Origin of the sequence: Pseudomonas sp. FSL R10-0056, from assembly GCF_009600105.1 — a bacterium.
GTDB lineage: Bacteria > Pseudomonadota > Gammaproteobacteria > Pseudomonadales > Pseudomonadaceae > Aquipseudomonas > Aquipseudomonas bubulae.
Map to the genome: position 1 here is coordinate 57,380 of NZ_WIWL01000193.1, position 57,671 is coordinate 115,050.

51 protein-coding genes (2 of these 51 running past the window's edge) are annotated in these 57,671 nt (G+C 57.6%); 30 read left to right on the forward strand and 21 right to left on the reverse strand.

The features are described from left to right. The 3 genes from GHO42_RS16685 to GHO42_RS16695 all read left to right on the forward strand — a co-directional run. Positions 1 to 1,601, forward strand: partial view of a GMC family oxidoreductase gene (locus GHO42_RS16685; RefSeq protein ID WP_153326301.1) — the 3' portion only. It extends 61 nt beyond the left edge of the window; the window shows 1,601 of its 1,662 coding nt (coding positions 62-1,662); the start codon falls outside the window, past its left edge; its stop codon occupies positions 1,599 to 1,601. A 90-nt stretch (positions 1,602 to 1,691) separates the two neighbouring features. Next, a complete protein-coding gene (locus GHO42_RS16690; RefSeq protein ID WP_094999584.1) occupies positions 1,692 to 3,314 on the forward strand; it encodes an MFS transporter in 1,623 nt (540 codons plus the stop codon). 228 nt (positions 3,315 to 3,542) lie between these two features. Further along, positions 3,543 to 4,760, forward strand: coding sequence for a class I SAM-dependent methyltransferase (locus GHO42_RS16695; protein ID WP_095017923.1), 1,218 nt, complete (start codon positions 3,543 to 3,545; stop codon positions 4,758 to 4,760). A gap of 254 nt (positions 4,761 to 5,014) precedes the next feature. Here the strand turns inward: GHO42_RS16695 and GHO42_RS16700 are convergent, their stop codons facing one another. The 4 genes from GHO42_RS16700 to glyQ form a co-directional block, all read right to left on the reverse strand. After that, the gene (locus GHO42_RS16700; protein ID WP_094999585.1) at positions 5,015 to 5,785 is read right to left on the reverse strand and encodes a 1-acyl-sn-glycerol-3-phosphate acyltransferase; all 771 of its coding nucleotides are present in this window, start codon (positions 5,783 to 5,785) and stop codon (positions 5,015 to 5,017) included. Positions 5,786 to 5,862: 77 nt separating this feature from the next. After that, positions 5,863 to 6,402 (reverse strand): D-glycero-beta-D-manno-heptose 1,7-bisphosphate 7-phosphatase, encoded by a 540-nt coding sequence (gmhB, locus tag GHO42_RS16705; protein WP_165446529.1) that lies wholly within the window; start codon positions 6,400 to 6,402, stop codon positions 5,863 to 5,865. Between the two features lie 4 nt (positions 6,403 to 6,406). Continuing rightward, a complete protein-coding gene (gene glyS / locus GHO42_RS16710) occupies positions 6,407 to 8,461 on the reverse strand; it encodes a glycine--tRNA ligase subunit beta (protein ID WP_094999587.1) in 2,055 nt (684 codons plus the stop codon). Beyond that, positions 8,458 to 9,411 carry a glycine--tRNA ligase subunit alpha gene (gene glyQ, locus GHO42_RS16715; RefSeq protein WP_003437964.1) on the reverse strand — a complete coding sequence of 318 codons (954 nt, stop codon included), beginning with the start codon at positions 9,409 to 9,411 and terminating at the stop codon, positions 8,458 to 8,460. The genes glyS and glyQ overlap by 4 nt, the downstream gene beginning before the upstream one ends. An 81-nt stretch (positions 9,412 to 9,492) precedes the next feature. Between glyQ and GHO42_RS16720 the strand changes: the two genes are divergently transcribed. Together GHO42_RS16720 and GHO42_RS16725 are read left to right on the forward strand one after the other, a co-directional pair. Next, the gene (locus tag GHO42_RS16720; protein WP_095020604.1) at positions 9,493 to 10,050 is read left to right on the forward strand and encodes a DNA-3-methyladenine glycosylase I; all 558 of its coding nucleotides are present in this window, start codon (positions 9,493 to 9,495) and stop codon (positions 10,048 to 10,050) included. 183 nt (positions 10,051 to 10,233) lie between these two features. Next, positions 10,234 to 11,121, forward strand: a complete 888-nt coding sequence (locus GHO42_RS16725) for a lysophospholipid acyltransferase (protein ID WP_094999589.1) — start codon at positions 10,234 to 10,236, stop codon at positions 11,119 to 11,121. A gap of 122 nt (positions 11,122 to 11,243) precedes the next feature. Here GHO42_RS16725 and GHO42_RS16730 read toward each other — a convergent pair whose 3' ends face one another. The 5 genes from GHO42_RS16730 to def all read right to left on the reverse strand — a co-directional run bounded on the left by GHO42_RS16730 (position 11,244) and on the right by def (position 15,934). After that, entirely contained in the window at positions 11,244 to 11,555 is a 312-nt protein-coding gene (locus GHO42_RS16730) for a tetratricopeptide repeat protein (RefSeq protein WP_094999590.1), read from the reverse strand. A gap of 10 nt (positions 11,556 to 11,565) precedes the next feature. Continuing rightward, positions 11,566 to 12,942 carry a Trk system potassium transporter TrkA gene (trkA, locus tag GHO42_RS16735; protein ID WP_094999591.1) on the reverse strand — a complete coding sequence of 459 codons (1,377 nt, stop codon included), beginning with the start codon at positions 12,940 to 12,942 and terminating at the stop codon, positions 11,566 to 11,568. A 20-nt stretch (positions 12,943 to 12,962) separates the two neighbouring features. Then, the gene (rsmB, locus tag GHO42_RS16740) at positions 12,963 to 14,273 is read right to left on the reverse strand and encodes a 16S rRNA (cytosine(967)-C(5))-methyltransferase RsmB (RefSeq protein ID WP_095017920.1); all 1,311 of its coding nucleotides are present in this window, start codon (positions 14,271 to 14,273) and stop codon (positions 12,963 to 12,965) included. Further along, positions 14,270 to 15,220 carry a methionyl-tRNA formyltransferase gene (fmt, locus tag GHO42_RS16745; RefSeq protein ID WP_153326296.1) on the reverse strand — a complete coding sequence of 317 codons (951 nt, stop codon included), beginning with the start codon at positions 15,218 to 15,220 and terminating at the stop codon, positions 14,270 to 14,272. Before fmt ends, rsmB begins: the two co-directional genes overlap by 4 nt. 207 nt (positions 15,221 to 15,427) lie before the next feature. After that, positions 15,428 to 15,934, reverse strand: a complete 507-nt coding sequence (gene def, locus GHO42_RS16750; RefSeq protein ID WP_016782844.1) for a peptide deformylase — start codon at positions 15,932 to 15,934, stop codon at positions 15,428 to 15,430. A gap of 381 nt (positions 15,935 to 16,315) precedes the next feature. Here def and dprA point away from each other — a divergent pair, with 381 nt between their 5' ends. Both dprA and GHO42_RS16760 read left to right on the forward strand, forming a co-directional pair. Continuing rightward, complete coding sequence (gene dprA, locus GHO42_RS16755; RefSeq protein WP_094999594.1) at positions 16,316 to 17,413, forward strand: DNA-processing protein DprA; 1,098 nt, start codon at positions 16,316 to 16,318, stop codon at positions 17,411 to 17,413. A gap of 35 nt (positions 17,414 to 17,448) precedes the next feature. Beyond that, entirely contained in the window at positions 17,449 to 18,006 is a 558-nt protein-coding gene (locus GHO42_RS16760) for an L-threonylcarbamoyladenylate synthase (RefSeq protein WP_094999595.1), read from the forward strand. A 177-nt stretch (positions 18,007 to 18,183) separates the two neighbouring features. On the opposite strand, the gene GHO42_RS16765 is transcribed toward GHO42_RS16760, so the two are convergent. Further along, positions 18,184 to 19,161 carry an NADPH:quinone reductase gene (locus GHO42_RS16765; RefSeq protein ID WP_153326294.1) on the reverse strand — a complete coding sequence of 326 codons (978 nt, stop codon included), beginning with the start codon at positions 19,159 to 19,161 and terminating at the stop codon, positions 18,184 to 18,186. 152 nt (positions 19,162 to 19,313) lie between these two features. On the opposite strand from GHO42_RS16765, the gene hemF reads away from it, so the two are divergent. The 6 genes from hemF to betT all read left to right on the forward strand — a co-directional run bounded on the left by hemF (position 19,314) and on the right by betT (position 26,416). Beyond that, positions 19,314 to 20,228 (forward strand): oxygen-dependent coproporphyrinogen oxidase, encoded by a 915-nt coding sequence (gene hemF / locus GHO42_RS16770; protein ID WP_153326292.1) that lies wholly within the window; start codon positions 19,314 to 19,316, stop codon positions 20,226 to 20,228. Positions 20,229 to 20,250: 22 nt separating this feature from the next. Next, positions 20,251 to 21,072 carry a shikimate dehydrogenase gene (gene aroE / locus GHO42_RS16775; protein WP_153326290.1) on the forward strand — a complete coding sequence of 274 codons (822 nt, stop codon included), beginning with the start codon at positions 20,251 to 20,253 and terminating at the stop codon, positions 21,070 to 21,072. A 50-nt stretch (positions 21,073 to 21,122) separates the two neighbouring features. Next, entirely contained in the window at positions 21,123 to 21,449 is a 327-nt protein-coding gene (locus GHO42_RS16780) for a DOPA 4,5-dioxygenase family protein (RefSeq protein ID WP_153326288.1), read from the forward strand. Between the two features lie 286 nt (positions 21,450 to 21,735). Next, entirely contained in the window at positions 21,736 to 22,272 is a 537-nt protein-coding gene (locus GHO42_RS16785) for a hypothetical protein (RefSeq protein ID WP_141228134.1), read from the forward strand. 12 nt (positions 22,273 to 22,284) lie between these two features. Next, positions 22,285 to 23,781 carry a hypothetical protein gene (locus tag GHO42_RS16790; protein ID WP_153326286.1) on the forward strand — a complete coding sequence of 499 codons (1,497 nt, stop codon included), beginning with the start codon at positions 22,285 to 22,287 and terminating at the stop codon, positions 23,779 to 23,781. Between the two features lie 637 nt (positions 23,782 to 24,418). Beyond that, positions 24,419 to 26,416: a choline transporter BetT gene (gene betT / locus GHO42_RS16795; RefSeq protein ID WP_094999601.1), complete on the forward strand. Its 1,998-nt coding sequence runs from the start codon at positions 24,419 to 24,421 to the stop codon at positions 26,414 to 26,416. A 723-nt stretch (positions 26,417 to 27,139) separates the two neighbouring features. Here betT and GHO42_RS16800 read toward each other — a convergent pair. From GHO42_RS16800 to GHO42_RS16835, 8 genes are all read right to left on the reverse strand, one after another. Then, the gene (locus tag GHO42_RS16800; protein ID WP_003444581.1) at positions 27,140 to 27,355 is read right to left on the reverse strand and encodes a molybdopterin-binding protein; all 216 of its coding nucleotides are present in this window, start codon (positions 27,353 to 27,355) and stop codon (positions 27,140 to 27,142) included. A gap of 34 nt (positions 27,356 to 27,389) precedes the next feature. After that, positions 27,390 to 28,196: an aliphatic sulfonates ABC transporter ATP-binding protein gene (gene ssuB / locus GHO42_RS16805; protein WP_095017916.1), complete on the reverse strand. Its 807-nt coding sequence runs from the start codon at positions 28,194 to 28,196 to the stop codon at positions 27,390 to 27,392. Further along, complete coding sequence (gene ssuC / locus GHO42_RS16810; RefSeq protein ID WP_016782831.1) at positions 28,193 to 28,999, reverse strand: aliphatic sulfonate ABC transporter permease SsuC; 807 nt, start codon at positions 28,997 to 28,999, stop codon at positions 28,193 to 28,195. The genes ssuB and ssuC overlap by 4 nt, the downstream gene beginning before the upstream one ends. 7 nt (positions 29,000 to 29,006) lie before the next feature. Then, on the reverse strand, positions 29,007 to 30,155 hold the full coding sequence (gene ssuD / locus GHO42_RS16815) for an FMNH2-dependent alkanesulfonate monooxygenase (protein ID WP_016782830.1): 1,149 nt from the start codon (positions 30,153 to 30,155) through the stop codon (positions 29,007 to 29,009). 31 nt (positions 30,156 to 30,186) lie between these two features. After that, entirely contained in the window at positions 30,187 to 31,152 is a 966-nt protein-coding gene (locus tag GHO42_RS16820; protein WP_095017915.1) for a sulfonate ABC transporter substrate-binding protein, read from the reverse strand. 101 nt (positions 31,153 to 31,253) lie between these two features. Then, a complete protein-coding gene (ssuE, locus tag GHO42_RS16825) occupies positions 31,254 to 31,847 on the reverse strand; it encodes an NADPH-dependent FMN reductase (RefSeq protein ID WP_094999605.1) in 594 nt (197 codons plus the stop codon). A 310-nt stretch (positions 31,848 to 32,157) separates the two neighbouring features. After that, complete coding sequence (locus GHO42_RS16830; protein WP_083369699.1) at positions 32,158 to 32,796, reverse strand: peroxiredoxin; 639 nt, start codon at positions 32,794 to 32,796, stop codon at positions 32,158 to 32,160. A 293-nt stretch (positions 32,797 to 33,089) separates the two neighbouring features. Then, the gene (locus GHO42_RS16835; RefSeq protein ID WP_094999606.1) at positions 33,090 to 34,451 is read right to left on the reverse strand and encodes an OprD family porin; all 1,362 of its coding nucleotides are present in this window, start codon (positions 34,449 to 34,451) and stop codon (positions 33,090 to 33,092) included. 499 nt (positions 34,452 to 34,950) lie between these two features. Here GHO42_RS16835 and tauA point away from each other — a divergent pair, with 499 nt between their 5' ends. From tauA to tauD, 4 genes are read left to right on the forward strand one after another with little or no spacing between them, the layout of a single operon-like run. After that, positions 34,951 to 35,934: a taurine ABC transporter substrate-binding protein gene (gene tauA / locus GHO42_RS16840; RefSeq protein WP_094999607.1), complete on the forward strand. Its 984-nt coding sequence runs from the start codon at positions 34,951 to 34,953 to the stop codon at positions 35,932 to 35,934. A 26-nt stretch (positions 35,935 to 35,960) separates the two neighbouring features. Continuing rightward, complete coding sequence (gene tauB, locus GHO42_RS16845) at positions 35,961 to 36,755, forward strand: taurine ABC transporter ATP-binding subunit (RefSeq protein WP_094999608.1); 795 nt, start codon at positions 35,961 to 35,963, stop codon at positions 36,753 to 36,755. Then, positions 36,752 to 37,588: a taurine ABC transporter permease TauC gene (gene tauC, locus GHO42_RS16850; RefSeq protein WP_094999609.1), complete on the forward strand. Its 837-nt coding sequence runs from the start codon at positions 36,752 to 36,754 to the stop codon at positions 37,586 to 37,588. The genes tauB and tauC overlap by 4 nt, the downstream gene beginning before the upstream one ends. Positions 37,589 to 37,637: 49 nt before the next feature. Next, positions 37,638 to 38,471, forward strand: coding sequence for a taurine dioxygenase (tauD, locus tag GHO42_RS16855; protein WP_095017913.1), 834 nt, complete (start codon positions 37,638 to 37,640; stop codon positions 38,469 to 38,471). A gap of 109 nt (positions 38,472 to 38,580) precedes the next feature. Here tauD and GHO42_RS16860 read toward each other — a convergent pair whose 3' ends face one another. Both GHO42_RS16860 and GHO42_RS16865 read right to left on the reverse strand, forming a co-directional pair. Continuing rightward, positions 38,581 to 39,228 carry a TetR/AcrR family transcriptional regulator gene (locus GHO42_RS16860; RefSeq protein ID WP_094999611.1) on the reverse strand — a complete coding sequence of 216 codons (648 nt, stop codon included), beginning with the start codon at positions 39,226 to 39,228 and terminating at the stop codon, positions 38,581 to 38,583. Between the two features lie 98 nt (positions 39,229 to 39,326). Next, positions 39,327 to 40,703 (reverse strand): glutamine synthetase family protein, encoded by a 1,377-nt coding sequence (locus GHO42_RS16865; protein WP_094999612.1) that lies wholly within the window; start codon positions 40,701 to 40,703, stop codon positions 39,327 to 39,329. Positions 40,704 to 40,981: 278 nt separating this feature from the next. On the opposite strand from GHO42_RS16865, the gene GHO42_RS16870 reads away from it, so the two are divergent. The 8 genes from GHO42_RS16870 (at position 40,982) to GHO42_RS16905 (ending at position 50,223) form a co-directional block, all read left to right on the forward strand. Continuing rightward, the gene (locus GHO42_RS16870) at positions 40,982 to 41,758 is read left to right on the forward strand and encodes a gamma-glutamyl-gamma-aminobutyrate hydrolase family protein (RefSeq protein WP_095017911.1); all 777 of its coding nucleotides are present in this window, start codon (positions 40,982 to 40,984) and stop codon (positions 41,756 to 41,758) included. 36 nt (positions 41,759 to 41,794) lie between these two features. Beyond that, complete coding sequence (locus GHO42_RS16875) at positions 41,795 to 43,153, forward strand: glutamine synthetase family protein (RefSeq protein ID WP_094999614.1); 1,359 nt, start codon at positions 41,795 to 41,797, stop codon at positions 43,151 to 43,153. A gap of 61 nt (positions 43,154 to 43,214) precedes the next feature. Beyond that, complete coding sequence (locus GHO42_RS16880) at positions 43,215 to 44,579, forward strand: aspartate aminotransferase family protein (RefSeq protein WP_094999615.1); 1,365 nt, start codon at positions 43,215 to 43,217, stop codon at positions 44,577 to 44,579. A 184-nt stretch (positions 44,580 to 44,763) separates the two neighbouring features. Beyond that, positions 44,764 to 45,876: a polyamine ABC transporter substrate-binding protein gene (locus GHO42_RS16885; RefSeq protein WP_095017910.1), complete on the forward strand. Its 1,113-nt coding sequence runs from the start codon at positions 44,764 to 44,766 to the stop codon at positions 45,874 to 45,876. Positions 45,877 to 46,112: 236 nt separating this feature from the next. Then, positions 46,113 to 47,207, forward strand: coding sequence for a polyamine ABC transporter substrate-binding protein (locus tag GHO42_RS16890; RefSeq protein WP_094999617.1), 1,095 nt, complete (start codon positions 46,113 to 46,115; stop codon positions 47,205 to 47,207). Between the two features lie 69 nt (positions 47,208 to 47,276). Further along, positions 47,277 to 48,419 carry an ABC transporter ATP-binding protein gene (locus tag GHO42_RS16895; protein WP_094999618.1) on the forward strand — a complete coding sequence of 381 codons (1,143 nt, stop codon included), beginning with the start codon at positions 47,277 to 47,279 and terminating at the stop codon, positions 48,417 to 48,419. Next, on the forward strand, positions 48,416 to 49,336 hold the full coding sequence (locus GHO42_RS16900) for an ABC transporter permease subunit (RefSeq protein WP_029611643.1): 921 nt from the start codon (positions 48,416 to 48,418) through the stop codon (positions 49,334 to 49,336). Before GHO42_RS16895 ends, GHO42_RS16900 begins: the two co-directional genes overlap by 4 nt. Then, positions 49,333 to 50,223 carry an ABC transporter permease subunit gene (locus GHO42_RS16905; RefSeq protein WP_016782811.1) on the forward strand — a complete coding sequence of 297 codons (891 nt, stop codon included), beginning with the start codon at positions 49,333 to 49,335 and terminating at the stop codon, positions 50,221 to 50,223. The genes GHO42_RS16900 and GHO42_RS16905 overlap by 4 nt, the downstream gene beginning before the upstream one ends. A gap of 191 nt (positions 50,224 to 50,414) precedes the next feature. Here GHO42_RS16905 and GHO42_RS16910 read toward each other — a convergent pair whose 3' ends face one another. Further along, entirely contained in the window at positions 50,415 to 50,795 is a 381-nt protein-coding gene (locus GHO42_RS16910) for a hypothetical protein (protein WP_094999620.1), read from the reverse strand. A 151-nt stretch (positions 50,796 to 50,946) separates the two neighbouring features. On the opposite strand from GHO42_RS16910, the gene phoB reads away from it, so the two are divergent. From phoB to GHO42_RS16935, 5 genes are all read left to right on the forward strand, one after another. Then, positions 50,947 to 51,639: a phosphate regulon transcriptional regulator PhoB gene (gene phoB / locus GHO42_RS16915; RefSeq protein ID WP_094999621.1), complete on the forward strand. Its 693-nt coding sequence runs from the start codon at positions 50,947 to 50,949 to the stop codon at positions 51,637 to 51,639. Positions 51,640 to 51,683: 44 nt separating this feature from the next. Beyond that, positions 51,684 to 53,006 (forward strand): phosphate regulon sensor histidine kinase PhoR, encoded by a 1,323-nt coding sequence (gene phoR, locus GHO42_RS16920; RefSeq protein WP_094999622.1) that lies wholly within the window; start codon positions 51,684 to 51,686, stop codon positions 53,004 to 53,006. 99 nt (positions 53,007 to 53,105) lie between these two features. Next, the gene (locus tag GHO42_RS16925) at positions 53,106 to 54,446 is read left to right on the forward strand and encodes a hemolysin family protein (RefSeq protein WP_094999623.1); all 1,341 of its coding nucleotides are present in this window, start codon (positions 53,106 to 53,108) and stop codon (positions 54,444 to 54,446) included. A 207-nt stretch (positions 54,447 to 54,653) separates the two neighbouring features. Further along, the gene (locus tag GHO42_RS16930) at positions 54,654 to 55,961 is read left to right on the forward strand and encodes a CitMHS family transporter (RefSeq protein WP_138738412.1); all 1,308 of its coding nucleotides are present in this window, start codon (positions 54,654 to 54,656) and stop codon (positions 55,959 to 55,961) included. A gap of 295 nt (positions 55,962 to 56,256) precedes the next feature. Beyond that, a protein-coding gene (locus GHO42_RS16935) for a Na/Pi cotransporter family protein (RefSeq protein ID WP_094999625.1) crosses the window boundary here: on the forward strand, positions 56,257 to 57,671 show its 5' portion. Its footprint extends 244 nt past the window's final position; 1,415 of the gene's 1,659 nt are visible here — the first part of the coding sequence; its start codon is at positions 56,257 to 56,259; its stop codon lies beyond the right edge, outside the window.

Below are 57,671 nucleotides of genomic sequence, written 5' to 3' on the forward strand. Positions count from 1 at the left end.
TGCTGGCCAATCGGCTGTCTGCCGATCCTCACCACAACGTGTTGCTGCTCGAAGCGGGCGGGCAAGATAACTACCCGTGGATCCATATTCCTGTGGGTTACCTGTATTGCATCGGTAACCCACGCACCGACTGGTGTTTCAAGACCGAAACCCAGGCCGGTTTGCAAGGTCGCAGTCTGAGCTACCCACGGGGTAAGGTCTTGGGCGGCAGCTCGTCCATCAATGGCATGATTTATATGCGCGGCCAGGCGGGTGATTACAACCGCTGGGCCGAGTTGGGCAATTCGGGCTGGGGCTGGGATGACGTATTGCCATTGTTCAAACGCAGCGAAAAGCACTTTGCCGGCAATTCTGAGCTGCATGGCAGTGAAGGTGAGTGGCGGGTTGAGCAGCAGCGTTATTCATGGCCGATTCTGGACGCGTTTCGTGACGCCGCCGCGCAAAGCGGAATTGCCAGCGTCAGCGATTTCAACGGTGGCGATAACCAGGGCTGTGGATACTTTCAAGTCAACCAGCGCTCCGGTGTGCGCTGGAATGCCTCAAAGGCTTTTCTGCGGCCGATACTCAAGCGCCCCAACCTGACGGTTTTGACCGACGTGCAAGTCGACAAAGTGCTGCTTGAAAACGGCCGGGCCACCCAGGTCAGTGCGCGCTGGCAAGGCGCACAGCATACCTTCACGGCCGGTTGCGAGATTATCCTTTGCGCCGGTTCGATTGGCTCTCCTGGCATCTTGCAGCGCTCGGGTATTGGCCCGCGGCCTTTGCTCGAAAGCCTGGGGATAACTGTGCTGCATGAGCTGCCCGGGGTGGGGGGGAATTTGCAGGACCACTTGCAGTTACGCTTGATCTTCAAACTGACCAAGGCCCGAACCCTCAACCAGGTCGCCAATAGCGTGTGGGGTAAAGTCGGCATGGGCCTGCGATATGCCTACGACCGCAGTGGTCCTTTGGCGATGGCCCCCAGTCAGCTGGGGGCGTTCGTCAAATCCGACCCTGATCAGTTATCTGCCAACTTGCAATACCACGTCCAGCCGCTGTCCCTTGAGCGTTTTGGCGAGCCGCTGCACACCTTCCCGGCCTTTACCGCCTCGGTGTGCAACTTGCGACCAAAAAGCCGGGGGCGCGTGGATATCCGTTCGGCAAACCCGGATGACGCACCGCTGATCGACCCCAATTACCTGAGCCACCCTGATGATCTGAAGGTAGCAGCCGATGCCATACGCCTGACTCGGCGTATCGTGGCCAGCGCAGCTCTGCAGGCCTTTACACCTGAGGAATATCTGCCAGGCAAGGACTTGCAGACCGAACAAGAGCTGTACGACGCAGCTGCCCGTATTGGTACGACGATTTTTCATCCCGTGGGCACTTGCCGCATGGGCCAGGACGCCGAGGCAGTGGTCGATGCCCAATTGCGCGTTCATGGGGTACCGGGTTTGAGGGTGGCAGACGCTTCGATCATGCCCAGCATCGTGTCGGGTAATACCTGTTCTCCGACCCTGATGATTGGTGAAAAAGCCGCGCAGCTGATTTTGCAGGCTTCGCTTGAAACACCGCAGTACACAGCAGGCGTTAACCGCACGGCAGCTATACCGGTCGCCTGAAGGCGATCGTGGTTTCGGGCGCAGTCATCCGGAACCGGCAGTGGACAACAACAATAATCACTGTGGCCCATAGGGCCGAGGACTTTGCACATGTCAGACGCACTTGCACAACAGGCGGCTACCGTCAAAGGAACGACCGGGCGCGAAGAGCGCAAGATCATTTTTGCGTCATCCCTCGGGACCGTTTTCGAGTGGTATGACTTTTTCTTGTATGGCGCTTTGGCCACCGTGCTCAGCAAGCAGTTCTTTGCTGGGGTCAACGACACCACGGCGTTTATTTTTGCCTTGATGGCCTTTGCCGCAGGCTTTTTGGTGAGGCCCTTCGGGGCACTGGTGTTCGGTCGATTGGGTGACATGATCGGGCGTAAATACACCTTCCTCATGACCATCATCTTGATGGGTTTATCGACCTTCGCTGTCGGCCTGTTGCCGACCTACGCCAGCATCGGTATCGCAGCCCCGATCATGCTCGTGGTATTGCGCATGCTCCAGGGGCTGGCGCTGGGCGGTGAATACGGCGGTGCAGCCACTTACGTGGCTGAACACGCCGCACCGGGCAAGCGTGGCTTCAACACCAGCTGGATTCAATCGACTGCCACCTTGGGTTTGTTGTTGTCGCTGCTGGTGGTGCTGAGTTGCCGGTACCTGACCGGTGACCAGTTTGAAGTCTGGGGCTGGCGCCTGCCGTTTCTGCTGTCCATCGTGCTGCTGGGCATCTCGACCTGGATTCGCATGAGCATGCACGAGTCGCCAGCGTTCGTGAAAATGAAAGCCGAAGGTAAAACCAGCAAGTCGCCGATCCGCGAATCGTTCGGTAAATGGGAAAACCTCAAGATCGTGCTGATTGCCCTGTTCGGTATCAACGCTGGCCAGGCGGTAACCTTCTATACCGCGCAGTTCTATGTGCTGTTTTTCCTGACACAGATGCTCAAGATGGACCCGGCCCAGGCCAATCTCTTACTGATTATCAGCGTAGTAATCGGGGCACCGTTCTTTATATTCTTCGGCTGGCTGTCTGACCGTGTGGGGCGCAAGCCGATCCTGATGCTTGGCCTGTTATTGGCCACAGTCCTGTACTTTCCGCTGTTCAAAGCATTGAGCCATTACGCCAACCCGCAGATTGATACCGCCAGCCGTCAATCACCGATTGTGGTCATGGCCGACCCGGGCACCTGCACCTTCCAGTTTGACCCGGTAGGCAAGGCACGTTTTGACAGCCCGTGCGACAAGGTTAAAACCTTCCTGGTGAAGCAGGGCTTGCCGTATACCTCACAGTCGGCTGCACCGGGCGCTGAAGTTCAAGTGTCGGTAGGTGAACAGAAAATCAGCGGTTTTGACGAAGCGGCCATGCGCGCAGCGATAACCGAAGCGGGTTACCCGGCCAAGGCTGATCCAGGCGCGGTCAACCAGCCAATGGTTGTACTGGTGATGGTACTACTGACACTCATTGCCACCATGACCTACGGCCCACTGGCAGCCGTGATGGTAGAGCTGTTCCCGACTCGCATCCGCTACACCTCAATGTCCCTGCCCTACCATATCGGCAACGGCTGGTTCGGTGGTTTTCTGCCCACCGTGTCGTTTGCACTGGTGGTCTACACCGGGGATATCTTCTATGGCCTGTGGTACCCGGTGGTGATCACCGGGGTCAGCCTGGTGGTGGGCATGCTGTGCCTCAAGGAAACGAGGAATGTGAATATCGACAAGGTCTAAGTAACCCGCCTTCCCTTTGAGCGAGCGGTGGAGCGAAGAGCCCCACCGCCTTCCACATTCCCGAACTTGAACGTGGCAATAAAGCCCCATTCAATAACCTGCCCCTCTGTTGTTGTGGTCGGGTCGTCCAAAGCTTTGGACAAGGGCTCATACAAAGTCTCTGGAACCCGCTTTGCTGATAATCCTACTTATAGCCTAGAACGATCATCAGCGAATAAGGAACTCTGTATGTTGCAACTTATCTCACTCTCTCCTAGGGCATTCGACGGTCCATTGGAAAGCTTCGAACCTGTCCAACATCGACTGGACTCAAAGAGTAATTACTTTATCCATGACTATTTAAAGTTGCACGGCGAGAATATTGGCCGACATGCTGATCTTTCCAAAGTACTGACCTATCACTGCGACTCGGATTCTTTTTCAATCAGCAATGAGTACAAGGAACGCTTGATTGCCGATATGGTGGGCCTCGCCAAGGACGTTTCACGAAAGCTTCCCAACGCCGTTTTTATAGAAAAACTGTGCGATTGGTATAGAAACGCGACAACGATCAATAAACAATCCGTTGCGACTGATGTCACTGCTCACCTCAGCAGAAAGGGTAATGACATCGCCACTATGATCATGGAGGTGAATCCAGATTTGGGCCGCGGTTCGAACAAGCTCAAGGTTTTGGATATCGGCGGAAATGACGGCAAGCTGACGTCCTATGTATCCGCCAGTCTGGCCGAGGCCAGCGGCATATATGTCGAGCCCTATGTCCTGGAAGTCGATACTGAAACAGGATGGGACGAAAACAGCAAAACGGTGCAACTCGAGAGTCGCAAGAATTGTGCATCCGTTAAAAAGATCATTTATGACGGCACTAGCATGAGCAGCGGCAAAGTGGCAGGGAGCGATTGTGCAAACCCATTAGTGGAAGGTGGAAAGTTTGATTGCGTCATGTATCAGCATTCACTGCATCACTTCCCCTCCGACGGGGTGCAACAATACAGTATCAAACAAGCCGCCGATCTGCTCAAGGAGGGGGGCGTACTGAGCATCACCGAGCACTCCAGTCGCCTGAGCGGAGATGATATCGACCTGATGCATGTGGTCATTGAGTTGTATAAGAAGCTCCATGAAAACCCGGATATATCGCCCGCACAACTGGAGCGAACCTACAATCAATATATGGAAGCTGAAACACCTGCCAATTATATGTCCCAAGAAAGACTGATCGCCATGGCCACCAATGCTGGATTTACCCCGGTGACGGTCACCCCTACGAGTCCGGGCCCAGACAATGCGTATTCGATAAACTTCGTCAAAGGTGATCAAAAGATGATCGAAAAAACCAGACAGCTGGAAAATCTGGTGTATCCGGCGTCAACCCTCAAGGCCGATCAGTTGAAGTACCAGACCACGTTCATCCCGCATCTGACACGCAGCAATAGCTTTTCCTGACAGCAATGTTGGTTAGGTTGCGATGAATCCAGATATCTTGAATTTACCAAGGTGCAGGATGGCCGCGCGGTAGAAGCAATGAATCGACAGGCACAAAAAACCGGCTGATATAAGCCGGTTTTTTTTGCGCTTAGAAAAACTTATGCACGTATTTAGGTGAAAACTTACAGTCTGAAATAAGCATGAAAATCATAGGCTTACGTCTGTTTTTTCACAAAAAAAGAAAACTTGTGCACAAGTTATCCACAATTTGCTTAGTTCACAATCGTTTCAGAAGGTTTAGCTATAGGAGGCAACGAACCCATGTCGCGCTGAGCCTGCTCGTTCCAGGCCTGTACCCGGTCGTTCAGCTCGGCAATGGCCCGTGGACCGCTGCCGTTGGCGTACATCGGTTCACCGATGACCAGCTCGATGGTGCCAGCCTTTTTCGCCCAGCCCGTCTTGGGCCAGAACTTGCCCGCGTTGTGGGCAATCGGTAGTACCGGTAGTTCGGCGTTGACCGCCAGGGCCGTGCCTCCCCGGGAAAATTTTCCCACCTGGCCAAACGGCACGCGGGTGCCTTCCGGGAAGATCAGCACCCAAATGTTGTCCTTGAGCAGCTCATCACCCTTTTTTGCAATGTGCTTGAGCGCAGCCTTGGGGTTGTCACGGTCGATGGCAATCGGGCGCAGCATCGCCATCGCCCAGCCAAAAAACGGCACATACAGCAATTCGCGTTTGAGTACCTGGCTCAACGGCTGAAAGTAGGCCGAGAGAAAAAACGTCTCCCAGGTACTTTGGTGGTTGGCCAGAATCACGCACGGTCGTTGCGGGATGTTTTCTGCGCCCGTAACCCGAACGTCAATTTTCAAGAACACCCGTGTCAGCCACAGCGCGCAGCGGCACCAGTAAACATTGATAAACCGATAGCGCGCACGGAATGGCAAAAACGGAGCGACAAAAAAGCTCAGCGAGCACCACAGCAGAGAGCTGGTGCCCAGCAGCAGGTAAAAGAAGAAGGTTCTGATGGCCTGCAGTATCGACATAGCGGCTTTTACCGTTGCGGATAAAGCATAAGGGAACAGGCCAGCGCATAACGTGCAGGCCAGTGTTCGAACATGCTTTATTTGTGGATAAGTTCTGCGGCGACTGCCGCCAGATCGTCAAATACTAGAGTATTAACCGGTAACTCTTTGGCCAATGTCTGTAGGCCCTTTCCGGTTTTTACCAAAACTGGCTGAGAATCGACGGCTTGCGCAGCCTGCAAGTCACCCAAACTGTCACCGACGAACCAACATTGGGCCAAATCAACGCCGTAATGGTTGGCAATCGTTTGCAACATGCCAGGTTTGGGCTTACGGCAAGCGCAACCCGCGTCAGGTCCGTGTGGGCAATAGACAATCAATCCGACCTCGCCACCCTGCTCTGCCACCAGCGCCCGCAAGCGGGCGTGCATGGCGTCCAGCGTGGCAACATCATAGTAGCCGCGGGCAATGCCGGACTGGTTGGTCGCGATGGCGACTGTCCAGCCGGCCTTGCTCAACTGCGCAATGGCCTCGATCGCGCCGGGCAGTGGTTGCCACTCCTCGACTGACTTGATGTAAGCGTCGGAGTCGTAATTGATTACTCCGTCCCGATCGAGAATCAGCAGTTTCAACGGCAACCCCTCAGCCCAGCAGTGAAATATCGGCAACACCCAGGAACAGGCCACGCAGACGGGCCAGCAAGGCGTAGCGGTTAGCCCGCACGCTCGGGTCTTCTGCGTTGATCATCACCGCTTCGAAGAACGCATCCACCGGCTCGCGCAACGAGGCCAGACGGGTCAGGGCTTCGTTGTACTGACGGGCAGCAGCCATTGGCTGTACGGCCTCGTCGGCCTTCTGGATGGCCGAGAACAGCGAGAACTCACAAGCATTGTCGAAATAGCGGGCTTCAACGTGGGTCGAAACCGTGCCTTCAACCTTGCTCAGCAGGTTCGAAACGCGTTTGTTCACGGCGGCCAGTGCAGCGGCTTCCGGCAACTGGCGGAACGCTTGTACGGCTTGCACGCGCTGATCGAAGTCCAGCGCCGACGTTGGGTTGAGGGCACGTACCGACAGGTAAGTGGCCACGTCCACGCCTTCGTCTTCGTAACGCGCACGCAGGCGGTCGAAGATGAATTCCAGAACCTGATCTGCCAGACCGGCCGACTTGATCTTGGCCCCGAAAGCGCTGACAGCGAATTTCACTGCTTCAGTCAGGTCGAGGTCGAGTTTCTTGTCGATCAGGATGCGCAGGATACCCAGCGCTGCACGACGCAGTGCGTACGGGTCTTTGCTGCCTGTAGGCAACATGCCAATGCCGAAAATACCCACCAGGGTGTCGAGCTTGTCGGCGATGGCCACTGCAGCACCGGTCAGGGTGCTCGGCAACTCGGCGCCCGCGCCACGCGGCATGTACTGCTCGTTCAACGCCAGGGCGACGTCTTCAGGCTCGCCGTCATTCAGCGCGTAGTAGTAACCGGCAATGCCTTGCATCTCCGGGAACTCGCCGACCATTTCCGTGGCCAGGTCGCACTTGGACAGCAAACCGGCACGGGCGGCACGCGGTGCGTCACCGCCAATGCGCGGGGCAATGAATGCCGCCAGTTTCGAAACACGCTCAGCCTTGTCGTAAACACTGCCCAGTTGGGCCTGGAATACCACGTTTTGCAGACGCAGGTTGAAGCTCTCGAGTTTTTGCTTCTTGTCTTGCTTGAAGAAGAACTCGGCATCGGTCAGGCGCGGGCGAACCACTTTCTCGTTACCCGAGATGATCTGCTGCGGGTCTTTGCTCTCGATGTTGGCCACGGTAATAAAGCGCGGGAGCAATTTGCCATCGACGTCCAGCAGGCAGAAGTACTTCTGGTTGTCCTGCATGGTGGTGATCAGGGCTTCTTGCGGGACGTCCAGGAAGCGCTCTTCAAACGAGCACACCAGCGGCACCGGCCATTCAACCAGCGCGGTCACTTCGTCGAGCAGGGCAGGCGGCACGATAGCGCTGCCTTCCTGCATCGTCGCCAGCTCGGCCACACGCTTGGAAATCAGCTCGCGACGCTCAAAGAAATCGGCCAGCACGTAGGCTTTGCGCAGGTCTTCGGCGTAGTTGGCCGGGGCGCTGATGCGCACGTTTTCCGGGTGATGGAAGCGGTGGCCACGGGACTCACGACCGGCTTTTTGCGCAAGGATCGTGCAATCGATGACCTCGTCGCCCAGCAGCATGACCAGCCACTGGGTTGGACGTACGAACTCGACCTTGCGCGCGCCCCAGCGCATACGCTTGGGGATCGGCAGGTCATTGAGCGAGTCTTCAACGATGGTCGGCAGCAGGCTGGCGGTCGGCTTGCCGACGATCACCTGGCTGAAACGCAGTTTTGGGCCGCTCTGGTCGATTTCGCTCAGCTCAACACCGCATTTTTTGGCAAAGCCAAGGGCTGCCTGGGTCGGGTTGCCTTCGGCATCGAAAGCAGCTTGACGTGGCGGGCCGTCGATATTGATGCTGCGGTCAGGCTGCTGGGTTTCCAGCTGGGTCAGCAGAACGGCCAGGCGGCGCGGTGCGGCGTAGACTTTTTTCGCGCTGAATTTCAGACCGGCTGTTTGCAGGCCTTTTTCAATCCCGGCGAGAAATGCATCAGCCAGGGTATTGAGGGCTTTTGGTGGCAGTTCTTCAGTGCCCAGTTCAACCAGAAAATCTTGAGCACTCATTGTGCTGCCTCCAACTTAGCCAACACTTCATCACGTAAATCCGGCGGAGCCATCGGGAAGCCCAGCTTGGCGCGAGCTTCAAGGTAGGCCTGAGCCACCGAACGCGCCAGGGTACGCACACGCAGGATGTATTGCTGACGCGCGGTCACGGAAATGGCGCGGCGGGCATCCAGCAGGTTGAACGTGTGGGATGCCTTGAGCACCATTTCGTAGCTTGGCAACGGCAGCGGCTGGTCGAGTTCGATCAGGCGCTTGGCTTCGCTTTCATAGAAATCGAACAGTTCGAACAGTTTGTCGACGTTGGCGTGTTCGAAGTTGTAAGTCGACTGCTCGACTTCGTTCTGATGGAACACGTCGCCGTAGGTCACTTTGCCGAACGGGCCGTCAGTCCATACCAGGTCGTAGACAGAATCCACGCCCTGCAGGTACATAGCCAAACGCTCAAGGCCGTAGGTGATTTCGCCGGTAACCGGGTAGCACTCAATGCCGCCTACTTGCTGGAAGTAGGTGAACTGGGTGACTTCCATACCGTTGAGCCAGATTTCCCAGCCCAGACCCCAGGCGCCCAGTGTTGGCGATTCCCAGTTGTCTTCTACGAAACGGATATCGTGGACCAGTGGGTCCAGGCCGATATGTTTCAGCGAACCCAGGTACAGCTCCTGGAAGTTTGGCGGGTTTGGCTTCAAAACCACCTGGAACTGGTAGTAGTGCTGCAAACGGTTCGGGTTTTCGCCGTAGCGGCCGTCAGTCGGACGACGACTGGGCTGCACATAAGCGGCGTTCCAGGTTTCCGGGCCCAGAGAGCGCAAAAACGTGGCGGTATGGAATGTGCCGGCGCCCACTTCCATATCGTAGGGCTGAAGCACCACACAACCTTGCTCGGCCCAGTATTGCTGGAGGGCGAGGATCAAGTCTTGGAAGGTACGCACTGCTGGCGTAGGCTGGCTCACAAATTCACCTGTTTCTTGGGCTGCGATTTAAAGAGCGGGAGTATACCCGATTCGGTCGCCCCTCCACCCCCTGGAGCCTATATGCCACGTTGCTTCTGGTGTTCAGAAGATCCGCTGTATGCCGCTTATCACGATCAAGAGTGGGGCGTGCCGTTGCGCGATGCGCATGGGCTGTTCGAGTTGTTATTGCTCGAAGGGTTCCAGGCAGGTTTGTCATGGATCACGGTTTTGAAGAAGCGCGAGCACTATCGCAAGGTCATGTTTGGCTTTGATGTGCAGCGTTTGGCAGTTATGACGGACACTGAAATCGAGGTTTTGTTGCAGGATCCGGGGATTATCCGCAACCGTCTCAAGGTGGCCGGAGCACGACGCAATGCCCGGGCCTGGCTGGCTCTGGACAACCCGGTGGAGTTTTTATGGTCGTTTGTGGGTGGTAAACCGAAGATCAACCACTTTACTGAACGCCATGAATTCCCTGCGGTGACGCCAGAGGCCGAAGCCATGAGCAAAGGCCTGAAAAAAGCCGGTTTTACGTTCGTCGGCCCGACCATTTGCTACGCCTTTATGCAGGCCAGCGGCATGGTTATGGACCATGCCACGTATTGCGACCGTTACGCGGAACTGGCCAACGGCGGTTAGAATGTCTTTTTTCGCCACACGCATAACCCGTAGCAGCTGCCGAAGGCTGCGTCCGGCGGCGCAGCCGTCGTGAAGTCAGGCCCTGCGATGTGTCAGTAAAATCAAGCACTCAGCATTTACGATTGCTTCGCAATCGGACGCAGCCTTCGGCAGCTGCTACGAGTGCTTTCGAGAGATTATTCTGTGGAAAAGTTTAAAGGCGCCTTGCTGGTCGGGGCTTTGCGATTGTTTGCCATGCTCCCGTGGAGCGCGGTGCAACGCGTGGGCTCGGCCATTGGCTGGTTGATGTGGAAACTGCCTAATCGTTCGCGCGATGTGGTGCGGATCAACCTGGCCAAATGCTTCCCCGAAATGGACCCGGTCGCCCGTGAGCAACTCGTGGGCCAGAGCCTCAAGGACATCGGTAAAAGCCTGACCGAGAGCGCGTGCGCCTGGATCTGGCCGGCCCAGCGTTCGATTGACCTGGTGCGTGAAGTCGAAGGTCTGGACGTGCTCAAGGACGCCCTGGCCTCAGGCAAGGGCGTGGTAGGCATCACCAGCCATCTGGGCAACTGGGAAGTGCTCAACCACTTCTATTGCAGCCAGTGCAAGCCGATCATTTTTTACCGCCCGCCCAAGCTCAAGGCTGTGGATGAATTGCTGCAAAAGCAACGCGTTCAGCTGGGCAACCGCGTGGCGGCATCGACCAAAGAAGGCATCCTGAGCGTGATCAAGGAGGTGCGCAAAGGTGGTCAGGTGGGCATTCCGGCAGATCCGGAGCCCGCTGAGTCAGCCGGAATTTTTGTGCCGTTCCTCGGCACGATGGCCCTGACCAGCAAGTTTGTGCCCAATATGCTGGCGGGCGGCAAAGCGGTGGGCGTGTTCCTCCACGCATTGCGCTTGCCCGACGGTTCGGGTTTCAAAGTGATTCTGGAAGCGGCGCCCGAAGAGATGTACAGCACCGATACGGCGACCTCGTGCGCGGCCATGAGCAAGGTGGTCGAGAAGTATGTGCGGGCGTACCCGAGCCAGTACATGTGGAGCATGAAGCGCTTCAAGAAGCGTCCGCCGGGTGAGGCGCGCTGGTACTGACCAGACATGCATCCCGTGGGAGCGAGCCTGCTCGCGAAGGTTTCACAAGCGCCGCGATTATCTAACGATCTTCGCGAGCAGGCTCGCTCCCACATCAAGTTCCCAATATGAAGCTGGATGAATTACTGCGACTTATCCAGCTTCTTCAAAAACACCGTCATTTCTTTCTCGGCCTGCTTGTCGCCATGGGCCTGAGCCGCTGCAATCCCCTGCTCCCATGCCGCCCGCGCTGCCGCACGATCCCCCGCCGCCAGCTGCGCCTTGCCCAGCAGCTTCCAGGCCGCCGAATACTTGGGGTCAAAGCCGACGCAACGCTGCAGATGCTCCGCCGCTTTCAAGTTATCCCCAAGGTCCAGATAGCCCTTGCCCAGGCCAAAGCGCAGCAATGAGTTATCCACACCCTTGGCGAGCATCTTTTCCAGTGATTCCAGCATCCCTGACTCCTTAGAAAAAACTCAAGCCCACATGAAACAGCTTCTCTACGTCGCGAATATGCTTTTTATCCACAAGGAACAGGATCACATGGTCGCCGGCATTGATGACGGTAGAGTCGTGGGCGATCAGCACTTCTTCGTCGCGAATGATCGCGCCAATCGTGGTCCCCGGTGGCAAGTTGATTTCACCGATGCTGCGGCCAATCACCTTGCTCGACTTGGAGTCACCGTGGGCGATGGCTTCGATGGCCTCCGCCGCACCGCGGCGCAGTGAGTGCACACTGACGATATCGCCTCGGCGTACGTGGGCCAGCAAGGTGCCGATGGTGGCCAGCTGCGGACTGATGGCGATATCGATTTCGCCACCCTGGATCAGGTCCACATAGGCCGGGTTGTTGATGATGGTCATCACCTTCTTCGCGCCCAGGCGCTTGGCCAGCAGCGAGGACATGATATTGGCCTCGTCATCGTTGGTCAGGGCCAGGAACACGTCGGCATCGGCGATGTTCTCTTCGAGCATCAAGTCGCGGTCCGAGGCGCTACCTTGCAGCACAACTGTACTGTCGAGCGTGTCGGACAAATAGCGGCAACGTGCAGGATTCATCTCTATGATTTTGACCTGGTAACGGCTTTCAATGGCCTCGGCCAGGCGCTCGCCGATCTGTCCGCCGCCAGCAATGACAATACGCTTGTAGCTTTCGTCAAGGCGGCGCATTTCGCTCATTACTGCGCGAATATTGGCTCTGGCGGCGATGAAAAATACTTCGTCGTCAGCCTCGATGATGGTATCGCCACGGGGTGTAATTGGCCGATCGCGTCGGAAAATCGCCGCGACTCGTGTATCCACATTCGGCATGTGCTCGCGTAGCTGGCGCAATTGCTGGCCAATCAGCGGGCCACCGTAATACGCCTTGACCGCGACCAACTGCGCCTTGCCCTCGGCAAAGTCGATCACCTGCAAAGCACCGGGGTGTTCGATCAGGCGCTTGATGTAGTTGGTGACCACCTGCTCGGGGCTGATCAGCACGTCGACCGGGATGGCGTCGTTATCAAACAACTCCTCGCCGCGTGTCAGATAAGCCGCTTCTCGTACACGGGCGATTTTGGTCGGGGTGTGAAACAGCGTGTAGGCCACCTGGCACGCGACCATATTGGTCTCGTCGCTGTTGGTCACGGCCACCAGCATGTCGGCGTCATCTGCACCCGCCTGGCGCAGCACATTGGGCAGCGAGGCGCGGCCCTGCACGGTGCGGATGTCGAGGCGGTCACCCAGGTCGCGCAGGCGTTCGCCATCGGTGTCGACCACGGTGATGTCGTTGGCTTCGCTGGCCAGATGTTCTGCCAGCGTACCGCCGACCTGGCCTGCGCCGAGGATGATGATTTTCATGCCGTCATTTCCTGGAACCGTTAGCTGCGTGCGGCAGCGATCTTGATCAGTTTGGCGTAATAGAAACCGTCATGCCCACCTTCTTGCGCCAGCAACTGGCGGCCGTGGGGTTGTTTGATACCGAACTGACCGGCGATATCCAGCTCGCGGGCACCCGGTGTCCGGGCCAGAAACGCTTCGATCACCTCGGTGTTTTCGGTCGGCAGCGTCGAACAGGTGGCGTAAAGCAAGATGCCACCGACTTCCAGGGTTGGCCACATCGCGTCCAGCAGTTCGCCTTGCAGGGTGGCGAGTGCGGCGATGTCGTCCGGTTGGCGGGTCAGCTTGATGTCTGGATGACGGCGGATAACACCCGTTGCTGAGCAAGGCGCATCCAGCAAAATGCGCTGGAATGGTTTGCCGTCCCACCAGGTTGCGGTATCGCGGCCGTCAGCCGCAATCAACTCGGCACTCAGGCCCAGACGTTCAAGGTTCTCGCGAACGCGCACCAGGCGCTTGGCTTCCAGGTCCACGGCTACCACGCCGGCGAGCTTGGGCTCGACTTCCAGGATGTGGCAGGTCTTGCCGCCGGGGGCGCAGCAGGCGTCGAGTACACGCTGGCCCGGGGCCAGATCGAGCAAATCGGCAGCCAGCTGGGCGGCTTCGTCCTGCACACTGATCCAGCCTTCGGCAAAGCCTGGCAGATTGCGTACATCGCAGGCCGCAGCCAGCACGATGCCGTCCTGGCTAAAGGTGCAAGGTTGAGCTTCGATCCCTGCCTCGACCAGCAACTGCAGATACGCATCACGACTGTGATGGCGACGGTTGACCCGCAAGATCATCGGCGGGTGCGCATTGTTGGCTGCACAGATGGCTTCCCATTGCTCAGGCCAAAAAGCCTTCAGGGATTTTTGCAGCCAGCGTGGGTGCGCAGTACGCACCACCGGGTCACGTTCCAGCTCAGCCAGTAAGGCTTCGCTTTCTCGCTGTGCGTTGCGCAGTACGGCGTTAAGCAGGGCTTTGGCCCACGGCTTTTTCAGTTTGTCGGCGCAACCTACGGTTTCGCCGATGGCGGCGTGGGCCGGAATGCGGGTGTAGAGCAGTTGATACAAACCGACCAGCAGCAATGCCTCGACGTCAGCGTCGGCGGCCTTGAACGGTTTTTGCAGCAGCTTGTTGGCCAGCGCCGACAGGCGTGGCTGCCAGCGCGCGGTGCCGAAGGCCAGATCCTGGGTCAGACCGCGGTCACGTACCTCAACCTTGTCCAGTTGCAGCGGCAACGAACTGTTGAGCGATGCCTTACCGTTGAGCACGGCAGTCAGGGCTTTGGCGGCGGCCAGACGAGGATTCATTGTGCGGCACCCAAAACTGTACCGACGGCGAATTTCTCACGGCGGCTGTTGAAAAAATCACTGAAGTTCAGCGCTTTGCCACCAGGCAATTGCAGGCGTGTGAGGCACAAGGCGCCTTCACCGCAACCCACGATCAGGCCGTCCTTGCTGGCGGCGAGAGTCTGTCCCGGTGCACCTTGAGCGTCAGCCAGGTTTGCGGCCAGTACTTTGAGGGCTTCGCCATTGAGCGTGCTGTGGCAGATCGGCCACGGGTTGAAGGCGCGGATCAGGCGCTCCAGCTCAACGGCCGGGCGGCTCCAGTCGATGCGCGCTTCGTCCTTGTTCAACTTGTGGGCGTAGGTCGCCAGGCTGTCATCCTGGACTTCACCTTGCAGCGTCCCCGCCGCCAGACCGGCAATGGCCTGGATCACGGCCGGTGGGCCCAGTTCGGCCAGGCGGTCGTGCAGGCTGCCGCCGGTGTCATCGGCGGTGATTGCGGTCACGGACTTGAGCAGCATGGGGCCGGTGTCCAGACCCGCCTCCATACGCATTACGGTCACTCCGCTTTCACTGTCGCCGGCTTCGATGGCGCGCTGGATCGGCGCTGCTCCGCGCCAGCGTGGCAGCAAGGAGGCGTGGCTGTTGATGCAGCCCAGGCGCGGAATATCCAGCACCACTTGCGGCAGGATCAGGCCGTAGGCCACCACCACCAGCAGGTCCGGCTTGAGTGCAGCCAGTTCGGCCTGGGCCTCAGGGGCACGCAGGGTGGGTGGCTGCATCACTGTGATGTTGTGCTCCAGCGCCAGCTGTTTGACCGGGCTTGGCATCAGCTTTTGCCCGCGCCCTGCCGGACGGTCCGGCTGGGTGTAGACCGCGACGATCTCGTAAGGCGTGTCTAGCAGTGCCTTGAGGTGTTCGGCGGCGAATTCTGGGGTGCCGGCAAAGACGATGCGCAGTGGCTCAGTCATGGAATACTCACTTGGAATAGGGGGGCGCGGGAACTGACGGCAATGAGCCAGCGAACGGACCGGCTGGCTCATTTTCATGTGGGAGCGGGCTTGCTCGCGATGAGGGCTACCCGGTGTATCAGCAGAACCGTGTTGGCCCGATCGCGAGCAAGCCCGCTCCCACATCGGGTCCCTGCCAGTTCGGGAGTGTTGTGCGTTTTATGCCGATCAAGCGTTCTGGCGGTGCAGTTTTTCCAGTTTCTTCTTGATCCGGTCGCGCTTGAGCGTAGACAGGTAGTCGACGAAGAGCTTGCCGTTGAGGTGGTCGCACTCATGCTGAATGCACACCGCCAACAGGCCTTCAGCGATCATTTCAAAAGGTTTGCCGTCACGGTCCAGCGCCTTGATCTTGACGCGCTGCGGGCGATCAACGTTCTCGTAGTAACCCGGTACCGACAGGCAGCCTTCCTGGTATTGGCCCATCTCGTCGGACAGGATCTCGAACTCGGGGTTGATAAACACCATCGGTTCGCTGCGGTCTTCGCTCAGATCCATGACCACGATGCGTTTGTGCACGTTGACCTGGGTCGCGGCCAGGCCGATACCTGGCGCCTCGTACATGGTTTCAAACATGTCATCGATCAACTGACGGACTTCGTCGTCCACAACCGCCACGGGTTTGGCGATGGTACGCAGACGCGAGTCTGGGAATTCGAGGATGTTCAAAATAGCCATAAGTTTGATTGGTGCACTGTGTGAAAGATTCAAAAACGGTTGTCAGGTGGGTCCTGGGGACTCGAGCAACCTGTGCAAAACGTCTCCTTCAGAGAGAGCCCGCTCGGGCTCAGGCGTTTCACGCGAGAGCACATAATAAAGGGATTCACCCACGGATGAAACGACTAGCTGCCGGGCTGCACCTGTGCATGTCTCAATTTGAAACCAACCTGCCCGGCCTCCAGGCGACGTTCAACTAATGTTGGGTTTCCCATTGGCGTTTCAAGTTCTGCCAAGGGGCTCAACCCGGTACTTTTCATCGTTAGCCAAACAACTTGTCAACAGAGTTATCCACAGCTTGTTCCTTACAGCCAGATGGAATAACCGATCAAGGATGATCCTATGCCACCCTCAGAAATATCCCCAGCAGAGTTGGAGGCCCGCTTGCGTTTGCACCGTTTGCCCGACGTTGGGCCACGGCGTTATTACAGCCTGTTCAGAGCCTTTGGTTCGGCCAGTTCGGCGCTCAGCGCACCTGCCAGCGCCTGGCGTGCCCTGGGGCTGCCCGAGGGGTGTGCCCAAGCGCGGCGCAGCCCTGAAGTCCGTGAGGGTGCCAGCGCTGCATTGCGCTGGCTTGAGCGCTCCAGACACCATGTGCTGCTGCATGATCAGGCCGATTACCCGGCGCTGTTAAGCGAATTGAGCGATGCCCCGCCGCTGTTATTCGTGGCGGGAGAGCCGTCAACTCTGGAAAAACCGCAGTTGGCGATGGTCGGTAGCCGACGCGCTTCGAGGCCTGGGCTGGACACCGCGACCGCCTTTTCCCGCAGCCTGGCTGGCGCCGGTTTTGTGATTACCAGCGGGCTGGCGCTGGGGATTGATGGCGCAGCGCATCAGGCTGCTCTGGACGTTGGCGGGCAGACAGTGGGGGTTTTGGGGACGGGCCTGGAAAAACTTTATCCACAGCGCCATCGGGCATTGGCAGACGCAATGATTTGCAACGGTAGCGCCGTGGTATCGGAGTTTCCTCTGGACGCCGGGCCCCAAGCCGCCAACTTCCCGCGGCGTAACCGCATTATCAGCGGTTTGTCCCTTGGCGTGCTGGTGGTCGAGGCCAGCGTGTCCAGCGGCTCGCTGATTACTGCCCGTCTCGCCGCAGAGCAGGGGCGCGAGGTGTACGCCATGCCCGGTTCCATCCACCACCCTGGGGCGCGTGGCTGCCATCAGTTGATCCGTGATGGCGCTACGCTTGTCGAGACCGTTGAGCACATTCTCGAAGGCCTGCGTGGCTGGCGCTCGATGCCGTTGCCCACAACAGAAATGTTTACTCCAAGCTGTCATCCATTAGTGCAATTGTTGCAGGCAGCGCCCTATACCAGCGAAGCATTGGCCAATATCAGCGGTTGGGATTTGCCCCGATTGCTGGCTACTCTGACCGAGCTTGAACTGGCGGGGCATGTTGTACTCGAGGGTGGGCGTTGGTTTGCTCGCGCCAGCTAAGTACACTGCGCGCAGCACATATCTGGAGACATTCAATGATCAGCACCTGGCGCGTCCAACAAGCTGCAAGAGCCATTCGCGCAGGCGCGGTGATTGCCTATCCGACCGAGGCGGTCTGGGGCCTGGGCTGCGACCCATGGGATGAAGACGCGGTCGAGCGGCTGCTGGCGATCAAATCGCGGCCTGTGGATAAAGGTCTGATTGTGGTGGCAGACAACATTCACCAGTTCGACTTCCTGTTTGAAGACTTCCCCCAGGAGTGGATCGACCGCATGGCCAGTACCTGGCCAGGGCCGAACACCTGGCTGGTGCCGCATCAGGGCTTGCTGCCCGAGTGGATCACCGGGGTACACGATACGGTGGCGCTGCGCGTGAGCGATCACCCGCTGGTGCGCGAACTGTGCGCGCTGGTGGGGCCGATTGTCTCGACTTCAGCCAACCCGGCAGGTTTGCCGGCAGCGCGTACTCGCTTGAAAGTGGAGCAGTATTTCCGTGGGCAAATCGACCATGTGTTGGGTGGCAACTTGGGTGGACGTAAAAACCCGAGCCTGATCCGCGACCTGGCTAGCGGCAAAATCGTACGCCCGGCGTAATGAGTTGCAGCCCAACCGATCTTGTAGCAGCTGCCGAAGGAACGAGGCTGCGTCCGGTTGCGAAGCAATCGTAAAACCTGAGTCCGAGATTTTTCTGAACGACCACAGTGTCTGGTTTTACGACGGCTGCGCCGCCGAACGCAGCCTCGTTCCTACGGCAGCTGCTACGAATTTGTTTTAAGGCAACAAAATCGTCGATCCCGTGGTTCGGCGCGCCGACAGTTCCGTCTGCGCCTTGGCCGCATCAGCCAACGCAAAACGCTGGCTGAAATCAACCTTGATTGCACCGCTGCGGATCATCGCAAACAGCTCATCGGCCATCGCTTGCAGGTTTTCGGCGCTATTGGCGTAGGACGCCAACGTCGGTCGAGTGACATACAGCGAGCCCTTCTGCGACAAGATCCCCAGGTTGACCCCCGTTACCGCGCCTGAAGCATTGCCAAAGCTGACCATAAGCCCACGTGGTGCTACGCAGTCCAGTGACGTTAGCCAGGTGTCCTTGCCTACACCGTCGTAAACCACCGGGCACTTCTTGCCGTCGGTCAATTCCAGTACACGCTTGGCAACATCCTCGTGGCTGTAGTCGATGGTTTCCCACGCGCCCAGAGCTTTGGCGTGGGCGGCTTTTTCGGCCGAACTGACCGTGCCGATCAATTTCACGCCCAAGGCTTTCGCCCATTGGCAGGCAATCGAACCTACCCCGCCTGCAGCAGCGTGGAACAGGATGGTTTCACCCCCTTTGAGTTCGTAGGTCTGACGCAGCAGGTACTGGGTTGTCAGGCCCTTGAGCATCACGGCGGCGGCTTGTTCAAAGGAAATATCCTCGGGCAGTTTCACTACATTGGCTGCAGGCAAAACGTGCAGTTCACTGTATGCCCCCAGCGGCCCGGTGCCGTAAGCGACGCGATCGCCGACGTTCACGTTGCGCACGTCACTGCCCACCGCATCAACGATCCCCGCACCTTCATTGCCCAGCCCGGACGGCAGTTCAGCCAGCGGGTACAAGCCACCCCGGTAATAGGTATCGATGAAATTCAGACCGATGGCCTGATTGCGCACCCGAACTTGCTGCGGGCCCGGCTCGGCGGGTTGGTAATCGACATACTCAAGCACTTCAGGGCCGCCGTGGGCCCGAAACTGGATACGCTTTGCCATTTGCACTGTCCTCGCTCATTTCACGAAGCCACCATCCAACGCTGAAGCGTGATCTTCGTCAACTGCGGTGAGCCGGAGTGCGGTGTTATGCTAGCCCCCCTTTGCCGCCGGCCCCGCACGCCGCGTCGCTTTGCCCGATTTAAGGTGATGTCATGACTACTCGCACCGAGGCTGTAAAAGCCTACCTGCTCGACCTTCAAGACCGCATTTGCAACGCATTGCAAACGGAAGACGGCGGCACCCAGTTCGTTGAAGACGCCTGGGAGCGCCCGGCGGGTGGTGGCGGTCGTACCCGTGTAATCGAAAACGGCCACGTCATCGAGAAAGGCGGCGTCAACTTTTCCCATGTGTTCGGCAGCGGCCTGCCACCGTCGGCCAGTGCTCATCGCCCTGAACTTGCGGGCCGTGGCTTTGAAGCCCTCGGTGTGTCGCTGGTGATACACCCGCACAACCCGCATGTGCCAACTTCCCACGCCAACGTACGTTTTTTCATCGCTGAGAAAGAAGGCGAAGAACCGGTCTGGTGGTTCGGTGGCGGCTTTGACCTCACCCCTTACTATGGCGTTGAAGAAGACTGCGTGCACTGGCACCGCGTGGCCGAGCAGGCCTGTGCGCCATTTGGTGCCGATGTGTACCCGCGCTACAAGGCGTGGTGCGACACCTACTTCCATATCAAGCATCGCAATGAGCCCCGTGGTATTGGCGGCCTGTTTTTTGATGACCTGAACAAGTGGGATTTCGACACCTGTTTCGCTTTTATTCGCGCCATTGGTGATGCCTATATCGACGCCTACCTGCCGATCGTTCAGCGCCGCAAAAACGACGAATACACTGCCCAGCAGCGTGAGTTCCAGGAATTCCGCCGTGGACGCTATGTGGAATTCAACCTGGTCTATGACCGTGGCACCCTGTTTGGCCTGCAATCGGGCGGTCGCACCGAGTCGATCCTGATGTCCCTGCCACCGCAAGTGCGCTGGGCTTATGACTGGAAAGCGGAACCGGAAAGCCCGGAAGCGCGCCTGACGGATTACTTCCTGCAAGACCGCGACTGGTTGGCCAACGCCTGACACTGCCCGAGGAGCTTGCCTGATGGACCGTTACGTTGTTTTTGGTAACCCGATTGCCCACAGCAAATCCCCGGTGCTGCATCGCCTGTTTGCCGAGCAAACTGGCCAGGCCATGCAGTACGACACCTTGCTGGCACCACTGGATGATTTTGCTGGCTGCGCAACGGAGTTTTTCCTGCAGGGGCGTGGCGCCAATGTGACAGTGCCCTTCAAAGAAGACGCCTACCGCCTGGCGGATCAACTGACAGCTCGGGCCCAGCGAGCAGGAGCGGTCAACACCCTGAGCAAATTGGCCGATGGCGTTTTGCTGGGGGACAACACCGATGGTGCAGGGCTGGTGCGCGACCTGACGGTCAATGCCGGTTTCAGCCTCAAGGGTAAGCGCATCCTGATCCTGGGAGCAGGCGGTGCGGTGCGGGGTGCGCTGGAGCCGTTGCTGGCTGAAGGGCCGGCCTCGGTCACCATCGCCAACCGCACCGTTGAAAAAGCCGAGTTGCTGGCCGAGTTGTTCAGTGACCTGGGCCCGGTGGCTGCAAGCGGTTTTGACTGGCTGCACGAGCCGGTCGACCTGATTATCAATGCCACCTCGGCCAGCCTGAGTGGAGAACTGCCACCCATTGCCAGCAGCCTGATCGAGCCGGGTAAAACCCTGTGCTACGACATGATGTATGGCAAGGAGCCGACGCCGTTTTGCGTGTGGGCCAGCGGGCATGGCGCGGGTCAGGTGATGGATGGTTTGGGCATGCTGGCCGAACAGGCCGCCGAGGCGTTTAATCTGTGGCGCGGGGTGCGTCCGGATACTGCACCGGCGCTGGCTGAATTGCGCCGGTTGCTGGCGCTTTAAAGCAGCCCCTCTCCCTCCGGGAGAGGGCGGGGTGAGGGCAAGAGGTACTTATGCAGCGAATCAAGGGCTACCACGCCCATGTCTACTTCGACGCTTCGACCATCGATCAGGCGCGCGCCTTGGGCGAAGAGGCCAGGCGACTGTTTGGCGTCACCATGGGCCGCGTCCACGAACGCCCGGTTGGCCCGCACCCGGACTGGAGCTGCCAGCTGGCTTTCGGCCCTGAACTGATCGGCATCGTCCTGCCGTGGCTGGCGCTCTACCGGCACGGTCTGGTGGTGTTTTTGCATCCCGATACCGGCAACGACCTGCTGGACCACACCGACCATGCTATCTGGATGGGCGCGATTCGGCCGCTGGACTTGTCTGTTTTTTAAACGGGGGCGCGCAGTTCTGCGCCCGGTTTAACCCTCTCCTACATACTATTTTTAGTTACGGAAATATCCGACATTAAGAACGGCGGCTTCGCTGTGGTCATATTTTGGTACCAGGCCTAAAGTTTTCAGGGCGTTAAGGTTTTTAATCTCGCTCTTGGATGGGGTATGGAAATGACACGTCCAAAAACCATGTTCCGCGCTGAGCTATGAAGATTGAATTTTGTTGGTCGCTATATTTATTACTCCTGTGGAAATGGCGATACATCAGTAATATTGGAGGCTGGTAGTGCGTAGATATCTTCAAGGTGGGCTTATATCACTGGTGTTTGCTTGGGGCTCAATGCCCGCCCATGCAGCTTGCACGTTTGTTAATGAAAAAACGAATATCAGTGTTTTTTCCTTTGATGTTTCGGATAAGGATTGCGAGCTTATTGATTTTAACGGTGAAAGCGTGGTCACTCTTCGTGTTGAGTATCCATCCATGAAGTTGGTTGATTATAAAAATAAATCTAACAATGTAATGGTGTTAGTTTTATTTCCTATATCCGTTCCTCCGTTTGATATAAATCGAGCCACCCGAACATTAAAAACCATTGCGTCTTTTGATGGGGTTGAACTGTTAGAGGATAGTGAAAAGACTTATAGAGTTGCGGGCCGTGATGGAAGCAATGCATATATATATGAGTGGGACCTGATTTATATGGGAAAAAGAGCGTACAAAAGTACTTTTGGGATTGACTATTTGTTTAGCCGTGAGATTTCCAACCTTAAAGAAGCCGATGTTTTTGTGTTGAATTTTCTGGATCGTTTTTTAATTAATTAAGGAGGCGCCAATATGGTGCAAATACCTCTGGCACCCGCGGATATCAAATACCTGGAACATAGACTCGCCGTGAAAGACTACGCGGGAGGATACCATTACTTATATAATGTTGCTCAAAAAGCTATTGCCAACCAGGCCGATGGCGAAGTGAGAGACCAGATGTTGATGACGGCTAACTGGCTTATGGCTGCAAAATCTATCAATAATATTGACGGAAGCTTTGCAAGCGAACTGGTTTCCAATTCCATGCGATATGCAGTTGAGCGCTCCGGAAGGAAATTCACTTCGCGTATGTATAAAAATGCTTCTGACAGATTAGCCCACCAAGTTATTGCGGATTTTATTCACGCTAAAGGCATTTTGCCAATTAAAGATGTGATCAAAAGAGACGTGCAAGCCGCAGTAAAATACTTAGGTTTGGAACCATGGCAATGGGCCGGGACGCTCGGTGATGAGTTTCCTGTGTGGGGGGGTGGACTAGGGCATAATTACGTTGAGATTCCGGGCCGTAACTTTTTAGAGCAAATGGAAAATTATGCCACGGTATTTATACAAAATGCCGCTGCTATTGGGATGATTTTCGAAAAGTATTTTGGCAATGCCTCAATGATTATACCTATTGTCATAAAGATAGTATTTGAAGATTTATTAGTAAAAGGTGTAGAAGTTGATATTTCACTGCCTGTGATTCCAGGTGGCGGTATAAGTAACGGTACGGCTGGTAGTCTTGACAGTGGCGGAAGTGGGGGGGCAGGTGGCGCTACTTCTGCATCGAACGGCTACAGCACAGGCGGAGGGGTACCTGTGACAAATATCGAAAGGCCAGCTGCTAATGTTGATATTTCTTTGGAAAGTGTTGGAGGTCTCAACTATATAACGCCAGAACAAATTGCAAGAATGAAATGCGCCTTAGAAAACAAAGTAGACCCTTTGATTTTGGATCTGGGTGGGGCCGGAGCAAAACTCACCAACCCTCATGCCTCTCCTGTTCATTTCGACATGAACAACGACGGCGAGAAGGTGCAAACGGGGTGGAGCAGCCCTGACGAAGGTATGGTTGTTTTGGACCTTGATGGAAACGGAAAAATTGATAATGTCTCGGAGTTGATGTCAGAGTATTTTGGTGCCGAACAAGGAAGCCGAGATTCTCCGAGTAAAAAGAACTTTGATAATGCATTTGATGCACTGCGCAGCCTGGATAGCAACAAAGACCTTAAATTTGATAACCAGGATGAACGCTGGGGCGATGTGAGGGTTTGGGTTGATGCCAATCATGATGGCCAAAGCAGGATTGAGTCGACTGGTACAAGCGAGTTACATTCGCTGGACGAGTTAAGTATTTCACAGATTGATCTGAACTATACAAGGCCATTAGCAGATGCTCGAAATGGTAATGATATTGTAGGTGTCAGTGGTTTTACTCAAAAGGGTGAAATTAAAGAAGCAGTGGCCGTTAATTTCTCGACGATAACTCCCGATGAGCCATCGGCAGAGACATTGAAAAGTTAAATTGATATAAATATCCGTTGAAAGAAAGCATGATTTATCTGTCGATTGATTTTTATCTAGGTTCTATTGTTAACTTCGATGTATGAAAGAGAGTGTTTGTAGTCTTAAATTTTTGATAACTGTAATCGGGTAACATTATCAGGTGTTCTTTGTGAATCTCTGTTTGTTCGTATTGGTGCTTGTAGATTGCGGGCGCCAATGCGAGATAAGTCTCTGGGACCACTTCAATCAATAGGGTCCCCCCCTCTGCTGTAAATTCGTCGGTACTTTCCTCCTGAGGCACTACTGATCGGCGTCTAAATCAGTCTATTTTTTGATCACTGCGCTTCTGCGAACATTTTTTTTGGATTTTTTTTCAGCGCCCGAAATTCCCGTTTTCTTTTGCCGCCTCTCCCCCCTGATAGCCCCACGCTATAACGGCTGAACGATGATCATGGCCATGTGTCATACCTTGCCATGAGCTAACGTATCAGGCGTGCAGCTGCGGGCAGCGATTAGTGCTGAAAGGCCATCCATGTTTAACTTGAATGCTTGTTCAAGTTAAACCGGTGGTCCGCTGCCCGCTCACAACAGGAGGCTAACCCTTGCCGAATCCGCTCTTTTTGATCCCGTTTTACCTCTATAAGGTGCACATCCAATGAGTGTACCGATCACGTCCGAGACGTCCTCGATCCGCATGAATCCGCCGGTGTTCTACTTTGCCGCCGCGTTTATCCTGATCTTCGGTGTGGTGGTCATCGCCATGCCTGCCGCTGCCGGCGAATGGCTGCTGGCCGCACAAAACTGGGCGGCCAACACGGTCGGCTGGTACTACATGTTAGCGATGACCCTGTATCTGATCTTCGTGGTCGTCACCGCCTTGTCCGGCTACGGCAAGATCAAGCTCGGTGCCGACCACGACGAACCCGAGTTCAGTTACCTGTCCTGGGCGGGCATGTTGTTCGCCGCCGGGATCAGCATCACGCTATTTTTCTTCTGTGTGTCCGAACCCCTCACCCATATGCTCAACCCGCCGCAGGGCCCGGCCGGCAATGCCGAGGCTGCGCGCCAGGGCATGCAGCTGCTGTTCCTGCACTGGGGCCTGCACGGCTGGGGTGTGTTCGCGTTCGTCGGCATGGCACTGGCCTACTTCGCCTACCGGCATAACCTGCCGCTGGCGCTGCGCTCGGCGCTCTACCCGCTGATCGGCAAGCGCATCAACGGCCCCATCGGTTATGCGGTGGATGGTTTCGGTATCATTGCCACGGTATTCGGCCTGGGCGCCGACATGGGCTTTGGGGTGCTGCACCTCAACTCCGGCCTCGACTACCTGTTCGGCATGCCCCATACCCAATGGGTGCAAGTGGGCCTGATCACGTTGATGATGGGCGCCGCGATTCTGGTGGCGATTGCCGGTGTCGACAAGGGCGTGCGGGTGATGTCCGACATCAACATGCTGCTGGCCTGTGCCCTGCTGCTGTTTGTGTTGTTCGCCGGCCCCACCCAGCACTTGCTCAACACTCTGGTGCAGAACATCGGTGACTACCTGGGTGCACTGCCCACCAAGAGTTTCGATGTGTATGCCTACGACAAGCCAAGTGACTGGCTGGGCGGCTGGACCGTGTTCTATTGGGCCTGGTGGATCGCATGGTCGCCCTTTGTAGGCCTGTTTATTGCGCGTATTTCCCGTGGCCGGACCATCCGCGAGTTCGTGTTCGGCGTGCTGCTGATTCCGCTGGGCTTTACCCTGGCGTGGATGTCTATTTTCGGCAACAGCGCCATCGACCAGGTGCTCAACCACGGCATGGTCGCCCTTGGCCAGTCGGCTATCGATGACCCGTCGCGTACGCTGTACCTGCTGCTTGAGACCTACCCGTGGAGCAAGACCGTTATCGCGGTGACGGTGTTTATCAGCTTCGTGTTCTTCGTGACCTCGGCTGACTCCGGTACCGTGGTGCTGTCCACCCTCTCGGCCCGTGGCAATAACGCGGACGAAGACGGCCCGAAATGGCTGCGGGTGTTCTGGGGTGCGATGACCGCGCTGGTCACCAGTGCGCTGCTGTTCTCGGGCAGTATCGATGCGCTCAAGTCAGCGGTAGTGCTGACCTCGTTACCGTTCTCGCTGATTTTGCTGCTGATGATGTGGGGCCTGCACAAGGCGTTCTACCTTGAGTCGCAGAAGAAGATTGCGCAGACCCACTCCCTGGCGCCGGTTTCGCACTCGCGTCGTGGTGGCTGGCGCCAGCGCTTGAGCCAGGCCGTGCACTTCCCGTCGCGGGACGAGGTGTACCGCTTTATGGACACCACCGTGCGCCCGGCGATTGAAGAAGTGAGCGCTGTGTTCCGGGAGAAAGGCCTTAACGTTGTCACCCAGCCAGACCCGGCCAACGACAACGTGAGCCTGGAAATCGGTCATGGGGATGAACATCCGTTTATCTACCAGGTGCAGATGCGTGGCTACTTCACGCCGTCCTTCGCCCGGGGTGGCTTTGGCAAAAAGGAGCAACTGCGTAATCGCCGTTACTACCGTGCTGAAGTGCATCTGGCCGAAGGCAGCCAGGACTACGACCTGACGGGCTACACCAAAGAGCAGATCATCAACGACATCCTCGACCAGTACGAACGCCATCTGCAGTTTTTGCATTTGGTGCGCTGATTGGTTTGGTGGTGATTCAGGCTGCTGTGACGGCCTGAGTCACCGGGCTGATGCCATCGCGAGCAAGCCCACTCCCACAGGTTTTGGGTGTTCTCACAATGTGTGGATGTTCGTCAAACCTGTGGGAGCGGGCTTGCTCGCGATGCAGGCGCTGCGATTTCTACAGACCTTTCGCGCACTTATGTGGGATCGGGCTTTCACCCGCGTTACCCCATTGTGATGCCCCAAGCGGGCTGCCTATAGTCCGCTCCATCGCTGAACATCAGCGATCAGGCGTGCAAGCCTAATTATTGGATTTCAACTTTCCATATCGCTTGGTAGGCTCAGCGCCTGCAATCGGCGTTATGGCGGTTGTGCGCGGGAGATCTTCGGGTCTGCCGGGTCCCAATAACCGGTCTTGCACACCCGCGCACAACTGCCACCTTCTTTCTGCGTGCAAGCTGATCGGAGTGGTTCCTCAAATTATTGGAGTTCAACCATGACGCAGTACGTTCCCCAAACCGACAATCCAGTTGGCTCTACGGTTTTATTGATCGACCCCCGCGCCTCTGTATCTGCCCTGCTGGCCTGTGCCGAGCAGCGCATTCAGGCGGCCAAGAATTTGTTGCGCTGTTTATCGCTGATGAGCGGCCACAGTCATGACCCCCAGGATTTGAGGGCGATTTTCAGGCACAAAAAACCCCGAAGGGCTTACACCGTTCGGGGCTGTGAATCACCCATGATTTACAACTTGGCGATGGACACTTCAGTGGATTTTACGAACGCGATCACTTCGCTACCGACCACCAGCTCCAGCTCCTTGACCGAGCGGGTGGTGATCACCGAAGTCACGATGCCCGACGCCGTTTGTACGTCGATTTCCGACAGCACGTCGCCCAGTACGATTTCCTTGATGTGGCCTTTGAACTGGTTGCGAACGTTGATGGCTTTAATGGTCATGGTGTCGATTCCTGTCTTGGGATAGAAAGTGGGTTTATTGCGCCCAGCGCAGTTGCGTAGGCAGCGGTGCAACGGGTTCCGGCTCAGGTGGCGAGCCAGGCAGTGCAAGAACACGGTTCAGTACTTCGGTTTCCAGTGCCGCCAGACGATGCGAGCCGCGTAGCCGTGGGCGTTGCAGGTCGACCGTGAGGTCCAGCCCTACCTGGCCTTCTTCAATCAAAATGACACGGTCGGCAATCGCGACGGCTTCGCTCACGTCATGGGTCACCAGCAATACGGTAAAACCATGCTGGCGCCACAAGCGTTCAATCAGTTGCTGCATTTCGATGCGGGTCAGGGCATCCAGCGCGCCCAGCGGCTCGTCAAGCAGCAGCAGGCGCGGTTGGTGGATCAGGGCGCGGGCCAGGGCCACGCGCTGCTTCTGACCGCCCGAGAGTGCTGCCGGCCATTCATTGGCGCGCTCGGCCAGGCCGACTTCTTCCAGTGCCTTGAGCGCCTTTGGCCGCCAGTCGCCTTTAAGGCCCAGGCCCACGTTGTCGATGACTTTTTTCCAGGGCAGTAAACGCGCTTCCTGAAACATCAGGCGCGTGTCTTCACGGGCCTCTTGCAGGGGCGCACTACCGGCCAGCAACTGGCCTGCAGTGGGCTGATCCAGGCCGGCCAGCAAACGCATCAGGGTGCTTTTACCGCACCCGCTGCGGCCTACGATGGCGACAAACTGACCTGCCGGGATATGCAGGTTGATATCACGTAGCACCAGGCGCTCACCGAAGGCCTTCTGCAAGCCGTTGATGGCCAGCGGTATGCCCTGGCGCAAACGTGGAGGTTGTTGAGCTGTCATGCTGCACCGCCTTTAACCACTTGATACGCCGGGTGCCAGCGCAACCAGATGCGCTCCAGCCCCCGGGCTGCGGTGTCGGCCAGTTTGCCGAGCACTGCGTACAAAACAATCGCCAGCACCACCACGTCGGTTTGCAGGAACTCCCGGGCGTTCATCGCCAGGTAGCCAATGCCGGAGCTGGCGGAGATGGTTTCGGCCACGATCAAGGTCAGCCACATAAAGCCCAGGGCAAAGCGCACACCCACCAGGATCGACGGCAGCGCGCCCGGCAAGATCACCTGCCAGAACAGGCTGAAACCGGACAGGCCATAGTTGCGCGCCATTTCCACCAGCGCCGGGTCAACGTTGCGGATGCCGTGGTAAGTGTTGAGGTAGATCGGGAATAAAGTCCCCAGCGCCACCAGAAAAATCTTCGCTGACTCGTCGATGCCGAACCACAGGATGACCAGCGGAATCAGCGCCAGATGCGGCACGTTGCGGATCATTTGCACCGAGCTGTCGAGCAGGCGTTCACCCCATTTCGACAGGCCGGTGATAAAGCCCAGCGCCAGACCGATGCTGCCACCGATCACAAAGCCGAGCCCGGCGCGCCAGCCGCTGATGGCCAGGTGTTTCCAGATTTCGCCACTGCGCACCAGCTCGACGCCGGCCGTGATCACGGCACTGGGGGCGGGCAGGATGCGTGTCGACAGCCAGCCCGCTGACACGGACAGCTGCCACACTGCCAGCAGCAAGACCGGCAAGGCCCAGGGCGCCAGGGTGTGACCGATGTTTTTGAGGCCCGAGGCCTTGCCTGAACTCATGGCGACCTCAGCTCTGCGACGCAGCTTTAGGGAGGATGTCATTGGCGACCATTTCGCCAAACGGGCTCACGTAGCCTGCACTTTTTGGCAGTTCCGGGCGTTCGATATCCAGGTGCGGGAACAACAACTCGGCCACACGGTAGGACTCTTCCAGGTGCGGGTAACCGGAGAAAATAAAGGTGTCGATGCCCAGGTCGGCGTATTCCTGAACCCGTGCGGCCACGGTCGGACCATCCCCGACCAGCGCCGTACCAGCGCCGCCCCGTACCAGGCCCACGCCTGCCCACAGGTTAGGGCTGACTTCGAGGTTGTCGCGGCTGCCGCCGTGCAGGGCGGCCATACGCTGCTGGCCCACCGAGTCAAAGCGCGACAGCGAGGCCTGGGCACGGGCGATGGTGTCGTCGTCCAGATGCGAGATCAGTTTGTCGGCGGCCTTCCAAGCCTCCTCGTTGGTTTCACGCACAATTACGTGCAAACGAATGCCGAAACGTACGGTGCGGCCCAATTTGGCGGCCTTGGCGCGCACCTGTTCGATTTTTTCTGCAACGGCAGCCGGTGGCTCGCCCCAGGTCAGAACCATTTCCACTTGTTCGGCGGCCAGATCCTGTGCGGCTTCCGAAGACCCGCCGAAATACAGCGGTGGCCGCGGTTGCTGAATCGGCGGGTAAAGCAGCTTGGCGCCTTTGACGGTGATGTGTTCACCATCGTAGTCCACGGTTTCGCCTTCAAGCACACGGCGCCAGATGCGGGTGAACTCTACCGAGGCCTGATAACGCTCTTCGTGGCTGAGGAACAAACCATCACCGGCCAGCTCTTCCGGGTCGCCGCCGGTGACCAGGTTGAACAGGGCGCGGCCACCGGACAAACGGTCCAGGGTCGCGGCCTGACGCGCTGCAACGGTGGGCGACACAATGCCCGGGCGCAGGGCTACGAGAAATTTCAGGCGCTGGGTTACCGGAATCAGCGATGCCGCCACCAGCCATGAGTCTTCGCACGAACGACCTGTAGGAATCAGTACCCCGCCAAAGCCCAGGCGGTCAGCAGCCTGCGCGACTTGTTGCAGGTAACCGTAGTCAACGGCGCGGGCGCCTTCGGAGGTGCCAAGGTAATGGCCATCACCGTGGGTAGGCAGGAACCAGAAAATATTGAGGCTCATGGAGTGGTCTCCTAATTAGGGGCAGCAAGCGTTAGTTGGCTTTGGCCAGATTGGCCGGGGGCGTCCAGATCACGTCTTTCACAACCAGCGGCTTGGGGATCAGCTTGAGCTGGTAAAAACTGTCGGCGATTTTTTGCTGCGCGTTGACCACTTCCGGGGTCAGAAACTGTGCGCCGTAGCCTTGGCGTTTGACCGCCGTGAGGGTGATCTCAGGAGACAGGCCCAGCAGTGGTGCGACTTGTTTTGTCACGTCCTCGGGGTGGGCCTTGGCCCATTCGCCAATAGTGCGTACTTCATCGACCAGGGTTTCGATCACCTTGGGGTGCTGTTCGGCATAAGGCTTGGTAGCCAGATAGAACTGATGGTTGTCAGCGATGCCACTGGCGTCACGCAGGGTGCGCGCTTGCAGCTGTTGTTCGGCGGCTGCCTGGTACGGGTCCCAGATTACCCAGGCATCGACACTGCCGCGTTCAAAGGCAGCACGGGCATCGGCGGGGGGCAGGAACACGGTCTGGATATCGGTGTATTTAAGGCCGGCGTCTTCAAGGGCGCGCACCAGCAGGTAGTGCACGTTGGAGCCTTTGTTGAGGACGACTTTTTTGCCTTTGAGGTCTTTGACCGAGGTGATGGTCGAATCCTTGGGCACCAGAATCGCTTCGCTGGTGGGGGCTGGTGGCTCGTAGGCGACGTAGAGCAAGTCGGCGCCAGCGGCCTGGGCGAACACGGGCGGGGTTTCGCCGGTCACGCCGAAGTCGATGGAGCCCACGTTCAGGCCTTCAAGCAATTGCGGGCCACCGGGGAATTCGGTCCATTGCACGTCAACGCCCTGCTCGGCCAGGCGCTTGTCCAGCGTGCCTTTGGCCTTGAGCAGCATCAGCGTGCCGTATTTCTGATAACCGATGCGCAGGGTATCGGCTTGAGCCTGGGTAACAGCACCGAAGGACACAGCCGCAGCTAAGAGTGCGACCAGACCACGACGCAAAATGACAGGGCGCATGGCGCTCTCCTTTTTTGTTGTTCGGGATTCGGGTAGCACCTGCTGGGCCGTTAGCGGATCAGTAAGGTGGTGGAGCTTTTATCGGTGGGAAAAATGCTGTTTCAGATACTCCAGCGAGCCGTCACCAGACGCTCGTTGAGGATGCTCGGGTCCAGAGGCTTGGGGCGTCGCGCCAGGGCGCTGTAGAACTGTTCGAGTGACTCTTGCAGGCGCTGTTCCAGAATCGGCACCAGTTGCGCTTGTGCGCCGCCTTCGCCGTAAGCAATCTGGCTGTCTTCGGCAAAAATGCCCTGAAGCATTTCCTGGGCCTTGAGTGCCGACAGTACTGGCTTGAGGGCGTAGTCCACGGCCAGCATGTGGGCGATGCTGCCACCGGTGGCGATAGGCAGTACCACTTTGTGGCTCAGGGCGCGTTCGGGCAGCAGGTCGAGCACGGTTTTCAGGGCGCCGCTGAACGAGGCTTTGTACACCGGGGTGGCAATCACCAGGCCATCGGCGTTTTCGATCTGTTGCAGCAGGTCGATGATTTTCGGGCTGTCGAAGCGTGCGTGCAGCAAGTCCTCGGCCGGAAAGTCGCGTACCTGATAGCTCACCACTTCAACGCCTTGCTGGTTGAGCCAGCGTTTGGCGTGGTCCAGCAACACTCCTGAGCGGGAACGTTGGCTTGGGCTTCCTCCGAGTGTCACGACCAGCATCTAGACGTTTCCTTGAATGAATATGTGCAATTCGCTGTCAGCGTTTTCGCTTGAGTGAACAGACCATAACAGGTGATTTATATATCTATAAATCATATTTATTCATTTGTTTATTCTTAAAATGCATATGCCTTTTTGTTAAATCGAAAGCAAAAAAAAGGCCGTCGAAACGGCCAAAAACCCTGTTGAAGACACGGTTGCATGTTTGTGGGAGCGGGCTTGCTCGCGATGGGATCGGCGCGGTGTATCAGAAAAAACCGCGGCGCCATCATCGCGAGCAAGCCCGCTCCCACAGGGTATGAGGTTGGTTTTACTTGTTCGGCTGCGGCGTCAGGCGCAGGTAGGGCTTAACGGCGCGGTAGCCCTTGGGGAAGCGACGCTTGATTTCGTCTTCGTCCTTGAGCGACGGCACGATCACGACCTCGTCACCGTCCTGCCAGTTGGCCGGGGTGGCCACTTTGTGGCTGTCGGTCAGTTGCAACGAGTCGATCACCCGCAAAATTTCGTTGAAGTTGCGACCGGTGCTAGCCGGGTAGGTAATGGTCAGGCGGATTTTTTTGTTCGGATCAATCACGAACAACGAGCGCACGGTCAGGGTGTCGCTGGCATTGGGGTGAATCAGGTCGTAGAGGTCAGACACCTTGCGATCGGCATCGGCCAGGATCGGGAAGTTGACCACGGTATTCTGGGTTTCGTTGATGTCTTCGATCCACTTGTGGTGTGAGTCCACCGGGTCTACCGACAGTGCGATGGCTTTGACGCCGCGCTTGGCAAACTCGTCCTTGAGCTTGGCGGTGAAGCCCAGTTCGGTGGTGCACACCGGGGTGAAGTCCGCCGGGTGCGAAAACAACACGCCCCAGCTGTCGCCCAGCCATTCATGGAAACGGATCTTGCCGGCGCTGGAATCCTGTTCGAAATCGGGGGCGATGTCGCCGAGTCTGAGGCTCATGGTGCAGCTCCTTTTTATTGGCAATGGCGGGGCGTGATGGAGCCACTCTGCCTGCCTCTGGAGCTAATTAAAAAGAATAAATATCGATTTGATTAGAACAAAAAGAGATATTAAAAACTGTTTCATTGGACGCAGCCCAGGCGTGGGGCCACTGTGGGTTCTGGTTTAGGCAAGGGGAGCGGCAGGGAGCTGCGACTATTAATGTGTTGCGAATTGACCGTTGAGGTCTTCGGTAAACACCCTGCTCGGCATTGCGCCGGGCAGGATTTTTCTTACTTTGTACTAAATCACGCTTACAGCAACGGGATCGAGTAGCTCACGATCAGACGGTTTTCGTCCTGGTCGCGCTGGCCAGCAATATCGTTGCGCCACATGGCGTTTTTCCACATGAAGCCCAGATTTTTCAGCGTGCCTTCCTGGATCACGTAAGCCACGGTGATATCGCGTTCCCACTCGGAAGAGCCATTGCTGGTTTGCACATTTTTGCTGTTGTAGGTGTCGATATTGTCGCCACGCAGGTAAACCGCGCCCGCCGTCAGGCCAGGTACGCCGACTTTGGCGAAGTCATACGAGTAACGCGCCTGCCAGGTACGCTCGCCAGCACGGGCGAACTTCGAGATCTGCATATCGGTAGGGATGTACGCCGATGCACCGTCGCCCTGGTTCAGGAACGGGAAGTCGCTGCTGCCGTTACTCACCTGATAACCGCCACCAAAGGTGTGACCTTCAACGGTGTACAGGAACAGGCCGCTGATCAGGTTGTTGTCGACCTTGCCCTTGCCGCTACCTGCAGAGCTGTTGGCGTAATCACCGGTGGTGTAATACGCAGAGTCGTGGCCGTTCTTGCCGTCGTCGGTGCTGTTGAAGTAGCGCAGGTCAGATTTCAACACGCCCGGACCGATGGACCAGTTGTGAACCAGGCCCAGGAAGTTTTGTTTGTAGAAATCTTCCAGGTTGCCGTAGTAGTACTGCAGCAACAGGTCTTTGTTGACCTTGTAGTCCACACCGCCGTAGTAGAACTTGTTAACGAACTTGCCCGTAATGGAATTGTTCGCGCCGGCAATCGACAGGCCTTCGTTGTTGCTCGAGTTACGGCCCTTGGCGTGCTCGATCTGGCCGCCGGTGAAGGTCAGGTCCTTGAACTCGCTGGAAGTGATCTGGCCACCCTGGAAGGTTTGCGGCAGCATGCGACCATCGTTGCTAACGATAACCGGCAGTTTAGGCTGCAGGGTACCGATGCGCAGTTCGGTCTGGGACACTTTGGCTTTTGCGGTCAGGCCCAGGCTGGAGAAATCGTCTACAGCGTGGTTGCCATCGCTTGGGAACACCGAACCGCCATAGTTTGCGCCGGTAGGGTTGCCGTGTTTGCCAGCGCTGGAGTCGAGCTTGACGCCCAACAGGCCAATGGCATCAATACCGAAACCGACTGTGCCCTGGGTGAAGCCCGAAGTGAAGTCCAGCTGGAAGCCCTGGCCCCATTCTTCAGTCTTGCTTTGCGCACCGGCAGCTTTGGTGCCCGAGTCACGGTTATCGTTATTGATATAGAAGTTACGCAGCTTCAGCGTGGCCTTGCTGTCTTCGATAAAGCCGGCAGCGCTGGCTTGTTGTGCCAACAATCCTACGGCCACAGCGATGGCCAAGGTGGACTTGTGCATTGTGTTGCTCCTTTGCGTTTCTAATTTTTGTAGTTCCTCAGCCCCGGATCTGATGCCTGGGTGCTGCAGATGCGCGATTAGCGCCAGACGGTGACCGGCAAGTCAATCGCAACCCATCATGGCTACGACCTTTGTCTAATCATTCGTCGTTTGTGCGCAGATTAATGACTATTTAATAAACCTAAAAAGAATTGTTTCTGATCTTTTCAGATCAAATAGGCATATAGCAGGGTTTCTCCTACACGCGCGCGTGGGAATGCTATCGGTCTTTTGTCTAATTTCTAAACATAATTTCATGAATCTTTTAATAGCCTTTTGTTCTTAAACATTCGACCTAATCACCCGCTGGCTAAAACGCCCTGGCAGTTAGGGCGCGGGTGCGCGCCTGTATGTTGCGTAACTACATAAGCTAATGCTTAAAAGTTATTTATTTACTGATTCTTAGATCATTTAACCTCGCATCCAGCCGATATCCGGCCACCTGCCGAGGAGCTACCTGATGAAACTGCACTCTCCCCTACGCCTTTTGGCTGCTTTGTCTCTGGCGGGTGCCAGCTTCTTCGCGCAGGCTGCCAGCTCGGATGTCACCGTGGCTTACCAAACCACCGTTGACCCGGCCAAAGTCGCCCAGGCCGACGGTGCTTACGAAAAAGCCACCGACGCCAAGATCAACTGGCGCAAATTCGATAACGGCGCAGACATCATTGCGGCCATTGCCTCGGGTGATGTGCAGATTGCCTACCTGGGTTCGAGCCCGCTCACCGCCGCCGTGACCCGTAACGTACCGGTCGAAACCTTTTTGATCGCCACTCAGTTGGGCGGTTCGGAAGCCCTGGTCGCCCGTAACGGCTCCGGTATCAACGGCCCGCAGGACCTGGTCGGCAAAAAAGTAGCCGTGCCGTTTGTGTCCACCGGTCACTACAGCCTGTTGGCTGCATTGAAGCACTGGAACATCGACCCTTCGAAAGTACAGATTCTGAATCTCGCACCGCCTGCCATTGTCGCGGCCTGGAAGCGTGGCGATATTGACGCCACCTATGTATGGGACCCGGCTTTGGGCACTGCCAAAGAGAACGGCAAAGTGCTGATCACTTCCGGTGAGCTGGGCAAGCTCGGTGCGCCGACTTTTGATGCCTGGATCGTGCGCAAGGACTACGCCGCCAAGCACCCGGAAGTCGTTAAGCAGTTCGCCAAAGTGACTCTGGATGCCTACGCCGACTACCACAAGGACCCTAAAGCCTGGCTGGCCAATCAGGGCAATATCGACAAGGTTGTGAAGCTCTCGGGCGCCAAGGCGGCCGATATCCCGCTGCTGCTGCAAGGCAACGTCTACCCGTTGGCGGCTGATCAGGTGGTATTGCTGGGCGCACCGACTACCAAAGCCCTGGCCGACACTGCTGCCTTCCTGAAAGAGCAGAAAAAAGTCGACGCTGTACTGCCGGACTACGCGCCGTCGGTCAACGCCACTTTTGTTACTCAATAATCAACGCCGCTGAGGAGTCGACCGTCATGGCCTTGTTAACACTGGAGCGCATCAGCGCACAGTACCCGGGCGCCGCTGAGCCGGTGCTGTCGGATATTTCCGTCAGCCTCGGGCCACAGCAACTGCTGGTCGCACTTGGCCCGTCGGGCAGCGGCAAGACCTCCTTGTTGAACCTGATCGCTGGCTTCGTCGAGCCCAGCGCTGGTCGAATTACCCTCGACAACGTACCCGTCCACGGCCCGAGTGCCGAGCGCGGTGTGGTGTTTCAGGACGATGTGTTGCTGCCCTGGCAAGACGTACTGGCCAACGTGGCTTTCGGCCTTGAGCTGGCCGGTGTGCCACGGGACAAGCGCGAAGCCCGTGCCCGTGAAATGCTTTCGCTGGTGGATTTGTCCGGCTTTGAAAAGCGCCGCGTATGGGAGCTGTCTGGCGGTCAAAAACAGCGGGTGGGCCTGGCCCGCGCGCTGGCTGCCGACCCTCGCGTATTGCTGATGGATGAGCCCTTCGGTGCCCTCGATGCGTTCACCCGTGAGCAGATGCAGGAACTGTTGCTGCAAGTGTGCCGACGTACCGACAAGCCGGTATTTCTGATTACCCACGACATTGAAGAAGCGGTGTTTCTGGCCACTGACCTGATTTTGCTGGCGCCCAACCCCGGCCGCATTGTTGAGCGTCTGAGCCTGGATTTTGGCCAGCGCTACAACGCTGGCGAATCGGCACGTTCGATCAAGTCCGACCCTCGCTTTATTGAAACCCGTGAGCACGTGCTTGATCGCGTGTTTTCACAACGCGGTGCCGCCCAGCGGCAGGAGCGCGCATGAGCAGTTATGAAGCAGTCGCCGCCAACCCGGTTGCCGCGCCCCACACCCCACGCCCGGTCAAGCGCAGCCTGAGCACACGCTGGATCAGCGTGCTGACCCTCGTCACCCTGATCGCCGTATGGTGGGCCGTTACCGCTGCCGGGCTGATTGAACCCCTGTTTCTGCCGCCGCCCTCTGCCGTGTTGCAAAAAGGCTGGCTGCTGGCGACCACGGGCTATATGGATTCCACCCTGTGGCAGCACCTGGGCGCGAGCTTGAGCCGTATCGGCCTGGGTCTGGGCTTTGCGATTCTGACAGCAGTGCCGGTGGGCATCGCCATTGGCCACAACCGCATTGCGCGGGGGATTTTCGATCCGCTGATCGAGTTCTATCGCCCAATCCCGCCATTGGCCTATTTGCCACTGATCGTGATCTGGTGCGGTATTGGCGAGCTGTCGAAAGTGCTGCTGATTTACCTGGCGATTTTCGCCCCGATCGCGATTGCCACCGCCACCGGCGTGCGTACCGTTGACCCGGCCAAGGTCCGTGCTGCGCAGTCGTTGGGTGCGACGCGCTGGCAGTTGATTCGCCATGTGATTTTGCCGAGCGCCTTGCCGGATATCTTGACCGGTGTGCGTATCGGTCTGGGCGTGGGCTGGTCGACGCTGGTGGCCGCCGAACTGATCGCCGCCACCAGTGGCCTGGGTTTTATGGTGCAGTCCGCCGCGCAGTTCCTGGTGACCGATGTGGTGGTACTGGGGATTCTGGTGATAGCCATCATCGCCTTTGCCATGGAAATGGGCCTGCGCGCCCTGCAACGCAAGCTGGTGCCGTGGCACGGCCAGGCTCACTAACAACAGAACTCGACGCTGATTAATCGGCGCGCTGATTAAGAGAGAGATCATGAGCCTGACCATTACCCCGATTAGCTCTGCCCTGGGCGCCCAGATTGAGGGTGTCGACCTGACTCAACCGCTGAGCCTTGAGCACCGTGATGCCATCGAGCAAGCCTTGCTTGAACATCATGTGGTGTTTTTCAAGAACCAGTCGATTACACCGCAGCAGCAGGCCCGTTTTGCCGCCAATTTTGGCGACCTGCATATTCACCCGATCTACCCCAACGTGCCTGGCCAGCCGGAAGTGCTGGTGCTGGACACCGCCGTGACTGACGTGCGTGACAACGCGGTATGGCACACCGACGTGACCTTTTTGCCAACCCCGGCCATGGGCGCGGTATTGAGTGCCAAGCAACTGCCGGCTTTTGGTGGTGACACGTTGTGGGCAGCCGGTATTGCCGCTTTTGAAGGGTTGTCGAAACCGTTGCAGGTGCTGCTCGATGGGCTGACCGCAACGCACGATTTCACCAAGTCATTCCCGCTGGAGCGCTTTGGTTCGACCCCGGAAGATTTGGCACGCTGGGAACAGACCCGCAAAAATAACCCGCCGCTGTCGCACCCGGTTATCCGCACCCACCCGGTAAGCGGGCGCAAGTCGTTGTTCGTCAACGAAGGTTTCACCACGCGCATCAATGAACTGTCTGAAGCAGAGAGCGAAGCGATCCTGAAGTTGCTGTTTGCCCATGCCACCCGCCCGGAATACACCATTCGCTGGCGCTGGCAGGAGAACGATGTGGCGTTTTGGGATAACCGCGTAACCCAGCATTACGCCGTGGACGATTACCGTCCGAACCGCCGTGTGATGCACCGTGCAACGATTTTGGGTGATGCTCCGTTCTGATGAGCGCGGGATGACGTGTAGCCGCTGACGAGCGCAGCGGCATGAACACTGCAACTGTGGGAGCGAGCCTGCTCGCTCCCACAATAGGGCTTGACCTGCAACAGAGTATCTACAGGTTTACCGTCGGGCTCTTGCGTTTCGGCAAAAACGGCGGCAAATACAACCCCAGATAAGCATCCACCACGCGCATGCCTTCTTCGGCCATACGCGGGGTGATGCTGTCGTGCAGCTGGATGGAGCGTGCATACACGCGGTCGCCCAGCTCCATCGCCAGGGCAAACACGTCCACGTCCTGTGGCAGTGCTGGCAATTCAAAGTGGCGCATAAACAGCGCGTGCATCAATTGCCCCAGCTCAAGGTCGTGCTGGCGGTCGGCTTGTGTGACTTCGGTAAGGCCATGCTGGGCGAGAATTAACTGCCGGGCGGCTGCATCTTCGTTGTAGATCGTCAGCATTCGGTGTTCAACAATGTGCGAAAGATCGCGCCAGTCTTTCAACGCATCATGCTCGATCGGCGCCTGCAGACAGGCGCGGAAGGCTGCGTGAATATCACCGGTCAGCGCCTCAAGGAGCGCGGGTACGCCCGCGAAAAAGTGATAGACCGACGATGGCGGGATTTGTGCGTGCTCTGCCACGTTGTAAATCGACAGGCTGGATACGCCCTGCGCCGTCAGCAGCGTGCGGGCAGCGTCAAGTATCGTGTCGATGCGGCCCTGGCTGCGAGCGCGTGGCTTTCGGGGTGTGGCGCGGCTGGACATCAGCGTCTCCTCAAGGGCAGCCGGCATTGTAGACCTGTGAGCATGAAAAAACGCCGCGGGCTGTAAGGCCGGCGGCGTTTTTCGTGGACTGCAATCGCTTACACGGTATGCAAGTACCAGTTGTATTCGAGATCGGAGATGGAGTGTTCAAACTCTTCCAGCTCGCTCTCTTTACAGGCGACAAAAATATCGATGTATTTCGGGTCGATATATTTGGCCATCACTTCGCTGTCATCCAGCTCACGCAATGCATCGCGCAGGTTGTTCGGCAGGCTTTGCTCGTTTTGCTCGTAGCTGTTGCCTTCGACGGGTGCGCCCGGTTCGATCTTGTTGGTCAGACCGTGGTGAACACCGGCCAGCACAGAGGCCATCAACAGATACGGGTTGGCATCGGCACCGGCAACCCGGTGTTCGATCCGTACCGAGTCGGCCGAGCCGGTCGGAACGCGAATGGCCACGGTACGGTTGTCCAGGCCCCAGCACGGCGAGTTGGGCACATAGAACTGTGCGCCGAAACGACGGTAGGAGTTCACGTTGGGGCAAAGGAACGCCATCTGTGCCGGTAGGGTCTCGAGCACACCGCCGATCGCGTGACGCAATGCGGCGTTCTGCTCGGGATCCTCGCTGGCAAAAATATTTTTGCCGTCTTTGTCCAGAATCGAAATATGAACGTGTAGCCCGTTGCCCGCCTGGCCCGGATAAGGCTTGGCCATGAATGTGGTGTCCATCTCATGGTCGTAGGCGATGTTTTTGATCAGACGCTTGAGCAGTACCGCGTAGTCGCAGGCCTTGATGGGGTCGGCAACGTGGTGCAGGTTCACTTCGAACTGCGCCGGGGCACTTTCTTTAACGATGGCGTCAGCCGGGATGCCTTGCTCTTTGGCACCTTCCAGAATGTCCTGGAGGCAGTCGACGTATTCATCGAGGTCGTCGATCAGGTAAACCTGAGTCGAATGCGGGCGTTTGCCGGAGATCGGCGAACGTGGTGGCTGCGGGCGACCGTTAACGTTCTCCTGGTCGATCAGGTAGAACTCCAGCTCGAAAGCGGCGCAAATGGTCAGGCCCAGTTCGTCAAATTTGGTAACAACTTGACGCAGTACTTCGCGAGGGTCGGCGAAGAAAGGTTCACCTTCAAGTTCGTGCATCGTCATCAGCAATTGCGCGGTAGGGCGCTTTTGCCAGGGTTCGTTGCACAGGGTGTCGGGGATGGGATAACAGATTCTGTCTGCGTCACCGATATCCAGACCCAGGCCGGTGCTTTCCACCGTTGAGCCATTGATATCCAGTGCAAACAGAGAGGCAGGCAGGTTGATGCCTTTCTCGTAAACCTTGTGCAGGCTGGTGCGTTCGATGCGCTTGCCGCGCACCACACCATTCATATCCGCAATGAGAAGGTCTACGTACAGAACCTCAGGATGATCCTTAAGGAACGCGTTCGCTTCGTTAAGCTGAACGGCACGCGGGGGTACCGACATGATGCAACACCTTTGTTGTTAAAAATATCAATCATTGAGCGCTACGGGATTCAGTCAACCCGAACGGCATACCGAAGTCAAGCAGCCTCTTTTTTGCCCTGAAAAAGCGCCGGAAGGCCATTTTTGACGCTTTTTGGGGCGTATTTGTTCTGTTTTGACGGGTGGCGCCCGCAGGCTTGAGCGGGCCGTGTTGTATTTTTTACGGGGGTGTTGTGTAAAAAAATGAACAAGGCTAAGCTCGATTCAAACCCATAACAGCAATAATACCGGGGTGTTACATGTCACGCCTGCCGTTAATCGGCGTCACCGCCTGCACCAAGCAGATCGGTTTGCATCCTTATCACATCACTGGCGATAAGTACGTGCGAGCAGTTGCAGTGGCCGCCAAAGGCTTGCCCCTGATCATTCCGTCACTGGCGGAACTGATTGATCCGACCGATATTATTGACGGTCTGGACGGCCTGCTCTTTACCGGGTCGCCTTCCAATATTGAACCCCACTTGTATCACGGCCCCGCCAGCGCACCAGACACGCTGCATGATCCCGAGCGTGATCGCACCACCCTTCCCCTGATTCGTGCTGCATTGGCAGCGGGCGTTCCGGTGCTCGGCATTTGCCGCGGCTTTCAGGAGTTGAATGTAGCTCTGGGTGGCTCACTTCACCAGAAATTGCATGAAGTCGAAGGTTTTATCGAACATCGCGAAGACCCCAGTGCCCCTGTTGAGGTGCAATATGCACCGAGCCACGCCATGCACGTCCAGCCCGGCGGAGTGTTGGCCGCTTTGGGCTTGCCCACTGAGTTCGAGGTCAACTCGATTCATACCCAGGGTATCGATCGCCTGGCCCCCGGTTTACGCGCAGAAGCCCTTGCACCGGACGGTCTGGTCGAAGCCGTGTCGGTCAAAGACGGCAAGGCTTTTGCTTTGGCGGTTCAGTGGCACCCCGAATGGCAGGTAAGCTCCAACCCGATTTACCTCGCCATCTTCCAGGCATTTGGAGATGCCTGCAGACGGCGCGCAACACAACGCGACGCAGATGCGTCAGTAAACGCCTGACTTATTCAAGTCAGGACACTCAGCCCAGAGGCATTTATGAGTAACAACCTCGACCAGCTCACCGATTGGTTGAAAGACCACAAGATCACAGAAGTCGAATGCATGATCGCCGACCTTACCGGGATTACTCGCGGCAAGATCTCGCCGACCAACAAGTTCATTGCCGAAAAGGGCATGCGCCTGCCCGAAAGCGTATTGCTGCAAACCGTAACGGGCGACTATGTCGAAGACGACATCTATTACGAACTCCTCGATCCGGCCGACATCGACATGGTCTGCCGTCCCGATCAGAACGCAGTCTTTGTGGTGCCGTGGGCAATTGAGCCAACTGCTCAGGTGATTCACGACACCTACGACAAGCAGGGCAACCCGATCGAGCTGTCGCCGCGCAACGTGCTTAAAAAGGTCCTCAAACTCTACGCCGACCACGGCTGGCAGCCGATCGTGGCGCCGGAGATGGAGTTTTACCTGACCAAGCGCAGTGACGATCCGGATTACCCGTTGCAGCCGCCTGTGGGCCGCTCCGGCCGCCCGGAAACCGGTCGTCAGTCCTTCTCCATTGAAGCGGCCAACGAATTCGACCCGTTGTTCGAAGACGTATACGACTGGTGCGAACTGCAAAAGCTGGATCTGGACACGTTGATCCACGAAGACGGCACGGCGCAGATGGAAATCAACTTCCGTCACGGCGACGCACTGTCCCTGGCCGACCAGATTCTGGTGTTCAAGCGCACCATGCGCGAAGCCGCGCTCAAGCACGATGTCGCCGCCACGTTCATGGCCAAACCGATGACCGGCGAGCCTGGCAGTGCCATGCATTTGCACCAGAGCATCATCGATATCAACACCGGCAAAAACATCTTCTCCAATGAAGATGGAACCATGAGCGACCTGTTCCTGAACCACATCGGCGGGCTGCAGAAGTTCATTCCAGAACTGTTGCCGCTGTTTGCTCCGAATGTGAACTCGTTCCGCCGTTTCTTGCCTGATACCTCGGCGCCGGTAAACGTGGAGTGGGGCGAGGAGAACCGTACCGTGGGTTTGCGCGTACCGGATGCCGGGCCGCAGAACCGTCGTGTCGAAAACCGCCTGCCGGGCGCCGATGCCAACCCGTACCTGGCCATTGCCGCCAGCCTGCTGTGTGGCTACATCGGCATGGTCGAAGGCATCAACCCGAGTGCGCCGGTAGTGGGCCGTGGGTACGAGCGCCGCAACCTGCGCTTGCCGTTGACCATTGAAGACGCCCTGGAGCGTATGGAAAACAGCAAGACGGTCGAGAAGTATCTGGGCACCAAGTTCATCACCGGCTACGTGGCCGTCAAACGTGCCGAACATGAAAACTTCAAGCGCGTCATCAGTTCGTGGGAGCGGGAATTCCTGCTGTTCGCCGTCTGACACGCTGGAGGGGCGAGCCAGGAAGGCGCCGCCCCTCCTCTACTGACTAAAGGAGAGCCGTATGACCAACAAGAACCCGCAAACCCTCGAATGGCAACAACTGAGCAACGATCACCACCTGGCACCGTTCAGTGACTTCAAACAGTTGAAAGAAGTCGGCCCACGCATCATCACTCACGCCAAGGGCGTGTACCTGTGGGACAGCGAAGGCCACAAGATTCTCGACGGCATGGCCGGCCTGTGGTGTGTTGCCATCGGCTATGGCCGTGACGAGCTGGCTGAAGCGGCCAGCAAGCAAATGCGTGAACTGCCGTACTACAACCTGTTTTTCATGACCGCCCACCCGCCGGTCCTTGAACTGTCCAAAGCCATCGCCGAGATCGCACCTGAAGGCATGAACCATGTGTTCTTCACCGGCTCAGGCTCTGAGGGCAACGACACCATGCTGCGCATGGTTCGCCATTACTGGGCGATCAAGGGCCAGCCGAATAAAAAGACCATCATCAGCCGCAAAAACGGCTACCACGGTTCTACCGTGGCCGGTGCCAGCCTGGGCGGCATGACCTACATGCACGAACAGGGCGATTTGCCGATTCCGGGCATTACCCACATCCCGCAACCGTACTGGTTCGGTGAAGGTGGCGATATGTCCCCGGAAGAGTTCGGCATCTGGGCGGCCAATCAGCTTGAAGAAAAAATCCTCGAACTGGGCGTCGACACTGTCGGTGCCTTTATTGCCGAGCCGATCCAGGGCGCGGGCGGTGTGATTGTGCCGCCAGCCACCTACTGGCCACGCATCAAGGAAATCCTGGCCAAGTACGACATCCTGTTCGTGGCCGATGAAGTGATTTGTGGTTTTGGTCGCACCGGCGAGTGGTTCGGCAGTGATTTCTACGACCTCAAGCCGGACATGATGACCATCGCCAAGGGCCTGACCTCGGGCTACATCCCGATGGGCGGCCTGATCGTGCGCGACGAAGTGGTGGCGGTGCTGAATGAGGGCGGCGATTTCAACCACGGCTTCACCTACTCGGGTCACCCGGTAGCCGCCGCCGTGGCACTGGAAAACATCCGCATCCTGCGCGAAGAAAAAATTGTCGAGAAGGTGCATGCCGAAACGGCACCGTATTTGCAAAAGCGTCTGCGTGAACTGAACGATCACCCGTTGGTGGGCGAAGTGCGTGGTGTGGGCATGCTGGGTGCCATTGAGCTGGTACAGGACAAAGCCACACGCAAGCGTTACGAAGGCCGTGGTGTCGGCATGATCTGCCGGCAGTTCTGTTTTGATAACGGTCTGATCATGCGTGCCGTGGGTGACACCATGATCATCTCGCCGCCATTGGTGATCAGCAAGGACGAGATCGACGAGCTGGTGACCAAGGCGCGTAAGTGCCTGGATCTGACCTTGGAAACTTTGCAAGGTTAACTGCTAGGCTTTGAGCGCAGGAGAACTGCTGTTTTAAAGCAGGCAATTGCGCTCAGAGCCTTAAGAATCAAGGCTCTTCCCTTGAAAGCCTGCCCCGGATCTTGCCAGACTAGCCGCCGGCTTTAGTCACCTTGAGATCAGGTCGCTGAATCGGTGGTTTAAAAGAACAATTGGAGCATTACAGATGAAGGCATCAGGTTTTAAAAAAGCTGGCAAGACCCTTCTCGCCCTCTCCTTGATGGGTGTGATGGCCGGGGCAGCTCAAGCAGCAGACAAGGTTCTGCACATCTACAACTGGTCCGATTACATCGCACCGGACACGGTTAAAAAGTTCGAAGACCAGACCGGTATCAAGGTGGTCTACGACGTGTTCGACAGCAACGAGACCCTTGAGGCCAAGCTGCTGGCGGGCAAGTCCGGCTACGACATCGTCGTGCCTTCCAACAATTTCCTGGCCAAGCAGATCAAGGCCGGGGTTTACCAGGAGCTGGACAAGTCCAAGCTGCCCAACTGGAAAAACCTCGACCCGGCGTTGCTCAAGGCCGTTGGCGATGCCAGCGACAAAGACAACAAACATGCGTTCCCGTACATGTGGGGCACCATCGGCATCGGCTACAACCCGGAGAAGGTCAAGGCCGCGCTGGGCGTGGACACCATCGATTCCTGGGACGTGCTGTTCAAGCCGGAGAACGCTGCCAAGCTTAAAAGCTGCGGCATAAGCTTCCTCGACTCGCCGACCGAAATGATCCCGGCCGCCCTGCACTACCTGGGCTACCCGACCGATTCGCAAGACAAGAAACAACTGGCTGAAGCCGAAGCGCTGTTCCTGAAGATTCGCCCTTCGGTCGGCTACTTCCATTCCTCCAAGTACATCTCCGACCTGGCCAACGGCAACATCTGCGTGGCCGTGGGTTACTCGGGTGACCTTGAACAGTCCATTTCCCGCGCCAAAGAGGCCGGTGACAAGGTCAAGCTCAAGTACGCGATCCCTAAAGAAGGTGCCGGCAGCTTCTATGACATGGTCGCCATTCCCAAGGATGCCGAGAACGTCGACGCCGCCTATGCCTGGATGAATTATCTGATGCAGCCTGAAGTGATGGCCGAAATCACCAACAGCGTGCGTTTCCCCAACGGTAACAAGGCTGCAACGCCGCTGGTGAATAAAGATATCTCGGGCGACCCGAGCATTTACCCGTCCGATGAAGTGAAGGCCAAGCTCTACGCTATCAGCGATTTGCCACCGACCACCCTGCGGTTGCTGACGCGCAGCTGGACCAAAATCAAGTCCGGTAAATAACGCCTCGCCCCTTGTAGCCGCTGCCGAAGGCTGCGATTGAGACCGGAGGGCTGATGCCTTCCGGTTTCACAAAAACCGGCGCAATGGTCGGAAAAACAAGGTGTTAGGGCAATTATTCGCGGAAAACTTTGCTGTGCAGGTTTATCGAGGGTAAGTTGCGCGCCGGTTTTGTCTTTGGCGGTTCGACTGCCGTATGACGCGGGCAACTCAGGCCCAACTATTTAGAGGACCATCACGTGTCTATATCTCTGTTTCGCAAGACCTTGCTGGTCGGAGCTGGTTTGACGCTTGCCGTCAGCGTACAAGCGGCACCCACGGTGCACATTTACAACTGGTCGGACTATATCGCGCCGAACACGCTGGCTGATTTTGAAGCCGCGACCGGCATCAAGCCGATTTATGATGTCTTTGATTCCAACGAAACCCTGGAAGGCAAACTGCTGGCCGGGCGTACCGGTTATGACGTGGTCGTTCCGTCTAACCACTTCCTGGGCAAGCAGATCAAGGCGGGTGCGTTCCAGAAGCTCGACCTTGCGCAGTTGCCGAATTATTCCAACCTCGACCCGGCCCTGCTCAAGCGCCTGCAGGCCAATGACCCGGGCAATCAATATGCCGTGCCTTACCTGTGGGGCACCAACGGCATTGGCTACAACGTCGATAAAGTCAAAGAAGTGCTGGGCGTCGACAGTATCGACTCCTGGGATGCGGTGTTCAAACCCGAGAACATGAAGAAGCTCACCAAGTGCGGCGTGGCTTTCCTGGATTCGGCGGATGAAATGCTGCCTACCGTACTCAACTACCTGGGCCTGGATGCCAACAGCACCAACCCCAAGGACTACAAGAAAGCTGAAGAAGTCCTGATGTCGGTGCGTCCATACGTCACCTACTTCCACTCTTCCAAATACATCTCCGACCTGGCCAACGGCAACATCTGCGTTGCGATTGGTTTTTCCGGTGATGTATTCCAGGCCAAGGCGCGTGCCGAGGATGCAAAAAAAGGCGTGAACATCGCCTATATCGTGCCCAAGGAAGGCGGCGCCCTGTGGTTTGACATGCTGGCCATCCCCAAGGATTCCAGCAACGTCAAGGAGGCCCACACATTCATCAACTACCTGCTCAAGCCTGAAGTGATCGCTCAGGTCAGTGACTATGTCGGTTATGCCAACCCTAACCCGGCGGCCGACAAGGTGATGGATGAGTCCATTCGTACCGACGAAGCGGTTTACCCAACCCAGGCGGTGCTGGACAAGACATACGTCTCAACCGAGCTGCCCCCGAAAATACAGCGTCTGATGACGCGTACGTGGACCAAGGTCAAGACGGGCAAGTAATCTCGCCAGACCACCTATCCAAGGCCCGGCCATCAAGGCCGGGCTGCTAAATTTGTTGGGAGTTACGTAATGGCTGTTGCCTCCGGCGCCTATAAGAAAGCCCTCGAGGGCGACCAGACACCTAAGCAGGTGCTGGTCAAAATCGACCGGGTCACGAAGAAATTCGACGAGACGATTGCCGTGGACGATGTGTCCCTGGAAATCAACAAGGGCGAAATCTTCGCCCTGCTCGGCGGATCGGGATCGGGCAAATCCACTTTGCTGCGCATGCTCGCCGGTTTCGAGCGCCCAACAGAGGGTCGTATCTTCCTTGACGGTGTTGATATCACCGACCTGCCGCCCTATGAGCGGCCGATCAATATGATGTTCCAGTCCTATGCCCTGTTCCCGCATATGACCGTGGCGCAGAACATCGCCTTCGGCCTCAAGCAGGACAAGATGTCGACCGCCGAGATCGATGCCCGCGTGGGCGAGATGCTCAAGCTGGTCCACATGAGCCAGTACGCCAAGCGCAAGCCCCATCAGTTGTCCGGTGGCCAGCGCCAGCGTGTTGCCCTGGCCCGTTCGCTGGCCAAGCGCCCGAAGTTGCTGCTGCTGGATGAGCCAATGGGCGCATTGGACAAAAAACTGCGTTCGCAGATGCAGCTGGAACTGGTTGAGATCATCGAGCGCGTGGGCGTGACCTGCGTGATGGTGACCCACGACCAGGAAGAGGCCATGACCATGGCCCAGCGTATTGCGATCATGCATTTGGGCTGGATTGCCCAGATCGGCAGCCCTATCGACATTTACGAAACCCCGGTCAGCCGCCTGGTGTGCGAATTTATCGGCAACGTCAACCTGTTCGACGGTGAAGTGGTCGATGACGCCGAAGGCTATGCGCGGATCAAGTGCCCGGAGCTGGAGAACGACATCTACGTCGGTCACGGCGTGAGCACCTCGGTGGAAGACAAGCACACCACCTACGCGATTCGCCCGGAAAAAATGCTCGTCACCACCGAAAAGCCGACCTGCGAATACAACTGGTCGCGCGGCAAGGTGCATGACATCGCTTACCTGGGCGGGCACTCGGTGTTCTACGTCGAGCTGCCGAGCGGCAAGCTGGTGCAGTCGTTTGTGGCCAACGCCGAACGCCGTGGCGCCCGCCCGACCTGGGACGACGAAGTCTACGTGTGGTGGGAAGACGACAGCGGCGTGGTATTGCGCTCATGAACATGCGAAAACTCAAACGCCGACTGCAACGAATAACCCCCGGTGGCCGCCATATGGTCATCGGGATTCCATTCCTGTGGCTGTTTTTGTTCTTCATGCTGCCGTTCTTCATCGTCCTGAAGATCAGCTTTGCCGAAGCGGACGTCGCGATTCCGCCGTATACCGAGATCTATAGCTACGTTGACCAGAAAATCCAGGTACTGCTGAACCTGGGCAACTACGCCATGCTCGGCGACGATGAACTGTATATCGCCGCGTATCTGGGCTCCCTGAAGATGGCTTTCTTCAGCACCCTGCTGTGCCTGCTGATCGGTTATCCGATGGCCTATGCCATCGCCAATGCCCGTAAAGAGATGCAGACCGTGCTGGTACTGCTGATCATGATGCCGACCTGGACCGCGATCCTGATCCGCGTCTACGCGTGGATGGGCATTCTCAGCAACAACGGCCTGCTCAATGGCTTCTTGATGTCGATGGGCTGGATCAGTGAACCCCTGCAGATCCTCAACACCAATATCGCGGTGTATATCGGCATTGTGTATTCGTACCTGCCATTCATGATCCTGCCGCTGTATGCCAACCTGGTGAAACACGACACCAGCTTGCTGGAAGCCGCGTCAGACCTGGGGTCGAGCACCTTCAACAGCTTCTGGAAGATCACCGTGCCGCTGTCCAAAAACGGCATTATCGCCGGCTGCATGCTGGTGTTTATCCCGGTGGTGGGCGAGTTCGTGATCCCGGAACTGCTGGGCGGCCCGGAAACCCTGATGATCGGTAAAGTGCTGTGGCAAGAGTTCTTCAATAACCGTGACTGGCCGGTGGCGTCTGCGCTTGCCGTGGTCATGCTGGCGATCCTGATCGTGCCCATCATTCTGTTCAACCGCAGCCAGGCTAAAGAGCTGGAGGGCAAGATATGAATCGCTTCCGTTTTTCTAGCTTTATGTTGGTCGCGGGGTTGTTGTTCATCTACCTGCCGATGCTGATTCTGGTGATCTACTCGTTCAACGCCTCCAAGCTGGTGACGGTGTGGGGCGGCTGGTCGTTGAAGTGGTACGTGGGCCTGCTGGACAACACGCAACTGATGGGTTCGGTGATGCGCTCGCTGGAAATCGCCCTGTACACGGCGATTGCAGCGGTGGCACTGGGTACGTTGGCGGCATTTGTGCTGACGCGTATCAGCCGCTTCAAGGGTCGCACGCTGTTTGGCGGCCTGGTGACGGCGCCGCTGGTCATGCCAGAGGTGATTACCGGTCTGTCGCTGTTGCTGCTGTTCGTGGCGATGGCGCAGATGATTGGCTGGCCGCAAGAACGTGGCCTGGTGACCATCTGGATCGCGCACACGACGTTCTGCTCGGCCTATGTGGCGGTGGTGGTGTCGTCGCGCTTGCGTGAGCTGGATCTGTCGATCGAAGAAGCGGCCATGGACCTGGGCGCCAAGCCGTGGAAGGTGTTCTTTTTGATCACCATTCCCATGATTGCGCCCTCCCTGGCGGCCGGCGCAATGATGTCCTTTGCCCTGTCGCTGGATGACCTGGTACTGGCCAGTTTTGTGTCGGGGCCGGGGTCGACGACCTTGCCGATGGAAGTGTTTTCGGCGGTGCGCCTGGGGGTCAAACCTGAGATCAACGCCGTGGCCAGCCTGATTTTGCTGGCAGTGTCACTGGTGACCTTCATGGTGTGGTTCTTCAGCCGCCGCGCTGAAGAGCACCGCAAAAAGGCGATTCAGCAGGCTATCGATGAGTCTGCGGCGGAATCGTGGAAGCAGCCGGACGTGCGTCGTCCGCAGTCGACCAGCGCGGTTTAAGACAGCGTCATAAAAAACCTCGCCCCCTGTGACAGGGAGGCGAGGTTTTTTTTGCCTGAGATCAAGACCCCTCACCCCAGCCCTCTCCCGGAGGGAGAGGGAGCCGATCTTCAGTGAGGCGTACATCTGCTTTTGCTTTTAGTCCCCTCTCCCATTGGGAGAGGGTCAGGGTGAGGGTTTTTTTGATCTTCCTATGGCTTGGCCACCTTCCACGCCCCGTCCATTTTACCGTCACCGGTCATGTCACCGGCTTTCTTGTCCATCACGAAGGTGTACAGCGGTTTGCCGTCATAGGCCCATTGCATGTGGCCGTCATCGCGCTTGATGGCCGTCCACTTGCCCATGTCCATGGCTGTGCTCTCGGCTGCCAGCGGCGGCCAGTTGGCGGCGCACTTGTCATTGCACATCGATTTGCCGCCCGCATCCTTGGCGAAGGTGTAGAGGGTCATGCCTTTGTGGTCGACCAGCATGCCGTCCTTGGTCATCGCCGGTTCAGCCGCATACGCCAACCCGGGCAAGGTGAAGGCTACGGCCAGCAGCAATGTCTTTAGGGAAAACGAGCTAGATGTCATTGGAATCGTCCTTTTTGTGGTTGTACGATTTGAGACTAAAGCGTAGTTCACGAACCGTTAGCGCGCGCCCATCCCCAAAGCTGTCACACGACTGCAATAATTGCGTTATCTAATGCGCCACAAGACAGTTTAATGACGAGAGGATTACGGCATGGTTGGCAGGAGCATTTTGATCGTTGATGACGAGGCGCCGATCCGCGAGATGATCGCCGTGGCCCTGGAAATGGCGGGCTACGATTGCCTTGAAGCCGATAATGCCCAGGATGCCCATGCCATTATCGTGGACCGTAAACCGGACCTGATCCTGCTCGACTGGATGCTGCCCGGCGGTACGTCGGGCATTGAGCTGGCCCGACGCCTCAAGCGCGAAGAGCTGACCGGCGATATTCCCATCATCATGCTCACGGCCAAGGGTGAAGAGGACAACAAGATCCAGGGCCTGGAAGTGGGCGCGGATGACTACATCACCAAACCATTCTCCCCCCGTGAGCTGGTCGCCCGCCTCAAGGCCGTGCTGCGCCGCGCCGGCCCGGCCGATGCCGAATCGCCCATCGAGATCGGCGGCCTGCTGCTCGACCCCATCAGCCACCGCGTGACCATCGACGGCACCCCTGCCGAAATGGGCCCCACTGAATACCGCCTGCTGCAATTTTTCATGACCCACCAGGAGCGCGCCTACACCCGGGGCCAGTTGCTGGACCAGGTCTGGGGCGGCAACGTGTATGTGGAGGAGCGCACTGTGGACGTGCATATCCGCCGCTTGCGCAAAGCGCTCGGTGAGGCTTACGAAAATCTGGTACAAACCGTGCGTGGTACCGGTTACCGGTTTTCCACCAAGGCCTGATACCGGCTCTCACTGATCCAGCGGCAAGCAAGGACTCGCGCGACGTGAATCAAAACTGGCATGGCACTCTGATCCGTCATTTGTTGCTTTTGGTCACTGGCTGCCTGCTGGTCGGGCTGATCAGTGGCTATTACGGCTGGAGCCTGGCCATTGGCCTGGCGTTCTATCTGGGCTGGACCCTCAAGCAGTTGCTGCGCCTGCACGAGTGGCTGCGCCAGCACAAACCCGACGAAGCACCGCCCGATGGCTACGGTTTGTGGGGCGAGGTGTTCGACAGCATCTACCACCTGCAGCGCCGTGACCAGCGCGTACGCGGGCGACTGCAAGCGGTGATCGATCGCGTGCAAGAGTCCACGGCGGCGCTCAAGGACGCGGTGATCATGCTCGACAGTGACGGCAACCTGGAGTGGTGGAACCTCGCCGCAGAGACCCTGCTGGGTCTCAAGACGCCACAGGACAGCGGCCAGCCAGTGACCAACCTGGTACGCCACCCGCGCTTCAAGGAATACTTCGAGCAAGGTAATTATGGCGAACCGCTGGATATCCCCTCGCCGGTCAACGATCACTTGCGCATCCAGCTCTATATCACCCGCTACGGCAACAACGAACACCTGATGCTGGTGCGCGATGTGACGCGCATTCATCAACTGGAGCAGATGCGCAAAGACTTTATCGCCAACGTGTCCCATGAACTGCGTACGCCGTTGACGGTGATCTGTGGCTATCTTGAAACCCTGCTCGATAACGTCGACGACGTAAACCCGCGCTGGAAGCGCCCCCTGTCGCAAATGCAGCAACAGGGTGAACGCATGCAGACCCTGCTCAACGACCTGCTGTTGCTGGCCAAGCTGGAGGCCACGGACTACCCCTCGGATAACCAGCCGGTGGCCATCGACAGCTTGCTGCGTTCGATCAAGAGCGACGCCCAGGCGTTGTCCGGTCAGCGCAACCAGACGATCACCCTGGACGTGGAAGCCGATTGCGCGCTCAAGGGCAGCGAAGCCGAATTGCGCAGCGCGTTCTCCAACCTGGTGTTCAACGCCGTCAAATACACCCCCGATGGCGGCAGCGTACGCATTCGCTGGTGGGCAGACAGCGCGGGCGCCCACTTGAGCGTGCAGGACTCGGGCGTGGGTATCGACAACAAGCATTTGCCGCGCCTGACGGAACGCTTCTACCGTGTCGATTCCAGCCGCAACGCCAGCACCGGCGGCACCGGGCTGGGCCTGGCGATCGTCAAGCATGTGTTGCTGCGCCACCGCGCGCGGCTGGAGATCAGCAGCGTATTGGGACACGGCAGCACCTTCACCTGCCATTTCGCACCGGGCCAGGTGACAAAACCCCAGCCAAAGACACTTATTGACTAGGCCCTGTAGCCCTTTCCCACTAGGCAAGGGCTACATCAGCCGTTACATTGTTTGGCCATACCTCCCTATCTGTAACGACGGAACCCGTAAAACTCCATCATGGACCCTTCCCCTGGCTTGACCCTCGCGACACTCTTCGCCGACTTCGGCATGATTCTTTTTGCTTTGATCCTGGTTTTGCTCAACGGTTTTTTCGTTGCGGCCGAATTTGCCATGGTCAAATTGCGCTCCACCCGGGTTGAGGCGATAGCCGAAGACAACGGCTGGCGCGGGCAGATCCTGCGCACCGTGCATAACCAGCTCGACGCCTACCTGTCTGCCTGCCAGCTGGGTATCACCCTGGCCTCGCTGGGCCTGGGCTGGGTCGGCGAGCCGGCGTTCGCCCATATCCTGGAGCCGCTGCTGGGCGCCATCGGCGTCTCGTCGCCTGAAGTGATCAAGGGCGTATCGTTCTTTACCGCCTTCTTTATCATTTCCTACCTGCACATCGTGGTCGGTGAGCTGGCGCCCAAGTCCTGGGCCATCCGCAAGCCAGAGACCCTGTCGCTGTGGACCGCCGTGCCGCTGTACCTGTTCTACTGGGCCATGTACCCGGCGATTTACCTGCTCAACGCCAGTGCCAACGCGATTTTGCGTATTGCCGGCCAGGGTGAGCCCGGTGCCCATCACGATCACGCTTACAGCCGTGAAGAACTCAAGCTGATCCTGCACTCCAGCCGTGGCCAGGATCCGAGCGACCAGGGCATGCGCGTGCTGGCTTCTGCCGTGGAAATGGGCGAGCTGGAAGTGGTCGACTGGGCCAACTCCCGCGAAGACCTGGTGACCCTGGATTCCAAGGCGCCGCTCAAGGACATCCTGGCGCTGTTCCGTCGCCACAAATTCAGCCGCTACCCGGTCTATGATGCCGACACCAACACCTTCGTCGGTTTGCTGCACATCAAGGATCTGCTGCTGGAACTGGCCGACCTGGACCACTTGCCCGAAACCTTCAACCTTGAAGAACTGACCCGACCGCTGGAGCGGGTGTCGCGGCATATGCCGCTGAGTCAGTTGCTTGAGCAGTTCCGCAAGGGCGGCGCGCACTTTGCCCTGGTTGAAGAAGCTGACGGCAAGGTGGTGGGCTACCTGACCATGGAGGACGTGCTGGAAGTGCTGGTAGGTGATATCCAGGACGAACACCGCAAGGCCGAGCGCGGCATTCTGTCGTATCAGCCTGGCAAGCTGCTGGTGCGCGGCGACACGCCGCTGTTCAAGATTGAACGCTTGCTGGGTGTGGACCTTGACCACGTTGAAGCCGAAACCGTCGCGGGCCTGATCTACGACACCCTCAAGCGGGTTCCGGCCGAAGAAGAACAACTGGAAGTCGAAGGCCTGCGCATCATCATCAAAAAGATGAAAGGTCCGAAAATCGTCCTGGCCAAAGTCCTCAAGCTGGATTAAATCCCGCTCTTTGTAGCAGCTGCCTCGTTCCTTCGGCAGCTGCTACAAAGATTTATGCAACTCTCCCTTCTGTAAGAACTTTTGCCAGCGAAAGCTGGCTGAAAGCTTCCCTCTCTAGCATCGAGTCATTACCGGCAACAGACCGGTTGGCCTGCCACGCGTACAACCCGCGGTCAGCGCCTTACTACAACAATAAGGGTGACTTTCATGCTGACCTTCCTTGGCTTTGCCATGGTCATTACATTCATGTACCTGATCATGACCAAGCGTCTTTCCGCCCTGATCGCCCTGATTCTGGTGCCCATCCTGTTTGCCATTTTCGGCGGTTTTGCCCCGAAAATCGGCCCGATGATGCTCGAAGGCATCACCAAGCTGGCCCCTACCGGGGTGATGCTGATGTTCGCCATCCTCTACTTTGCCCTGATGATCGACTCCGGTCTGTTTGACCCGGCAGTGCGCAAGATCCTCAAGCTGGTCAAGGGTGATCCGCTGAAAATCTCGGTGGGCACGGCGGTGCTGGCGCTGGTGGTGTCCCTGGATGGCGACGGCGCGACCACCTACATGATTTGCGTGGCGGCCATGCTGCCGCTCTACAGCCGTATCGGGATGAGCCCGCGGATCATGGCCGGCCTGATCATCCTGGCCGGCGGCGTGATGAACATGACGCCCTGGGGCGGCCCGACAGCACGGGCGGCCAGTGCGCTGCACGTCGATCCTTCGGATATTTTTGTACCGATGATCCCGGCAATGCTCGCCGGCTGCGCAGCGATCCTGGTCATCGCCTGGTTCTACGGCAAGCGCGAGCGTGCGCGTCTGGGCGAATTGCACCTGCACGGCGATGAAGTCGACCACAGCGAAATCAGCGTGTCGCAGTATCCAGATGCACGTCGACCTAAACTGATCTGGTTCAACGGTGCATTGACCCTGGCGCTGATGATCGCGCTGATTGCCGGCCTGCTGCCTCTGCCCGTGTTGTTTATGGTCGCGTTCAGTATCGCGATGATCGTCAACTATCCTTGCCTGCAACAGCAAAAAGACCGTGTAGCGGCCCATGCTGGCAGTGTCCTGGCAGTGGTTGGGCTGATTTTTGCCGCGGGTATCTTCACTGGCATCCTGTCGGGCACCGGGATGGTCGATGCCATGTCCAAAAGCCTGTTGGCCGTGATTCCGCCTGCGCTCGGGCCGTATCTGGCGGTGATCACCGCGCTGGTGAGCATGCCCTTCACCTTCTTCATGTCCAACGATGCGTTCTACTACGGGGTACTGCCTGTATTGGCCGAAGCGGCCAGCCACTACGGCATCACTGCCGCCGAAATGGCCCGTGCCTCAATTGTCGGCCAGCCAGTGCATTTGCTCAGTCCGCTGGTGCCCTCGACCTACCTGCTGGTAGCCCTGGCCGGTATCGAGTTTGGCGATCACCAGCGTTTCACCCTCAAGTGGGCGATTCTGGTGTGCCTGTGCATCATGGTCGCCGCGCTGCTGCTGGGCACATTCCCGCTGTTCAGTACGCTGTAACACAGCAATCGCGTAGCAGCTGCCGAGGAACGAAGGCTGCGTTCGAGCGCGAAGCGGTCGTAAAGTCTGAGCCTATGGTGTGCCTGACACACCGCAAACGCCGATTTTACGACTGCTGCGCAGCCGGACGCAGCCTTCGTTCCTCGGCAGCTGCTACGAGGTATTAATCTTTCAACCCTGCCCCTGCTATGCGATGCTGGCGCTCTGCTCAATTGCCGACTACATCTTAAGAAACATCTGTAGGAACGGCCCGCAGCTATCTGATCCTTAGACACATCTACCACAGGGAGCCAGCATGCTGACCCTGCTCAATCTGCTTTCCGCCGTGGCCTTGCTCATCTGGGGCACGCATATCGTCCGTACCGGCATCTTGCGGGTCTACGGTACCAACCTGCGCCATGTCATCGGGCAAAACGTCTCCAGGCGCATGTTTGCCTTTGTCGCGGGGATCGTGGTTACCGCCATGGTGCAGAGCAGCAACGCCACGGCCATGCTGGTCACTTCCTTTGTCGGCCAGGGGCTGATGGCGCTCACTCCCGCGCTGGCCACCATGCTCGGTGCCGATGTCGGTACGGCCTTGATGGCGCGGGTGCTGACCTTCGACCTGTCGTGGCTGTCGCCGCTGTTGATTTTTCTGGGTGTGATTTTCTTTTTGACCCGCAAGCAAACCCGTGCCGGGCAACTGGGGCGGGTGGGCATTGGCCTGGGCTTGATCATCCTGGCGTTGCAATTGATTGTCGAAGCCGCCACACCCATCACCCATGCTCAGGGCGTGAAGGTGATTTTTGCTTCGTTGACCGGCGATATTCTGCTCGATGCCCTGGTTGGCGCCCTGTTCGCCATGGTGTCTTACTCAAGCCTGGCAGCCGTGCTGCTGACCGCCACATTGGCGGGCGCGGGGGTTATCAGCCTGCATGTGGCCATCGGCCTGGTGATTGGCGCCAATATCGGCAGCGGCATACTGGCGTTTCTCAGTACCAATATGCAGAACGCAGCGGGCCGGCAGGTGGCATTGGGCAGCCTGCTGTACAAGCTGATCGGCCTGTTGTTGATCATGCCCGTGCTCGACCCGCTGGTGGCCTGGATGGACAGCCTGAGCTATAGCGCCCAGGAGTTGGTGATCGGCTTCCATCTGCTCTACAACACCGCCCGCTGTTTCTTGATGTTGCCGACAGTAGGCCTGATGGCGCGCATTTGCGCCTGGCTGCTGCCTGAGCGCGAGCAAACCAACGGTGTCGCCAAACCGCGCCACCTGGACCCCGCCGCCCTCGATACACCGAGCCTGGCGCTAGCCAATGCGGTGCGCGAAACCCTGCGCATTGGCGACCTGATCGACACCATGTTGGTCAATATGCTCGACGTTCTACGCGGCAAGCAAACCGCTATCACCGCGGAAATGCGCACGTTGAGCGATGAAGTCGAAGTGCTCTACAGCGCGGTAAAACTCTATCTGGCACAAATGCCTCGGGAGGATTTAAGCGAGCAGGACAGTCGGCGCTGGGCTGAAATCATCGAACTGGCGATCAACCTCAAACTTGCCAGTGATGTAATCGAACGCATGCTGCGCAAAGTCCAGCAGCAGAAAACCTCCCAGCGCCGGTCATTTTCAGAAACAGGGCTGGAGGAGCTGGTGGGCCTGCAAACCCAGTTGATCGATAATTTGCGTCTTGGGCTGACGGTGTTTCTCAATTCCGACCCGCAGAACGCCCG

Coding starts and splice junctions, on each gene's coding strand:
- GHO42_RS16690 (WP_094999584.1), top strand. CDS start 1,692: ATGTCAGACGCACTTGCACAACAGGCGGCTACCGTCAAAGGAACGACC.
- GHO42_RS16695 (WP_095017923.1), top strand. CDS start 3,543: ATGTTGCAACTTATCTCACTCTCTCCTAGGGCATTCGACGGTCCATTG.
- GHO42_RS16700 (WP_094999585.1), bottom strand. CDS start 5,785: ATGTCGATACTGCAGGCCATCAGAACCTTCTTCTTTTACCTGCTGCTG.
- glyS (WP_094999587.1), bottom strand. CDS start 8,461: ATGAGTGCTCAAGATTTTCTGGTTGAACTGGGCACTGAAGAACTGCCA.
- GHO42_RS16720 (WP_095020604.1), top strand. CDS start 9,493: ATGCCACGTTGCTTCTGGTGTTCAGAAGATCCGCTGTATGCCGCTTAT.
- GHO42_RS16730 (WP_094999590.1), bottom strand. CDS start 11,555: ATGCTGGAATCACTGGAAAAGATGCTCGCCAAGGGTGTGGATAACTCA.
- trkA (WP_094999591.1), bottom strand. CDS start 12,942: ATGAAAATCATCATCCTCGGCGCAGGCCAGGTCGGCGGTACGCTGGCA.
- rsmB (WP_095017920.1), bottom strand. CDS start 14,273: ATGAATCCTCGTCTGGCCGCCGCCAAAGCCCTGACTGCCGTGCTCAAC.
- fmt (WP_153326296.1), bottom strand. CDS start 15,220: ATGACTGAGCCACTGCGCATCGTCTTTGCCGGCACCCCAGAATTCGCC.
- def (WP_016782844.1), bottom strand. CDS start 15,934: ATGGCTATTTTGAACATCCTCGAATTCCCAGACTCGCGTCTGCGTACC.
- dprA (WP_094999594.1), top strand. CDS start 16,316: ATGCCACCCTCAGAAATATCCCCAGCAGAGTTGGAGGCCCGCTTGCGT.
- GHO42_RS16760 (WP_094999595.1), top strand. CDS start 17,449: ATGATCAGCACCTGGCGCGTCCAACAAGCTGCAAGAGCCATTCGCGCA.
- GHO42_RS16765 (WP_153326294.1), bottom strand. CDS start 19,161: ATGGCAAAGCGTATCCAGTTTCGGGCCCACGGCGGCCCTGAAGTGCTT.
- hemF (WP_153326292.1), top strand. CDS start 19,314: ATGACTACTCGCACCGAGGCTGTAAAAGCCTACCTGCTCGACCTTCAA.
- aroE (WP_153326290.1), top strand. CDS start 20,251: ATGGACCGTTACGTTGTTTTTGGTAACCCGATTGCCCACAGCAAATCC.
- GHO42_RS16780 (WP_153326288.1), top strand. CDS start 21,123: ATGCAGCGAATCAAGGGCTACCACGCCCATGTCTACTTCGACGCTTCG.
- GHO42_RS16790 (WP_153326286.1), top strand. CDS start 22,285: ATGGTGCAAATACCTCTGGCACCCGCGGATATCAAATACCTGGAACAT.
- betT (WP_094999601.1), top strand. CDS start 24,419: ATGAGTGTACCGATCACGTCCGAGACGTCCTCGATCCGCATGAATCCG.
- GHO42_RS16800 (WP_003444581.1), bottom strand. CDS start 27,355: ATGACCATTAAAGCCATCAACGTTCGCAACCAGTTCAAAGGCCACATC.
- ssuB (WP_095017916.1), bottom strand. CDS start 28,196: ATGACAGCTCAACAACCTCCACGTTTGCGCCAGGGCATACCGCTGGCC.
- ssuC (WP_016782831.1), bottom strand. CDS start 28,999: ATGAGTTCAGGCAAGGCCTCGGGCCTCAAAAACATCGGTCACACCCTG.
- ssuD (WP_016782830.1), bottom strand. CDS start 30,155: ATGAGCCTCAATATTTTCTGGTTCCTGCCTACCCACGGTGATGGCCAT.
- GHO42_RS16820 (WP_095017915.1), bottom strand. CDS start 31,152: ATGCGCCCTGTCATTTTGCGTCGTGGTCTGGTCGCACTCTTAGCTGCG.
- ssuE (WP_094999605.1), bottom strand. CDS start 31,847: ATGCTGGTCGTGACACTCGGAGGAAGCCCAAGCCAACGTTCCCGCTCA.
- GHO42_RS16830 (WP_083369699.1), bottom strand. CDS start 32,796: ATGAGCCTCAGACTCGGCGACATCGCCCCCGATTTCGAACAGGATTCC.
- GHO42_RS16835 (WP_094999606.1), bottom strand. CDS start 34,451: ATGCACAAGTCCACCTTGGCCATCGCTGTGGCCGTAGGATTGTTGGCA.
- tauA (WP_094999607.1), top strand. CDS start 34,951: ATGAAACTGCACTCTCCCCTACGCCTTTTGGCTGCTTTGTCTCTGGCG.
- tauB (WP_094999608.1), top strand. CDS start 35,961: ATGGCCTTGTTAACACTGGAGCGCATCAGCGCACAGTACCCGGGCGCC.
- tauC (WP_094999609.1), top strand. CDS start 36,752: ATGAGCAGTTATGAAGCAGTCGCCGCCAACCCGGTTGCCGCGCCCCAC.
- tauD (WP_095017913.1), top strand. CDS start 37,638: ATGAGCCTGACCATTACCCCGATTAGCTCTGCCCTGGGCGCCCAGATT.
- GHO42_RS16860 (WP_094999611.1), bottom strand. CDS start 39,228: ATGTCCAGCCGCGCCACACCCCGAAAGCCACGCGCTCGCAGCCAGGGC.
- GHO42_RS16865 (WP_094999612.1), bottom strand. CDS start 40,703: ATGTCGGTACCCCCGCGTGCCGTTCAGCTTAACGAAGCGAACGCGTTC.
- GHO42_RS16870 (WP_095017911.1), top strand. CDS start 40,982: ATGTCACGCCTGCCGTTAATCGGCGTCACCGCCTGCACCAAGCAGATC.
- GHO42_RS16875 (WP_094999614.1), top strand. CDS start 41,795: ATGAGTAACAACCTCGACCAGCTCACCGATTGGTTGAAAGACCACAAG.
- GHO42_RS16880 (WP_094999615.1), top strand. CDS start 43,215: ATGACCAACAAGAACCCGCAAACCCTCGAATGGCAACAACTGAGCAAC.
- GHO42_RS16885 (WP_095017910.1), top strand. CDS start 44,764: ATGAAGGCATCAGGTTTTAAAAAAGCTGGCAAGACCCTTCTCGCCCTC.
- GHO42_RS16895 (WP_094999618.1), top strand. CDS start 47,277: ATGGCTGTTGCCTCCGGCGCCTATAAGAAAGCCCTCGAGGGCGACCAG.
- GHO42_RS16900 (WP_029611643.1), top strand. CDS start 48,416: ATGAACATGCGAAAACTCAAACGCCGACTGCAACGAATAACCCCCGGT.
- GHO42_RS16905 (WP_016782811.1), top strand. CDS start 49,333: ATGAATCGCTTCCGTTTTTCTAGCTTTATGTTGGTCGCGGGGTTGTTG.
- GHO42_RS16910 (WP_094999620.1), bottom strand. CDS start 50,795: ATGACATCTAGCTCGTTTTCCCTAAAGACATTGCTGCTGGCCGTAGCC.
- phoB (WP_094999621.1), top strand. CDS start 50,947: ATGGTTGGCAGGAGCATTTTGATCGTTGATGACGAGGCGCCGATCCGC.
- GHO42_RS16925 (WP_094999623.1), top strand. CDS start 53,106: ATGGACCCTTCCCCTGGCTTGACCCTCGCGACACTCTTCGCCGACTTC.
- GHO42_RS16930 (WP_138738412.1), top strand. CDS start 54,654: ATGCTGACCTTCCTTGGCTTTGCCATGGTCATTACATTCATGTACCTG.